Source organism: Streptomyces sp. NPDC017529, from assembly GCF_044329785.1.
In the GTDB taxonomy this organism is placed as follows: Bacteria; Actinomycetota; Actinomycetes; order Streptomycetales; family Streptomycetaceae; genus Streptomyces.
In genome coordinates, this window is record NZ_JBIRJY010000010.1 from 113,906 (window position 1) to 160,188 (window position 46,283).

At 71.7% G+C, this 46,283-nt stretch carries 37 protein-coding genes and 1 pseudogene; 27 read left to right on the top strand and 11 right to left on the bottom strand.

What is annotated here, in order from left to right:
- The first annotated feature begins 1,285 nt into the window (after positions 1-1,285).
- The 15 genes and pseudogenes from ACH4K4_RS24830 to ACH4K4_RS24900 all read left to right on the top strand — a co-directional run bounded on the left by ACH4K4_RS24830 (position 1,286) and on the right by ACH4K4_RS24900 (position 23,298).
- Complete coding sequence (locus tag ACH4K4_RS24830; protein WP_398170148.1) at positions 1,286-4,171, top strand: ATP-binding protein; 2,886 nt, start codon at positions 1,286-1,288, stop codon at positions 4,169-4,171.
- 301 nt (positions 4,172-4,472) lie between these two features.
- Positions 4,473-4,889 (top strand): cysteine/serine endopeptidase inhibitor, encoded by a 417-nt coding sequence (locus ACH4K4_RS24835; RefSeq protein ID WP_398170150.1) that lies wholly within the window; start codon positions 4,473-4,475, stop codon positions 4,887-4,889.
- A gap of 67 nt (positions 4,890-4,956) precedes the next feature.
- Positions 4,957-6,015 carry a LacI family DNA-binding transcriptional regulator gene (locus ACH4K4_RS24840; RefSeq protein ID WP_398170151.1) on the top strand — a complete coding sequence of 353 codons (1,059 nt, stop codon included), beginning with the start codon at positions 4,957-4,959 and terminating at the stop codon, positions 6,013-6,015.
- Positions 6,016-6,128: 113 nt separating this feature from the next.
- Positions 6,129-7,496: an ABC transporter substrate-binding protein gene (locus ACH4K4_RS24845; RefSeq protein WP_398170152.1), complete on the top strand. Its 1,368-nt coding sequence runs from the start codon at positions 6,129-6,131 to the stop codon at positions 7,494-7,496.
- Positions 7,496-8,452 carry a carbohydrate ABC transporter permease gene (locus ACH4K4_RS24850; protein WP_398170154.1) on the top strand — a complete coding sequence of 319 codons (957 nt, stop codon included), beginning with the start codon at positions 7,496-7,498 and terminating at the stop codon, positions 8,450-8,452. Before ACH4K4_RS24845 ends, ACH4K4_RS24850 begins: the two co-directional genes overlap by 1 nt.
- Positions 8,449-9,330 carry a carbohydrate ABC transporter permease gene (locus tag ACH4K4_RS24855; protein ID WP_398170155.1) on the top strand — a complete coding sequence of 294 codons (882 nt, stop codon included), beginning with the start codon at positions 8,449-8,451 and terminating at the stop codon, positions 9,328-9,330. The genes ACH4K4_RS24850 and ACH4K4_RS24855 overlap by 4 nt, the downstream gene beginning before the upstream one ends.
- A 50-nt stretch (positions 9,331-9,380) precedes the next feature.
- Positions 9,381-10,946, top strand: coding sequence for a glycoside hydrolase family 13 protein (locus ACH4K4_RS24860; protein WP_398170157.1), 1,566 nt, complete (start codon positions 9,381-9,383; stop codon positions 10,944-10,946).
- 791 nt (positions 10,947-11,737) lie between these two features.
- A pseudogene (locus ACH4K4_RS24865) lies at positions 11,738-13,411 on the top strand (glycosyl hydrolase); the annotation flags it as partial.
- Positions 13,412-13,729: 318 nt separating this feature from the next.
- Positions 13,730-15,448, top strand: a complete 1,719-nt coding sequence (locus ACH4K4_RS24870) for a hypothetical protein (RefSeq protein ID WP_398170158.1) — start codon at positions 13,730-13,732, stop codon at positions 15,446-15,448.
- A 267-nt stretch (positions 15,449-15,715) separates the two neighbouring features.
- The gene (locus ACH4K4_RS24875; protein WP_398170159.1) at positions 15,716-17,623 is read left to right on the top strand and encodes an amino acid adenylation domain-containing protein; all 1,908 of its coding nucleotides are present in this window, start codon (positions 15,716-15,718) and stop codon (positions 17,621-17,623) included.
- Positions 17,620-18,564 carry a chlorinating enzyme gene (locus ACH4K4_RS24880; RefSeq protein ID WP_398170160.1) on the top strand — a complete coding sequence of 315 codons (945 nt, stop codon included), beginning with the start codon at positions 17,620-17,622 and terminating at the stop codon, positions 18,562-18,564. The genes ACH4K4_RS24875 and ACH4K4_RS24880 overlap by 4 nt, the downstream gene beginning before the upstream one ends.
- A gap of 54 nt (positions 18,565-18,618) precedes the next feature.
- Complete coding sequence (locus tag ACH4K4_RS24885) at positions 18,619-19,860, top strand: alpha/beta fold hydrolase (protein ID WP_398170162.1); 1,242 nt, start codon at positions 18,619-18,621, stop codon at positions 19,858-19,860.
- Positions 19,857-21,305, top strand: a complete 1,449-nt coding sequence (locus tag ACH4K4_RS24890; RefSeq protein ID WP_398170163.1) for an FkbM family methyltransferase — start codon at positions 19,857-19,859, stop codon at positions 21,303-21,305. The genes ACH4K4_RS24885 and ACH4K4_RS24890 overlap by 4 nt, the downstream gene beginning before the upstream one ends.
- Positions 21,302-22,129 carry a thioesterase II family protein gene (locus ACH4K4_RS24895; RefSeq protein ID WP_398170164.1) on the top strand — a complete coding sequence of 276 codons (828 nt, stop codon included), beginning with the start codon at positions 21,302-21,304 and terminating at the stop codon, positions 22,127-22,129. The genes ACH4K4_RS24890 and ACH4K4_RS24895 overlap by 4 nt, the downstream gene beginning before the upstream one ends.
- Positions 22,126-23,298, top strand: a complete 1,173-nt coding sequence (locus tag ACH4K4_RS24900) for an acyl-CoA dehydrogenase family protein (RefSeq protein WP_398170165.1) — start codon at positions 22,126-22,128, stop codon at positions 23,296-23,298. The genes ACH4K4_RS24895 and ACH4K4_RS24900 overlap by 4 nt, the downstream gene beginning before the upstream one ends.
- A gap of 29 nt (positions 23,299-23,327) precedes the next feature.
- Here ACH4K4_RS24900 and ACH4K4_RS24905 read toward each other — a convergent pair whose 3' ends face one another.
- Positions 23,328-24,542 (bottom strand): pyridoxal phosphate-dependent aminotransferase, encoded by a 1,215-nt coding sequence (locus ACH4K4_RS24905; protein WP_398170166.1) that lies wholly within the window; start codon positions 24,540-24,542, stop codon positions 23,328-23,330.
- An 86-nt stretch (positions 24,543-24,628) separates the two neighbouring features.
- Between ACH4K4_RS24905 and ACH4K4_RS24910 the strand changes: the two genes are divergently transcribed.
- From ACH4K4_RS24910 to ACH4K4_RS24920, 3 genes are read left to right on the top strand one after another with little or no spacing between them, the layout of a single operon-like run.
- Complete coding sequence (locus ACH4K4_RS24910; RefSeq protein WP_398170167.1) at positions 24,629-25,303, top strand: winged helix-turn-helix transcriptional regulator; 675 nt, start codon at positions 24,629-24,631, stop codon at positions 25,301-25,303.
- The gene (locus ACH4K4_RS24915) at positions 25,300-25,878 is read left to right on the top strand and encodes a 2'-5' RNA ligase family protein (protein WP_398170168.1); all 579 of its coding nucleotides are present in this window, start codon (positions 25,300-25,302) and stop codon (positions 25,876-25,878) included. Before ACH4K4_RS24910 ends, ACH4K4_RS24915 begins: the two co-directional genes overlap by 4 nt.
- A 33-nt stretch (positions 25,879-25,911) precedes the next feature.
- Complete coding sequence (locus ACH4K4_RS24920; protein WP_398170170.1) at positions 25,912-26,709, top strand: MerR family transcriptional regulator; 798 nt, start codon at positions 25,912-25,914, stop codon at positions 26,707-26,709.
- A 156-nt stretch (positions 26,710-26,865) separates the two neighbouring features.
- Here the strand turns inward: ACH4K4_RS24920 and ACH4K4_RS24925 are convergent, their stop codons facing one another.
- Positions 26,866-27,957: a GlxA family transcriptional regulator gene (locus ACH4K4_RS24925; protein ID WP_398170171.1), complete on the bottom strand. Its 1,092-nt coding sequence runs from the start codon at positions 27,955-27,957 to the stop codon at positions 26,866-26,868.
- A gap of 143 nt (positions 27,958-28,100) precedes the next feature.
- Between ACH4K4_RS24925 and ACH4K4_RS24930 the strand changes: the two genes are divergently transcribed.
- Positions 28,101-28,916 carry a thioesterase family protein gene (locus ACH4K4_RS24930; RefSeq protein WP_398170173.1) on the top strand — a complete coding sequence of 272 codons (816 nt, stop codon included), beginning with the start codon at positions 28,101-28,103 and terminating at the stop codon, positions 28,914-28,916.
- Positions 28,917-28,988: 72 nt separating this feature from the next.
- Here ACH4K4_RS24930 and ACH4K4_RS24935 read toward each other — a convergent pair whose 3' ends face one another.
- The 8 genes from ACH4K4_RS24935 to ACH4K4_RS24970 form a co-directional block, all read right to left on the bottom strand.
- Positions 28,989-29,798 (bottom strand): VOC family protein, encoded by an 810-nt coding sequence (locus ACH4K4_RS24935; protein ID WP_398170174.1) that lies wholly within the window; start codon positions 29,796-29,798, stop codon positions 28,989-28,991.
- Positions 29,795-31,147: a hypothetical protein gene (locus ACH4K4_RS24940; protein WP_398170175.1), complete on the bottom strand. Its 1,353-nt coding sequence runs from the start codon at positions 31,145-31,147 to the stop codon at positions 29,795-29,797. The genes ACH4K4_RS24935 and ACH4K4_RS24940 overlap by 4 nt, the downstream gene beginning before the upstream one ends.
- Complete coding sequence (locus tag ACH4K4_RS24945) at positions 31,144-32,229, bottom strand: NAD(P)/FAD-dependent oxidoreductase (RefSeq protein WP_398170176.1); 1,086 nt, start codon at positions 32,227-32,229, stop codon at positions 31,144-31,146. The genes ACH4K4_RS24940 and ACH4K4_RS24945 overlap by 4 nt, the downstream gene beginning before the upstream one ends.
- A complete protein-coding gene (locus tag ACH4K4_RS24950; protein WP_398170178.1) occupies positions 32,226-33,560 on the bottom strand; it encodes a SidA/IucD/PvdA family monooxygenase in 1,335 nt (444 codons plus the stop codon). Before ACH4K4_RS24950 ends, ACH4K4_RS24945 begins: the two co-directional genes overlap by 4 nt.
- 79 nt (positions 33,561-33,639) lie before the next feature.
- Positions 33,640-34,008, bottom strand: coding sequence for an aspartate 1-decarboxylase (gene panD / locus ACH4K4_RS24955; protein WP_360137453.1), 369 nt, complete (start codon positions 34,006-34,008; stop codon positions 33,640-33,642).
- A 36-nt stretch (positions 34,009-34,044) separates the two neighbouring features.
- A complete protein-coding gene (locus ACH4K4_RS24960; RefSeq protein ID WP_398170180.1) occupies positions 34,045-35,625 on the bottom strand; it encodes a class I tRNA ligase family protein in 1,581 nt (526 codons plus the stop codon).
- A gap of 14 nt (positions 35,626-35,639) precedes the next feature.
- The gene (locus tag ACH4K4_RS24965; protein WP_398170181.1) at positions 35,640-35,978 is read right to left on the bottom strand and encodes a cupin domain-containing protein; all 339 of its coding nucleotides are present in this window, start codon (positions 35,976-35,978) and stop codon (positions 35,640-35,642) included.
- A gap of 87 nt (positions 35,979-36,065) precedes the next feature.
- Positions 36,066-37,310: an FAD-dependent oxidoreductase gene (locus ACH4K4_RS24970; RefSeq protein WP_398170183.1), complete on the bottom strand. Its 1,245-nt coding sequence runs from the start codon at positions 37,308-37,310 to the stop codon at positions 36,066-36,068.
- Positions 37,311-37,724: 414 nt separating this feature from the next.
- On the opposite strand from ACH4K4_RS24970, the gene ACH4K4_RS24975 reads away from it, so the two are divergent.
- Positions 37,725-38,216: a GNAT family N-acetyltransferase gene (locus ACH4K4_RS24975; protein WP_398170184.1), complete on the top strand. Its 492-nt coding sequence runs from the start codon at positions 37,725-37,727 to the stop codon at positions 38,214-38,216.
- Between the two features lie 68 nt (positions 38,217-38,284).
- Here the strand turns inward: ACH4K4_RS24975 and ACH4K4_RS24980 are convergent, their stop codons facing one another.
- The gene (locus ACH4K4_RS24980) at positions 38,285-39,187 is read right to left on the bottom strand and encodes a LysR substrate-binding domain-containing protein (RefSeq protein ID WP_398170185.1); all 903 of its coding nucleotides are present in this window, start codon (positions 39,185-39,187) and stop codon (positions 38,285-38,287) included.
- 98 nt (positions 39,188-39,285) lie between these two features.
- Between ACH4K4_RS24980 and ACH4K4_RS24985 the strand changes: the two genes are divergently transcribed.
- The 7 genes from ACH4K4_RS24985 (at position 39,286) to ACH4K4_RS25015 (ending at position 46,145) form a co-directional block, all read left to right on the top strand.
- The gene (locus ACH4K4_RS24985; RefSeq protein ID WP_398170186.1) at positions 39,286-40,572 is read left to right on the top strand and encodes an MFS transporter; all 1,287 of its coding nucleotides are present in this window, start codon (positions 39,286-39,288) and stop codon (positions 40,570-40,572) included.
- A gap of 196 nt (positions 40,573-40,768) precedes the next feature.
- Entirely contained in the window at positions 40,769-41,302 is a 534-nt protein-coding gene (locus tag ACH4K4_RS24990) for a hypothetical protein (protein WP_398170187.1), read from the top strand.
- A 29-nt stretch (positions 41,303-41,331) separates the two neighbouring features.
- The gene (locus tag ACH4K4_RS24995; protein WP_398170188.1) at positions 41,332-41,697 is read left to right on the top strand and encodes a hypothetical protein; all 366 of its coding nucleotides are present in this window, start codon (positions 41,332-41,334) and stop codon (positions 41,695-41,697) included.
- Positions 41,698-41,774: 77 nt separating this feature from the next.
- The gene (locus ACH4K4_RS25000) at positions 41,775-43,037 is read left to right on the top strand and encodes an ATP-grasp domain-containing protein (protein ID WP_398170189.1); all 1,263 of its coding nucleotides are present in this window, start codon (positions 41,775-41,777) and stop codon (positions 43,035-43,037) included.
- A gap of 38 nt (positions 43,038-43,075) precedes the next feature.
- Positions 43,076-44,410, top strand: a complete 1,335-nt coding sequence (locus ACH4K4_RS25005; protein ID WP_398170190.1) for a helix-turn-helix domain-containing protein — start codon at positions 43,076-43,078, stop codon at positions 44,408-44,410.
- 83 nt (positions 44,411-44,493) lie between these two features.
- A complete protein-coding gene (locus ACH4K4_RS25010; RefSeq protein ID WP_398170192.1) occupies positions 44,494-45,360 on the top strand; it encodes a fumarylacetoacetate hydrolase family protein in 867 nt (288 codons plus the stop codon).
- Positions 45,361-45,371: 11 nt separating this feature from the next.
- The gene (locus ACH4K4_RS25015) at positions 45,372-46,145 is read left to right on the top strand and encodes an SDR family oxidoreductase (protein WP_398170193.1); all 774 of its coding nucleotides are present in this window, start codon (positions 45,372-45,374) and stop codon (positions 46,143-46,145) included.
- Positions 46,146-46,283 lie beyond the last annotated feature (138 nt).

The following is a 46,283-nucleotide window of genomic DNA, read 5'->3' on the forward strand; positions in this document are numbered from 1 at the left end:
CGTCATCGCGTGCGGGTGACGCGCCCGGCCGTCCCGGACGACTCCTCTCCTCCTGCCCGAAGCTGTCTTCGAAACGACCCGCTGTGCCGCCCGCACGACCGGTACCGATGCCCCGCTCCGGCGTGCGGACACGCTCTACGGCGGCCGGGACGCTGTTCCGTGATACGTCGACACTGCGGGCTCCTGCCGAACCGGCGAACGATGATCGGTTGCCGATGCTCCTCTGGGCACGCGGCGAAACCATCTCGGTCGGTACCGAAGGAAATGCGGGTCGGCCCGAAAGAAAAACGACGGTGGGTCGAGTGCCCGGCGGCGGATGTTTGCCGTGAATCCTGGGTAAACCGACGCGTGACGGATCGCCGCGCCTTCGCCCCGAGGCGCATGCGAAGCCGCTCGGCGTAGCGCGGGCGCACGCCGTTCCCGGTCACCCGGCCCGGACGGCGGCCCGGACGGCGGCGCGGACCTCCGGTGCGGTGGAGGTGCCTGCGCGGTGCCGCACCGAGGCTGTGGTGCCGCACCGTACTGCCCGGCCGGCCGCTCACCCGGTCGACGCGCGATCGGCGATCGTACCGCCGGGCCACCATCACCCCCCTCGGGAGCAGCACTCCAGTGATCAGTTACAGCTCCGTCCCCCTGCCCGCCGGCGACCGGTTCCGCCCTTTCCCGGACCCCGCGCCGACCCGGCTTCGCCCACCACCGCGTACGGTCCCGCCGGCTCCGGACGTGCGGCTCCTGCGGTGCCCGTCCCCGGCACCGTCCGACCTCCGCGCTCACGGGCCGTCCGTCGTTCGCCGGTGTGAACAAGGCCGTGGGTCTCCACGCCTGGGCCAGGCCGTGCCGGCGTACCGAAGCGGGGGCACCGCCGCTGCCCTCAATGGCGCGTTTCCGCACTATTATCGCCTGCATACCGTCGTCGCCAGGCCGGTCGGCGAGGAGCGTCCGGCATCTCGTCGCACCGCGCCGGCGGCGTCCTGTCCCTCTGCGACCATCTTTGCATTCCGTGAATGGTGCATCGCAGGGAGCCGGGGCGGCGACCTGACGCCACATCACCGCGATGGATGGCTAATGCAAGAAAGTGTGGGGCGCGCCGGCCGGTGGCCGCTGTCCTTCCGCTCGGCGAGACCCCCTCCGTGACCACGACGCCCCACGCTCATGCTCAGCTCTCTCACGCGGAGGCCCCAATGAATCGCTGTCCGTTGCGTACGCACCTTCGTCCGCCCGACCTACCGCTCCCATCGGCAGGACGCTCGACCGCTCACGGTAAGTGCAGGGAGGAAGCAGGCGCATGAGTGTGGATACTTCGTCAGCGAACGACGCGTTGCGCGGGTACGACTCGGCGATCGTCGCCCGTCGCCCCGAAATGCGGGCCTTACGCCAGACCTTGGCCGACAGTGGCGCCGGAAGGTGCGGGCACTGGGTCGTGCACGGCGAGACCGGCGCGGGCAAGACCGCGCTCCTGCGTATCCTGCGCGAAGAGGCCCGGACGCTCGGCCACTCGGCCGTGGAACTCAAGTGCACACCGGTGGAGGGAGGTGTGCCGTTCGCCGCCGCCCGGAAACTCCTCGCGCAGTACGGTGAATTGCTCGCCGTCCAAGAGCCGGCCACGGAATCCCTGCGCCGCGCCGCGGAAGCCCTGTCGTGCCGCAAGGCCCATGCCGCGGACCCGCAGTCGGTGCTGGGCGAGGTGCTCGCCGGGCTCCAGGCGGCGACCCGGGCCCTCACCGCGGCGGCCCCGTTGCTCATCACGATCGACGACATCGGTTCGGCCGACGCATATTCATTGGACTGTTTCTCCTATTTGCTGAGCCAATGTGATGGAAAAGGCAGCCTGGTCATCGTGATGACGCTGGCGGACGGCGAACCGGTGCAGGCGCCCGCCGCGCTGGAAGGGCTGCGGTCGGGCGCCCGCGGCCGTATCCACCTCGGCGGCCTCGACCTGCCGGGCACGGCGGAACTGGTGGCGTCCCTGACCGGCCGGCCGTGTGACGACGGCCTCGCCGCGGCCTGCCGCGAGGCGACCGACGGCAACCCGCTGTTCCTGCGGGTCCTCGCGCGATGCCTGCCGGAGCGGGGGAAGATCACCGCACGGGAGATCGCCGGGATCGGCCCGCGAGGCGTCGCCGACCACGTACTGGCACGGCTCGCCCGGGTTTCCGGGCCGGCGTCGGCCCTGGCCCGCATGGTCGCCGTACTGGGCAACGGCGTCGATTCCACGATCGTCGCGCAGCTGGCCGGCCTGGACTGCGCGGAAGTGTCCGAAGCGGCCGATGTCCTGGTGCGCATGCGGTTGTTCCGCGACGGCGCGCAGATGGCGTTCCGCCACCCCGTCGTGGCGGCGGCGATCTGCGAGCAGACCTCCGCGGTCGCCAAGAACACCGCTCACCTCCAGGCGGCGGAGCACATGCACCGCGGCGACGCCCCGGCGGACCAGATAGCCGGGCACCTGATGGCGGCGACCGTCCCGCTGACGGCCTCCTGGGCGGTGGACACGCTGCGGTCGGCGGCGCGTTTCGCCCTGTCGCGCCAGGAGCCCGCCGAGGCGGTGAGATACCTGCGACGGGCCGTCCAGGACGCACGGGGAGAGGACTGGCAGCGGGCCGCCACCCAGCTCGCGGACGTACAGCTGCTCACCGACCCCTCCGCCGCCATCGACCAGCTATGCGACATGGCCCGCCGGGGCGTGGCCGCCGAGGAGCGCCCGCACCTCTTGGCCCGGCTCGCGGACGCCTCCTTCTTCTTCGCCTCGCACCCCCAGGCCCAGCGCAAGCTGGCCGAGGCAGTCGAGTCGGTCGCCGTCTCGCAGCCGCACTACACCGCCGATACACAGCTGTACCGCATACTGAACGCCTTGTTCGAGCTGTCCACCGGGGAAGCGCGCCAACTTGCCGAGCGGTACCTCGCGGCCGACCCCCAGGAAGGCGTGTTGCGCAGCGCGGCCGGCGTCTTGAAGGCGGCGTGCGCCCACGCGGCGGGCCAGGACCGAGATGCGGCACTGGAGATGGTCAAACAGTCGCTGCGCGACCCGGACCTGTACGAACTCCCGAACGTGGCGCCCTTGTCCGCCGGCACGATGATGCTGGTGTACGAGGGCGAACTCGACCTCGCCTCGGAGTGCTGCCGCCACGGGATCGCCGTGGCGAGGAGGGAAGGGCGTCAGCTCCAGGTGGCCGCGCTCCTGCCGGTCCTGGCGGAGATCGCGCAGATACGCGGGCAACTGCGCGAGGCCGAAAGCCTGTTGCGCAAGTGTCTGGCGACCTTCGCGCGCTACGGAGTGTGGCGCGCGAACCCCTCCGCCGTATGGGCGAGTGCCGCGCTGGTCGGCGTACTGGTGGACCAGGGCGAGCTGGCCGCCGCCCGTACGGTGCTCAATGAGAGCGGCTGCTGCGGAGACATGCCGACGACCTGGGCCACGCAGTCGATGCTGCGGCAGCGCGCTCGGGCGCGCATGGCGTCCGGAGACCTCGGCAGCGCGCTGGAGGATCTCCGGGAGTGCGGGGACCGGTCGGTGTCGCTCGGCCTGCTCAACGTCGAGTTCGGGGCGTGGCGCCGGCTGGCCGCCGAGGCGCTGCACCAGCTCGGCCGGCGCAAGGAAGCGACGCACATGGCGCAGGAGGACCTGGAGTCGGTACGGGGCAAGGCCACGGCCCGTGCGCGAGGGGACGCCCTGCGCACCGCCGGCATGGTCATCGGCGGCGAGACGGGCCTCGAACTGGCGCGCGAGGGGGTGCGGACCCTGAAGGAGACCCCGGACATCCTGGCGCTGGCCCGCGCCGAGCTGACGCTGGGCACGCTGTTCCGCAGGTCCGGTGACCGGATCGCCGCGCAGGAGTCACTGGCGCAGGCGTACGCGCTCGCGAGCCGGTGCGGCGCGGCGGCGGTCGAGGCGCAGGCCCGCGAGCAACTGCGCGCCCTGGGGCGCCATCGGGGCGGGCGGGCGGTGACCGGGCTGCTGTCCCTGACGACGCGAGAGCGCCAGGTTCTCGCCGATGCCGTACGCGGGCGGAGCAACGGCGCGATCGCCGACTCCCTCTTCATCACACGGCGCACCGTGGAGATCCACCTGACCAGTGCCTACCGCAAGCTCGGCATCCAGGGGCGCAAGGAGTTCGCCGAACTCTTCAACCGCCAGGAACTGTGGGCCCTGTTGACGGAGGACGCGGCGAAGAAGTAGCGGGCGATCGGTGCGGGGTACGGCCGTGGCCGAGCGGCACGGCCGTACCCCGCACCGTTACGGACGGCTCCATCGAGGCCCCGCCGGGGCCGGCATCCGTCATCCGAGCGTTCCGGGCCAATCTCACCGAATATGCCCGTGTTTCCGGACACCTGTGCCCATAGAGGGTTGTGGGGCAGCCGCGGTCCGTGAAATCCATGTGCCGGGAGAGCTCCAAGTGGTTGCTGCCGCCGTTCCGGCAGCCGCCCTGCCCGAGAAAGCCCCCCGGAACGTCCCGGATGAACTCGGATGAGGAGAAACCATGCGCACATCCTTACGCTGGAAGACGGTGATCTGCGGCGTGACAGCCGTCACCGGTATCGCCCTCGGCGCGGGCACGGCCCAGGCCGTGCCCATCGGCCAGACCATGAACGGCAAGATGACCTACTACAACGACCGGGGCTACGGCGCCTGCGGCACCCTCATCGACGCCACCTCGCAGGACCTGGTCGCCGTCTCCGCCGCCTGGTGGACTTCGCCCAACCCGAACAACGACCCGCTCTGTGCCGGCGTCAAGGTGCAGGTCACGTACAACGGCAAGACCATCACCGTGCCGGTCAGGGACAAGTGCCCCTCCTGCGCCTCGACCCACATAGACCTCAGTCAGGCGGCGTTCCGCAAGCTGGTGCCCGCGGGCACCGACATGGTCCCGAACGTCACCTGGAAGTTCGTCCGCTGATCCGTCCCCGGCCGCTGCCCCACGCATGACGCAAACGGCTTGCAACGCTTGCGCTATCGTCGCGTATATGACGCGACGACTTGCGCAGGTGGCGAAGAAGGTGGGCGTCTCCGAGGCGACGGTCAGCCGGGTGCTGAACGGCAAGCCCGGCGTCTCGGAGGCCACCCGGCAAGCGGTGCTCACGGCGTTGGACGTGCTCGGCTACGAGCGGCCGACGCAGCTGCGCGGGGAGCGCGGCAAACTCGTCGGGCTGGTGCTGCCCGAGCTGTCGAACCCCATCTTCCCCGCCTTCGCCGAGGTCGTCGGCGGCGCGCTCGCCCAGCGCGGGCTGACCCCGGTGCTCTGCGCCCAGACGCCGGGCGGCATCCAGGAGACCGACTACGTGGATCTCCTGCTCCAACAGCAGGTCTCCGGCGTGGTGTTCGCCGGCGGCCTGTACGCGCAGGCGGACGCGCCGCACGACCACTACCGCCTGCTGCACGCCAGGAACCTGCCGGTCGTGCTGGTCAACGCGCCGATCCCGGGCCTGGACTTCCCCTGCGTCTCCACCGACGACGCGGTCGCGGTGGAGCAGGCGTGGCGCCATCTCACCTCGCTGGGGCACGAGCGGATCGGCCTGGCGCTCGGCCCGTCCGACCACATTCCCTCGCGGCGCAAGCTGGCCGCCGGGCAGGCCGCGGCCCGCACTTCGGGCGCCGAGCTGCCGGCGGAGCGTGTGGTGCGCGGGATGTACTCGATGGAGGGCGGCCACGCGGCGGCCGCCCGGCTGCTGGACGCCGGGGTCACCGGCATCGTCTGCGCCAGCGACATCATCGCGCTGGGTGCGGTGCGGGCCGCGCGCAGGCGCGGGCTGCGGGTCCCGCAGGACGTGTCGGTGGTGGGGTACGACGACTCGCCGCTGATGACCGTCACGGAGCCGCCGCTGTCCACCGTTCGCCAGCCGATCGACGCGCTGGGCCGCGCCGCGGTGCAGCTGCTGACGGCGCAGATCGACGGCAGGGAAGTGGTCCGCGACGAGATCATGTTCGAGCCGGAACTCGTCGTACGGGGGTCCACGGGCCCCGTCCCCGCGCGTGCGGCGCGCCGCTCGCTTGGCACCCCGTCAAGTGACCGCCAACAAAGCTGACTTCCTGTTGTCAATCTTTTGCAGCTAGCACATCGGATATTGCGCTCTTCTGACGCCGGTGCTTGAGTGTCGCCACCGCTCGCCGCATCGCTCACGCCCAGAGGGGTTCACCGATGTCCTCCACGAGAAGCCGTACCCTCGCGCTCGCCTGTGCCACCGCCGTGTCCCTGACCGCGCTCACCGCCTGCGGCACCAGCAGCGACGGCACCGACGGCGCGCCGGGCGGCAAGGTGCGGCTCGCCGTCAACGGGCAGCCGCCCACTACGCAGGCGTTCGAGCGCGAGCTCTTCGACAAGCACGTGAAGCAGTTCGAGAAGGCGAACCCCGGCATCGACATCGTCCCGCACGAAGGCTTCATGGACCCGAAGACCTTCAACGCCAAGCTGGCGGGCGGCAGGCTGGAGGACGTCTTCTACGTCTACTTCACCGACACCCGCGGCCTGATCGCGAAGCACCAGGCGGCCGACCTCACCGACCACGTCAAGGACATGCCGCACCGCGGCGACGTCCAGGACGCGCTGATGAAGGTCTTCCAGGACGAGCGGGGGCGCCAGTACGGCCTGCCGACCGCCAACTACTCGATGGGCCTGCTCTACAACCGCGCGCTGTTCGCGAAGGCCGGACTCGACCCGGACAAGCCGCCGCGGACGTGGGCGGACGTGCGCGCCGCGGCGAAGCGGGTAGCGGAGCTGGGCGACAACACCACCGGCTACGCCGACTTCTCCAAGAACAACCAGGGCGGCTGGCACTTCACCGCCGAGCTGTACTCGCGCGGCGGCCGGCTGGCCACCGAGCAGGACGGGAGGTGGAAGGCCGCGTTCAACTCCGCGGCGGGCAAGGCCACCCTCCAGGACCTGTACGACATGCGCTGGAAGGACGACTCGATGGGCAGCAAACAGCTGCTCCAGGCCGAGGACGTCCAGCGGATGATGGGCAGCGGCAAACTCGGGATGTACGTCTCCGCCGCCGACAACATCGCCGTGATCGCCAAGCAGTTCGGCGGCAGGTACCGGGACTACGGCCTCGCGCCCATCCCCGACGCCAAGTCGACCCTGATCGGCGGCGAAGGGTACATGATCAACCCCAAGGCCTCGCCGGAGAAGATCAAGGCCGGGATCAAGTGGCTCCAGTGGAAGTACCTGAACCCGGACCTCGTCGAGCGGAACATCCAGGACAACCTCGCCGCGAAGCTGCCCGTCGGGCTGCCCATGCCACCCACCCCCGACATCTGGAAGGGCTCGGTCCGCGACCGGGTGGAGAAGGCCAAGCGCACGTACGCCAACGTCCCCGTCGGCAACTACCAGCCCTTCATGGACGCCGCACCCCACGTCACCGGCGTGACCGAGCCCCCGGAGGCACAGCAGGTCTACGCCGCGCTCGACAACGCGATGCAGGCGGTCCTCACCGACGAGGGCGCCGACATCGACGCCCTTCTCGCCACCGCCGAGAAGAAGGTCAACCAGATCTACGGCGCGCTCTGATGGCCACCGCACCCCCGCTGGAGAAACCGCTGTCCCCGCCGCCGGCCACCGCCTCGGAGCGGGAGCGGCGCGCCGCCCGCCTCCGCCGTTCCGTGCGCGAGCACCTGACCGCGTACGGGTTCCTGTGCGCCGCCGTGGTGATCTTCGCGCTCTTCTCGTGGTGGCCGATCGTCCGCACCGTCGTCCTGGGTTTCCAGCACGTCAACTTCGCCACCGGCAACACCTGGGCGGGCCTGGCCAACTTCGAGAGGCTGTTCAGCGATCCCCTGCTGGCCACGGCATGGCGCAACACCGCGCTGTTCACCGCGTACGCGCTGGTGCTGGGCTTCCTCGTGCCGTTCCTGACCGCGGTGCTGCTGAACGAGTTCCGGCACGCCCGCGCGTACTTCCGCGTCCTGGTGTATCTCCCGGTCATGCTGCCGCCGGTGGTCGTGGCGCTGATGTGGAAGTGGTTCTACGACCCGGGACCAGGACTGCTCAACGAGATCCTGCGCACCCTCCATCTGCCGACCTCGGCCTGGCTCGACTCCTCTTCGACCTCGCTGGTCTCCCTGGTGATCGTCTCCACCTGGGCCAACATGGGCACCGCCACACTGATCTACCTCGCGGCGCTCCAGACCATCCCCGGCGAGCTGTACGAAGCGGCGGAGCTGGACGGCGCCAACCTGTGGCAGCGACTGCGCCATGTCACCGTTCCGCAGACCCGGTTCGTGCTGCTGGTCCTCCTGCTGCTCCAGATCGTCGCGACGATGCAGGTGTTCACCGAGCCGTACGTGATGACCGGCGGCGGGCCCGACGACTCCACGGTCACCGTGATGTTCCTGGTCTACCGCTACGCCTTCGTCTACAACGACTTCGGCACCGCGAGCGCGCTCAGCCTGCTGCTCCTCCTCGTCCTCGCCGCGTTCTCCGCCCTCTACCTGCGCGTCACCCGCGGCGCCGAGGAGGACCGATGACCGCGTCGGCCCGGACGCTGGTCCGACCCGCCGTACTGCGGGCCCGCAGGGGCAAGCTGGTCTACTGGTCGGTGTTGGCCGTGGCGCTGGCGCTGTTCACCGCCGCCTTCCTGGTGCCGCTGTACTGGGCCGCGACGGGCGCGATGAAGTCCTCGGCCGAACTGGCGCGGAACCCGCCCACGTACGTCCCGGCGGAATGGCACCCGGAGAACTACACGCGTGCCTGGCGCGAGATGGACCTGACCCGCTACTTCCTCAACACGGTGCTGCTGGCGGGCGGTGCCTGGCTGATCCAGCTCGCGGTGCAGGTTCCGGCCGCGTACGCGCTGTCCAAGCTGCGGCCCCGGTTCGGGAACGTGATGCTGGGGCTGATGCTGGTCACCCTGATGATGCCCGCCACCGCGCTGCTGGTGCCCGTCTATCTCACGGTCGCCGACGTCCCGCTGTTCCACCGCAACCTGATCGACAGCCCGAGCGCGGTCTGGCTGCCCGCCGCCGCCAACGCCTTCAACATCTACATCCTCAAGAACTTCTTCGACCGCGTGCCCGACGAGCTGCTGGACGCCGCCCGGATCGACGGTGCCGGACCGCTCGGCACGATGTGGCGGATCGTGCTGCCGCTGTCCCGGCCGATCCTCGCCGTGGTGTCGGTCCTGACGGTCGTCGCCGCGTGGAAGGACTTCCTCTGGCCGCTGCTGGTGCTGCCGGACCCGGCCGGACAGCCGCTGAGCGTCTTCCTCCAGCGCGTCGCCCAGGACACCCCGCTCAACAGCCTGGTGGCGGGCCTGGTCCTGGCCTCACTGCCGCTGATCGCGCTGTTCCTGGTCTTCCAGCGGCAGATCGTCGCCGGCCTGGCAGCGGGCAGCCTCAAGGGCTGACCGCCGTGGCCCCGTACACCGCGTGCCCCTCGTACGAAAGGACTCCTCCTTTGTCCCGCACGGACTGGTGGCGCAGTGCCGCCATCTACCAGGTGTACGTCCGCTCCTTCGCCGACGGGAACGGCGACGGCACCGGCGACCTGGCGGGGGTACGCGCCCGGCTGCCGTATCTGGCCGAACTCGGCGTGGACGCCCTGTGGTTCAGCCCCTGGTACCTCTCGCCGCTCGCCGACGGCGGCTACGACGTCGCCGACTACCGCACTGTCGACCCGGCCTTCGGCACCCTCGCCGAAGCGGAGGAACTCCTCGCCGAGGCGCGCGCACTGGGCCTGCGCGCCATCGTGGACATCGTGCCGAACCACGTCTCGGACCAGCACCCGTGGTTCAAGGCGGCGCTCGCCGCCGGCCCCGGATCGCCGGAGCGGGAGCTGTTCCACTTCCGGCCGCCCTCGCCCGGACCGCCGAACGACTGGGTGAGCGAGTTCGGCGGCGTTCCCTGGTCGCGTACGGAAGACGGCCAGTGGTACCTGCACCTGTTCACTCCCGGTCAGCCGGACCTCGACTGGAGCCACCCGAAGGTGCGCCAGGAGCACGAGGACGTGCTGCGGTTCTGGTTCGAGCGCGGCGCGGCGGGCGTACGGATCGACTCCGCCGCGCTGCTCGCCAAGGCCTGCGGACTGCCCGACATGCCCGGCGACGGTGGCCCCCACCCCTTCCACGACCGGCCGGAGCTGCACGGCATCTACCGCTCCTGGCGGCGGCTGGCCGAGGAGTACGGAGCCGTGCTGATCGGGGAGATCTGGCTGCCCGACCCCGAACGCTTCGCCCGCTACCTGCGCCCCGACGAGCTGCACACCGCCTTCAACTTCGACTTCCTGACCCGCCCCTGGGACGCGGCCGAGCTGCGCGCGTCCATCGACCTCACGCTGGCCGCGCACGCTCCCGTGGGCGCCCCCGCCACCTGGGTGCTGGCCAACCACGACGTCACCCGCACGGTCACCCGCTACGGGCGGGCCGAGGACACCGGCTTCGCCTTCGAGCGCAAGCGCTTCGGAGTCCCCACCGACCTCGCACTGGGCACCCGCAGGGCGCGTGCCGCCGCGCTGCTCACCCTGGCCCTGCCCGGCTCCGTCTACCTCTACCAGGGCGAGGAGCTGGGCCTGCCGGAGGCACAGATCCCGCATGAGCTGGTCCAGGACCCGATGCACGCCCGCTCCGGCGGCGTGGACCCGGGCCGGGACGGCTGCCGGGTGCCGCTGCCCTGGCGTGCCGACGGCGACGGCCCGAGCTGGCTGCCGCGCCCGGCGGACTGGACGCGGTACGCGGCCGAACGGCAGGCCGGCGACCCGGACTCGATGCTGGCGCTGTACCGGACCGCGCTGCGGCTGCGCCGCTCCTTCCGGGACGCGGGCCCGCTGCGCTGGCTGCGTACGGATGCGTCGCAGGTGCTCTGCTTCGCGCGCGACGCGCCGGACGGCGGCAGCGTGCTGTGCGTGGTCAACCTCGGTTCGGCGGACGTGACGCTTCCCCCGCACTCCGGACTTCTGCTGGCGAGCGGCCCCCTGACGCCAGAGGGCACGCTGCCGCAGGACACGGCGGCCTGGCTGCGGACCTGACCCGCGCACGGCCGCCGCACCTCCCCACAGAAGGGAAAGTCATGGGCATCACAGAAGGCACCACTCAGCGCACCACACCACGCAGAAGAGCCTGGCGGCCCGTACTGGCCGCCGTGCTCGGCACCGGATTGATGCTGACCGGCTGGCAGACGGCCTCCGCCGGGACCGCGCCGGGCACCGGGACGGCCGGCGAGGCGGCCGGCGGAAGCACCACCACCGACCTCGGCGCCACCCGCCGCCTGGACCGGGTCGAGTTCGAGCTGCCCGGCGAGGCCCGGCAGGTCCAGGTACAGGGCTCCGCCAACGGCCGTGACTTCGTCGAACTGTCCGACGTCCGGGCCCGCGAGGGCAAGGTGACGCTGCCCCTGGGCGGCGCCCCGCTGCGCTACGTCCGCGTCGTCGGCGTACACCGGCTGGGCGGGTTCACCGCGTACGACGCGACGTCCGGCGACACCACGCCGCCGGAGGCACCGCACGGCGTCCGCCTGGACGGCACGACGCTGCGCTGGGAGCGCACTCCCGGCGTGACCGGGTACGACGTCTACGCCGACGGGCGGTTGCGCGCTGGTCTGCCCGCGACGACGACACACTGGACGGACACCACGGCGCCCGGCGGCACACGGCAGAAGACCGTCTACACCGTGCGGGCCCGGGACGCGGCAGGCAACCAGTCCCCGGACAGCCGCACGGCCACGCGCACCGTCGCGGCGGGCGGAGGCTCCTCGCGGGCCGCGTTCACTCCACCGCGCGGAAAACCCCGGCCGCAGGGTGCCCAGGCCAAGGCCGCGACCGGTGCCACCATGCCGTACACCACCGTCGAAGCCGAGTCCGGCGCCCTCGGCGGGGGCGCCCAGGTGGTCGGGCCCAACCGGAAGGTCGGCGACCTGGCGGGCGAGGCGTCGGGGCGCAGGGCCGTGACGCTGAAGCAGACCGGCCAGTACGTGGAGTTCACCACCCCCGTGGCGACCAACACCCTGGTCACCCGGTTCTCCATACCGGACGCGCCGGGCGGCGGCGGAACGAACGCGACGCTGGACGTCTACGTGGACGGCGTGCAGGCCAAGCCGCTCGACCTGACGTCCAAGTACGCCTGGCTGTACGGCCCCGAGGCGTCCCCGGTCAACGATCCGGGCGCGGGGCCGGCCCGGCACATCTACGACGAGGCGCACCTCGACCTCGGCCGCACCGTGCCGGCGGGCAGCAGGATCCGGCTCCAGAAGGACGCCGGCAACTCCTCGTCGTACGCGATCGACTTCGTGGACTTCGAAAAGGCCACGGCGGCGCCGAACCCCGACCCGCAGACGTTCGTGCAACCGGCCGGGTTCGGTCACCAGGACGTGCAGAACGCGCTGGACAAGGCACGGATGGACACCACCGGCAAGATCCAGGGCGTCTACCTGCCGCCGGGTGACTACCAGACGACGAGCAAGTTCCAGGTCTACCTCAAGCCGGTGAAGGTGATCGGCGCCGGTCCCTGGTTCACCCGCTTCCACGCCCCGGCAGGCCAGCAGAACACCGACGTGGGTTTCCGCGCCGCCGACGGCGCCGACGGCTCGACGTTCTCCGGCTTCGCGTACTTCGGCAACTACACCTCGCGGATCGACGGCCCCGGCAAGGTCTTCGACTTCCAGAACATCTCCGGCATCACCATCGACAACATCTGGGCCGAGCACATGGTCTGCCTCTACTGGGGCGCCAACACCGACCGGATGACCATCAGGAACAACCGCATCCGCAACACCTTCGCCGACGGCCTGAACATGACCAACGGCTCCACCGACAACCTGGTGACCAACAACGAGGCCAGGGCCACCGGCGACGACTCCTTCGCGCTGTTCTCCGCGCTCGACTCGGGCGGGGGCGAGCAGCGCAACAACGTCTACGAGAACCTCACCTCCAAGCTCACCTGGCGGGCCGCGGGCCTGGCCGTCTACGGCGGCCAGCTCAACACCTTCCGCAACATCCGCGTCGCGGACACCCTGGTCTACTCGGGAGTGACCCTCTCCTCGCTGGACTTCGGATATCCGGCGAACGGCTTCGGCCCCGGGCAGACCACGCTCGAAAACCTCCGCGTCGAGCGCGCGGGCGGCCACTTCTGGAACGGCCAGACCTTCCCCGGCATCTGGTTCTTCTCGGCGTCCAAGCCCTTCCGGGGAATCCGGGTGAAGGGCGCCGAGATCACCGACCCGACGTACCACGGCATCATGTTCCAGACGAACTATGCCGGCCAGCAGCCGCAGCACCCGGTCGAGGACACGGAGCTGACGGGCGTGACCGTCTCCGGGGCGCGGAAGAGCGGCGACGAGTACGACGCGAGGTCCGGCTTCGGGATCTGGGCCAACGAGCAGCCCGTGCCGGGGCAGGGGCCGGCCGTGGGGCGGGCGACGTTCCGCGGTCTGACCCTGCGGGACAACGCGGAGAACATCCGCAACACCACGTCCACATTCACGATCGATATCGGGTGACGGGCGCGCCGCGCACGGTGACGCGGGGCAGCCATTCCCCGTAAGGAGGAAGTCGAGGCTGGTCGGTGCCGGCGCGACCAGTGACCGGTAGCTGTCAGCGGGGCCGGTGTCCACGTCGATGGTGCACAGGATGCCCCCGTACGCGGCGGGGGCACCGGCCGGCAGCCCGGCCGCCCGGGATGACAGCGGCGACACCCGAAGGGCCGGAACACGTTGACACATGTGGGTACGGACTTGTTGTCACGGCTTGCTCGCGCCTCCGGTCGTGCCCCGTGTGGCAGCCGGCCGGTCACGCTCGCCCACTTCCGTCAGGAGACCATGTTGCAGGCACACACCAGCCCCTCCGCTCCGCCGCCCGTCAGTCCTTCCGCGAAGGTCGTCACCCCGGACGGCCGTACGGTGCCGTGGGAGGGCTTTTGCACGGGCCCGGCCGTGCTGTCGCGGGAGGAGTTGCAGGACATCTCCCACCGGCTGCTCGGCCTCGGCCTGTCCGAGGTACCGGCGGCGGCCCGCGAGGAACTCGAACCGTACGGCGCCCTGCGCTGCGAAGTCCCCGCGGTCGTCATCGGTGCCGCCACCAGCCTGAAGTCGTGCTTCGAGGCCGACGTGGCGCACCTCGCCCAAGGCACGTCGCCGGACGACTTCGCGGCGTACAACGAGGCACGTGCGGTGTACCTGGCGGGGCCCGGCGACCTCGTCGTAGGCCGCACCGAACCGTGGCGCCAGGCGGTCGCCCAGGCCGACGTGGACGCGGTCGAGGTGCCGGGACCGGAGTTCTACTACCTCACCCACGCCCTGCTGACGCAGGCCACGGCGTACGAGACGGCCGGGCCTTCCGCCGGCCTGCGCCGTGTGGTGAGCCGGCTGAGGGAGGCACCCCACAGCGTGGTGCGCCTCTTCGCGCTCGACCTGGAGGCGCAGGTACTGCTGGTCTGGCTGCGGCGTACGGCGGGGCTGGACCGCCTGCGGGTGGACGCCAACGGCCCCGAGATCGGCCGCCGGTGGAACCACAAGACGACGCTGTACCCCACGGTCGGCGAGGCCGAGGGGATGTCCGGCACCGGCCCCCGGACCGATCCCCACGAGCTGCTCGCGGAGGAGTTCCGCCTGACCCCCTTCCACCACGCGTTCGGCATCGCCCTGCCGCGGGTCCCCGGCTACTCGATCAGCCGGTCCGGAGCGTCCGCCGCGGAGGTGGCGGCGCGTGTCGCGGGGGCCGCGCGCCTGTTGCGCGAACGCTACGGTCTGCCGCTGGGCTGCTTCAAACCGGCCACGGGACTGACCGGCAGCAGGATCAGGACCGGCGTCGTGCTGGACGACGAGGAGGCGCTCGGGGCCCTGGCGCGCCAGGCGATGGAGACCGAGGAGGACTACGTCCTGGAGGCGCACACCGACTACCTGCGGCACGCCGTCCGGGGCTACGAATTCATCCTCGCGCCGTCCACCCACATCGTCGCCGGACGGCTGGCCGACGGAGCGACGATCCAGATCACGCGCGGCAGCGTCTGGGAAGGCAGCGTCTACATCGACGAGAGCAGCTGCCGGAACCTCGGCGTGACGGTGGAGCAGTTCCGGTTCGTACGGGAGGGCATGCGGAGCCTGCTGGAGGCCTTCGAGGGCGGCGGCCGCAGCCTGGGCTTCGTCAAGGGGGGAGTGGACTTCGCCATCGCCCGGATCGGCGGGCGGTTCGGGGAGCGGCCCGTGGTCGGCATGCAGGACCTGAACCTGTCGTCCAACGGGGCTGAGTACGTACGGGCCTTCCTCTGCGAGGCCCGTGAGGCCCGTGGCGCGGGTGTCCACGCGGCCACGAAGGTGATCCGGCCCACCGGGGGCACGGACCTGCCGAGGCTGAAAGCCGCCGTCGCCGCCGCGGGGGCCGGAGAATACTCCCGGGCGATCACCTCGGTACCGTCCCGCTGGGGCCTGGTGGCCGTCGCGAGCCGGGAGCCGCAGGAGGCCGCGGAAGCCGTCCTGGCACTGGAGGAACGCCTGCACGCCGAGGGGCTGGTGCGCAGCGCCCTGCGCCGCGCGGGCTGATCGCGGCGGCGCGGCGGCGGGCTCCGGCCGCGGGCCGGTCCGGCCGGGATCACCGGTGCCCGGCCGGAATCGCCCGGGGTTTTTGGGACTCCTGTGCCGGAGGAGTTCCGGCCTCCCGCCGATACCGGCCAACTCCGCGCGCTGTTCGGCGAGGGGTTGACGTTCAACGAGTGAAAATGCGAGCCTAATTCGACGGTCGTGCCGACCCATGTCCTCGCTATTCTCTGTGTGATCCCGATACGCATCCCGAATTCTCCGAGGGGCCGTGTGAGCACCATCAGCGGAGCAAGTCGTGACCAGCGTGAAGTGGCGGTCGACGGGTTTTCTTCCGGCGGCCCGGACATTTCCCTGACCGAGCTTTTCAGGGCGGTGGCCCGCAAGTACCCGAGCCGGGTGGCGGTGACCGCCGAAGACGGCGAATTCACCTATCAGGAAATCGACGCGAGATCCGATGTGATCGCCGGAGAACTCATCGCGGCCGGGGTCACACCGGGAAATCACGTCGGACTGTGCGTCGCCCGCGAATCCGGAATGGTGGCGGGGCTGCTCGCCGTCCTCAAATGCGGTGCGGCCTATGTGCCCATGGACGCCGATCACCCGGCCGAGCGCCTGCGGTGGACCCTGCGCGACAGCGGCGCGGCCGCCGTGGTGACCTCGTCGGACCTCGCCTTGGCGGTCGCCGGCTCCGAGGTGCGGACCGTCCGGCTGGACCTGCTGCCGGCGGACGGGCCGCCCCGTGCCGAGCTGCCACCCCCACGAGGTACCGACCCGGCCTACGTCATCTACACCTCGGGCTCCACCGGTGAGCCCAAGGGCGTCCCGATCGGCCACCGGCAGGTCGTGCGCCTCTTCTCGGGGACCCGCGACTGGTTCGGGTTCGGCCCCGACGACGTGTGGACGGTCTTCCACTCGGCCGCGTTCGACTTCTCCGTGTGGGAGATCTGGGGCGCGCTGCTGCACGGCGGGCGGCTGGTCGTCGTACCGCGCGATGTGGCCCGTTCCCCCGCGTCCTTCCACGAACTGCTGTGCGCGGAGCGCGTCACGGTCCTCAACCAGACGCCGTCCTCCTTCCGGCGCCTGGCCGCGGCCGACGCGCGTGCCCCGCGGTCGCCGGCCCACCTGCGTACCGTCGTGCTCGGCGGCGAACGCCTCGATCCCACCGCGCTGCGCGACTGGATCGCCCGGCACGGCGACGACCGGCCCCGGCTGGTCAACATGTACGGCATCACCGAGGCCACCGTGCACGCCTCCTACCGGCGCGTGCTGCGCGCGGATCTCGACGCGGAGGGCCCGAGCCCCATCGGGGTCCCGCTGCCGGACCTCACGTTCCACGTGCGGGGTCCGGACGGCGAACCGGTGCCCGACGGGCAGCCGGGGGAGCTGTACATCGAGGGCCCGGGCGTGGCGAGCGGGTACCTCGGCAGGACCGAGCTGACGCGGGAACGATTCTCCTCGGACGGTGCCGCACACCGCGTCCTGCGCACCGGGGACCGGGTGGTCCGCCTCGGCGACGGCCAGTACGGCTACCTGGGGCGCACCGACGACCAGATCAAGATCCGGGGCTTCAGGGTGGAGCCGGGCGAGGTCGAGGCCCTGCTGACCGGGCACCCCGCGGTGGCGTCCGCCGCCGTCCTGCCCCGGGACTACGGGGAGGACGACGTCCGGCTGATCGCCTACGTCGTCCCGGCCGGGACGGCCGCCAACGGCGCGTACGAGAAACTCGTCGGCGAACTGCGCGACCTCGCCGGCACCCTCCCCGCCCACCTGCGCCCGTCCGCCTACGAGCGGCTGGACGCGCTTCCCCTCACCCCCCACGGCAAGACCGACCGCGCGGCACTGCTGGCCCTCGCCGGCAACGGCCACCGGCCCGCCGGCCGGGCGGACCTCCCCGCGCACGGCCCGGCAGCCCCGCACGCCACCACCCAGGAGCGCATCACCGCGATCTGGCGCACTGTCCTCGACGTCGAGGACGTCGCCCCCGACGCCGACTTCTTCGACCTCGGCGGCACCTCGCTGACCCTGCTGCGCATGTTCGAGCAGGTCAACGCGGCCTTCGGGACGGACCTCGACATCACGGTCCTGATCGAGGGAGCGACCGTGGGCAGCCTCGCCTCCCACGTGGACGCCGCCGCGGCGCCGGACGCCACCCGCCCACGGACCGAGGAGCACGAATGACGTCGCAGGCCGAGGACTTCGCGCTCGACGCGCAACAACTGGCGGACTTCCACGCACGCGGCTACGCCGGTCCTTTCACGCTCTACGAACCGGACGAGATCAAGGACATCTGGCGGCGCGAGCGGCTGCGGCTGCTCGACCGCAGCGCCGCCGTCTACCAGGACGAGGCCGCGGTGTCCGGCACCACCAACATCGCCAACTACGACCGCCACCTGGACTCGGACTTCCTGGCCGGCCACATCACCAGGCCGGAGATCGTCAACCGGGTGAGCCGCATCCTCGGCCCCGACGTGCTGTGCTGGCGGACCGAGTTCTTCCCGAAGTACCCGGGCGACGAGGGAACCGACTGGCACCAGGCCGACACCTTCGCCAACGCCTCCGGCAGCCCGCAGATCCAGTGGCCGGGCGGCTCCGACTTCGGCGGCACGATCACCGTCTGGTGCGCCTTCACCGAGGCCAGCGCGGACATGGGGTGCCTGCAGTTCATCCCCGGGACCCACCGCACCATGTTCTACGACGAGACCAAGCGCATGCACTACACCCCGGACAGGGTCAACTCCGTCGAGAAGGACGGCGTCCGCCGGGGGTTCTTCGGCTACGACTACCGCGAGCTCCAGATCGACGAGAACTGGACGCCCGACGAGTCCAAGGCCGTGAGCATGGAGATGCGGGCCGGCCAGTTCATCGTCTTCTGGTCCACGATGATGCACGCCTCCCACCCGCACAGCGGGCGCAGCCGCGACATGCGGATGGGCTTCGCCGCCCGCTACGTTCCCACCTCCGTGCAGATCTACCCCGGCACGGACGTCATCGAGGAGTACGGCGGCCGGGTGAGCCTGGAACGCTACGGCGCGGTCCTGGTCCACGGCGAGAACACCTACGACCACAACCGCATCGCGACGCACACCACGCGCGGCCGCCCCTTCCGCCCGGAAGCCTGAGGACGTGCCGGGCCGCCGAGGGCCCGCGTAGAGGGGAAGGAAACCGGACCAGAGATGACGGACAGCACGCCCGGCACGGCACCGGCGCGGCCGGGCGAGATCACCGGCGCCACCCCGGTGCACAGGCTCGCAGCAGCCCTGACCGAACTGGAACCGCTGCTGGGGGCGGTCACCGAACCCCTTCGCGTGGCGCCGCCCCCGGGCCTCGCCCCCGGCGCCCGCAGCGCGTTCCAGGCGACCGTCGACGCGCTCACCGCCGAGCTGCGCGTCCCCCGGCTCGCCCTGGCCGCCTCCGACGACGAACTCTGGTCCGTCGAGCTGGCCATCAGCAAGCACCTCTCCCGCGCCTTGGGGGCAATGCCGCCAGAGGCGGTCCTCGACGGCGGTCCCGAGGCGGCGGGCCGCGCGGTGGACGTGGCGCGTGCGGCTCCGCCGGGCCGCCCGGTCGCGCTGCGCTCCCACGACGGCGCACCCCTGCGGGGCTACCAAGCCGGGGCGCCGGACCTGCCGGCCGTCGTGGTGGTGCCGGCCGTCGGCATGCCCATCGGCCTGGCCGCCCCCTGGCTGCGGGCGCTGGCCGGCGTACGGCACGTGGTGACCTGGGAGAGCCGCGGCATGTTCGCGAGCACGGACGCCCCGGGGCTGCCTGTCATGAACCGGCACGACCTCGCGGCGCAGGCGGCCGACGTGGTGGCCGTACTCGACGGCTTCGGCATCGAAGAAGCCCACGTCATGGGCCTGTGCGGCGGCGCGGCCATCGCCCTGGCGGCCGCGGCCGCCTCGCCGCGCGTGGCCTCCCTCAGCCTGTGGCACGGCGACTACGAACTGGGCGGCGACGCCGCGAAGACGCCCCACCAACGCGATGTGCAGAACCTGCTGGCGATGGCGAGCCGCAGCCCCCGCAATGCCCTGGGCCTGCACCGCATGATGCGCAGACCGCAGGCGCTGGACGCCCTGCGCGCCGACATCGCCCACCACCTCCTCCACCCCTACGCCTCGGCGGCGCTGATGCACCGCTACGGACAGCTCAACGGCGAGATCATGACCACGGACTGCCGGCCGCTCCTCGAACAGGTACGGCAGCCCACGCTCGTCGTCTCCAGCCACCAGGACACGACCGCGCATCCTGAAGGGTCCGTACACGTCGCGGAGCACCTGCCCTGCGCCACGCTGCGGATGATGCCGCACGGCAACCACCTGACCGCGTTCGACGCGGCGCCCGCGCTCGTACGCGTTCTGACGGACTTCACCCGGGCACCGGCGGTGCCCGCGCGACACGCAAGGGAGGGCGCATGACCGGCCCGGCCGACACCGGCGCGACCGCCGCCCCGGGCCCCGATGCCCGCCCCGCGCTGGCGGAGGCATTGCGGACCCACCCCGCCGTCCTGGACGCAGTCGTCCTCGACGCCCCCGAACCGACCGCCTTCCTCGTGCCCGACCCGGACACCGCCGCACTCCTGCACCGGTCCGTGCGGGCCGCGACCGGCGGTGACGGAGACCGTACCGACTGGCACGAACCGGCGGACGACCTGCGCGTCGCCGGAGTCAACCGCACGGAGACCGACTTCCTGTACCGGGAGATCTTCCTCGACAACGCCTACCTCCGGCACGGCATCACCGTGCCGGAACGGGCGACTGTGATGGACGTGGGAGCCAACATCGGCATGTTCACGCTGCGCGTCGGCCTGGTGAGCCCCGGGGCCCGGATCATCGCCGTGGAACCCGTCGCCGAACTCGCCGCGGCCACCGCCCGCAACGCCGACCTGTACGGACTCGACGTCACCGTCGTCAACCGCGCCCTCGGCAGCGCGGTGGGGGAGACCGACTTCACCTACTACCCCGGCAACAGCGTCATGTCCGGGCGGTACGCGCGGCCCGACGAGGACATCGACGTTCTGCGGCGCTATCTCGTCACCGGCGACGGCGGCCACGAACCGCAGCTGGCCAGGCTCGCCGTCGACCGGATGACCGCGCAGAACCGCCGCTGCGCCGTCAGCACGCTCACCCGGCTGGCAGCCGAGCAGCGGGTGGACCGGATCGACCTCCTGAAGATCGACGTGGAGAAGGCCGAGGCCGACGTCCTGGCCGGCATCGACGACACGTTGTGGGACCGTATCGACCGCATCGCCATGGAAGTGCACGACATCGACGGGCGGCTCCTTGAGGTCGTCCGCCTGCTGGAAGCGCGGGGATTCGAGGTCTTCCACGACCAGGACCCCCGGCTCGTGCTGACCCCCTGCCACAACGTCTACGCCCGTGCGCCGCGCGCCCGTGCCGGACATCCGCCGCCCGCGTCACGCCGCGGACCCGGCGGCCCCACCCTGCGGGTCCTGGAACGGGAGCTCCGGGGCCTCCTCGCCCAGAGCGCTCCCGGCCTCACCGCTCCCGGCCGCTTCGTCGTCGTACCGGAGCTTCCGGCTGCCCAGCGCGCCACCGGCACGAGGGACGCCGGCGTGCCCCGGCCCGCGGGCGGCCCGGGAGCCGCCGTGCTGGCCGAGGCCTGGGCGGAGGTCTTCGGTGCCGGCACCGCCCGCCCGGACGCCAACTTCTACGCCCTCGGAGGCAATTCCCTCACCGCGGTCCGCCTGCTGGCACTACTGGAAGACCGGCTGGGAGCGGACGTGCTGGAACCCGACCTGCTCTTCACCGCCGAATCCTTCGCGGAACTCGCCGCGGCCCTCGACGCCGGACTCCGGGCGGCGGGCGCCACGGCGTCCAACGGCCGGTCAGGGGCCCCGTGACGCCTTCGCCGAACCTGCTCTTCCAGCGGCCCCTGCCACGGCCGCGAGCCGCCCTGCGGCTCGTCTGCGTACCGCACGCGGGCGCCGGAGCCTCGCTGTTCAGGGGCTGGGCGGAACGCCTGCCGCCGGACGTCGAACTCGTCGCGGTCCAACTGCCGGGCCGGGAAAACCGCGTACGGGAGCGTCCCTTCACCTCGGGGACGGCCCTGGTGGACGCGGTGAGCGGCGCCCTGGCCCAGGAGGTGCGGCCGCCGTACGCCCTGTTCGGGCACAGCCTGGGCGGCATGCTCGCCTACGAACTGGCAACGGCATCGCAGCCGGGCGTTCGCTCCGGCGGCCGGCCCGTTCCGCACTCGCCCGAGCGCCTGCTCCTCGCGGGCTGCCGCGCTCCTGACGTACCACCGCCGCACACCGGCGACCGCGGCCCGTCCACCGACGGCGTCGCCGGCGAACTCGCCGACCTGGCGGGAACACCGCCCGAGGTGCTGCGCAACCGCGTACTGCTCAAAATGCTGGAACCGATGCTGCGGGCCGACCTGGAGCTGGCCCGGACATGGCCGTGGCGCCGGCCGCTCCCGCTCGCCGTGCCCCTCACGACTTTCGCCGCTGCCGACGACCCCATGGCACCGCCCGAAGCGGTCGCCGGCTGGCAGCGGTACGCACCGCAGGGCCTGCGCGCACGCCACATGGCAGGAGGACACTTCGCCCTCCACGAAGACGGCGGGGCCTTCCCGGCGCTGCTGTGCGCGGAGCTGACCGCGACCCCCGCCATGGCGCCGAGCCCTTACCCACGTGCCTCTGGTGAGACCGAGGACGGCCGATGAACACCCGCACTTCCCCGTACTTCACCGCCGAGCACGAGGCCTTCCGCCTGCGCGTGCGCGCCGTGCTGGCAGCCGAGACCGAGGGCGCCGCCGACACCTGGGAGCGGGAGTGCCGCCTGCCGCGCCGGCTCTGGAAGAACCTCGCAGGACACGACCTCCTGGGGCTCCTGTACCCACGCGAGGACGGCGGCACCGACCGCGACCTGTTCACCTCGGTCGTCTTCCTGGAGGAACTGGGCCGCACCGGATACGGCGGGCTCCGCGCGGCCGTCGCGGTGCACGCCTACATGGCCACGCACTACCTGGCGGCCGTCGGCAGCCCGGCGCTGCGCGCCGCCTACCTGGCGCCCTCCGTACGGGGTGAGCGCGTCGCGGCGCTGGCCCTCACCGAACCCGGCGCGGGCTCCGACCTGGCGCGCATGGCCACCACCGCCGTACGGGACGGGGACGCCTACGTGGTGAACGGGACGAAGAGCATGGTCAGCAACGGCACCACCGCCGACTTCCACGTCGCCGCCGTGCGCACCACCCCCGCTGCCCACGACGGGCACCGCGGCCGTACCGGGCTCTCGCTCCTCGTCGTCGACGCGGGCGCTCCCGGTGTCACCGCAGAGCCTCAGCCCACCCTCGGCTGGCGCGCGGCCGACACGGCGAGAGTGACGTACGACCGGGTCCGCGTCCCCGCGGGCAACCTCGTCGGGCGGCAGGACAGCGGCTTTTACTACCTGATGCGCGGACTCCAGGTCGAACGGCTCGCAGCCGCCTCCCTCGCACTGGGAGGCATGGACCGCTGCCTCGAACAGACTCTTCGCTTCACGCGCGCACGACGGCTCTTCGACGGCCCGCTCGCCGGTCTGCAAGCGCTGCGGCACCGGCTCGCCGACCTGTCCACGGAGCTGGAGGCGGCCCGTAACCTGGTCCACCACACCGCGTGGCGCCTCCAGCAAGGTGAACTCGCGGTCGCCGCCTGCGCGATGGCCAAGCTGCACACCACCGAACTGGCCTGCCGTCTGGCCGACACCAGCCTCCAGCTGCACGGCTCCGCCGGCTACGAGGAAGACTCGGAAGCCGCACGCACCTACCGCGACGCACGGGCCGCAACCATCGCCGCCGGCCCCAGCGAGGTCATGCGGGACCTCATCGCCGGGGAGCTGACAGGGCCCGTCTGAGAGCCGGGGTCATGACACGGGCCCTGCCGTCAGGACTGCCGGTAGCCGGCCAGGAAGCGGCCGATCCGGCCGATCGCCGACTCCAGCTCGTCGGCGTGCGGCAGGGTGAGGATGCGGAAGTGGTCCGGGGACGGCCAGTTGAAGCCGGTGCCCTGGACGACCTGGATCTTCTCGCGCAGCAGCAGGTCCAGGACGAACCGCTCGTCGTCGTGGATCTTGTGTACGGCGGGGGCGATGCGGGGGAACGCGTACAACGCGCCCCGCGGCTTGACGCACGAGACGCCGGGGATCTCGTTGAGCTTCTGCCAGGCGCGGTCGCGCTGTTCGTGCAGCCGGCCGCCCGGGGCGGTCAGTTCACCGATGGAGCCGGGGCTGCTGAGCGCGGCCTGGATGGCGTACTGCGCGGGCGCGTTGGGGCACAGGCGCATGGAGGCCAGCATGGTCAGCCCCTCAAGGTAGTTCCGCGCGTGCTGCCGCGGGCCGGTGACCACCAGCCAGCCCGAGCGGAACCCCGCCACCCGGTACGTCTTGGACAGGCCGCCGAAGCTCAGCACGACCAGGTCGGGTGCGAGGGAGGCCGCGGGGTGGTGCACGGCATCGTCGTAGACGATCTGGTCGTAGATCTCGTCGGCGAAGACCATCAGCCCGTGGCGGCGGGCCAGGTCGAGCATCGCCTCGACGACCTCGCGCGGGTACACCGCGCCCGTCGGGTTGTTGGGATTGATGATCACCAGGGCCTTGGTGCGGTCGGTGATCTTCGCGGCCAGGTCGTCGAGGTCCGGGTACCAGTCGGCGGACTCGTCGCACAGGTAGTGCACGGCACGCCCGCCGGCCAGTGTGGTCACCGCCGTCCACAGGGGGAAGTCCGGCGCCGGTATGAGAATCTCGTCGCCGTCCTCCAGCAGCGCCTGGACGGCCATGGTGACCAGTTCGGAGACGCCGTTGCCCAGGAAGACGTCGTCGGGCCCGACGTCCGGGACGCCCATCGCACGGCACCGCCCGGCAACCGCGCGCCGGGCGGAGAGGATGCCGCGCGAGTCGGTGTAGCCGTGGGCCTGCGGCAGCATCCGGATCATGTCCTGGACGATCTCCTCCGGCGCCTCGAACCCGAACAGGGCCGGGTTGCCGGTGTTCAGGCGCAGCACGCTGTGGCCCGCTTCCTCCAGGGCGTTGGCGTGTTCGATCACCGGCCCGCGGATCTCGTAACAGACCTCGCTCAGCTTGCTCGACTGCCGGAACTCCATGCGGTGGCCTCCCAGGGCTTCGTTGCTTACTTGGTTTTACCAAGTAGGAGCTTGGCAAGTCCAATGTTTTCTCTAGACTGCTGTCCATGCCCCGCCGCCGAAGCTATGACCACTACTGCGCCGCAGCCCGCGCCCTGGACGCCGTCGGCGACCGGTGGACCCTGCTGATCGTCCGGGAACTGCTCGCCGGACCCCGCCGCTACACCGACCTCCACGCCGACCTGCCGGGCATCAGCACCGACGTCCTCGCCTCCCGCCTCAAGGACATGGAACGCGAAGACCTGGCCCAACGCCACCGGCTCCCCCCGCCCGCCGCCTCCTTCGTCTACGAACTCACCCCACGCGGACGGCAGCTCCAGCCCGTCCTGGCCGCACTCGCGGAGTGGGGCGCGCCGGCGCTGGCGGAACCGCAGCCCACCGACGCCGTACGTGCGCACTGGCACGCCCTCCCGCTGCTCGGACCGCTGGCCGAAGCGGCGGGCGGCCTCGCCGGCGTCGTCGACGTGGTGCTGGACACCGGCACGTTCCACCTGCGCACCGGCGGTGGTTTCCCGGTCTACGGCGACGGGCCGGCGGAGGAGGCCGATGCCCGGGCCGTGCTACAGGCCGACGCCTGCGACGCCCTCCTCGCCGGAAGGCTCTCCTTCGCCGAGGGCGTGCGGTCCGGTCGCGTCCGGGTGGAGGGCGGTAGCGAACTGGCCGGCCGCCTCCGCGGGGCGGGCACGGCTCCGGCGTCCCGCCAAGGCGGGCACGACGCGTGACGAACGCAGACACAGGCTCCCGGCCCGCGGAGGGCGGGTGGCCGGATCTACCGGGCGACACCGCGCTCACCATCAGGATTCCCGAAGCCGATCCGCTGGTCAGGACCGGAATCCCCGCCCACGTGACCGTGCTGTACCCGTTCGTGCACGAGAGCCGCATCGACGCCGCGGCCCACCGCGAACTGACGGCCCTCTTCGCCGGGCACGACGCCTTCACCCTGGTCTTCGAGTCGTTCGGCCGCTACCCCGGCGTGCTCTACCTCGACCCGTGGCCCCACGACCCGGTCGTCGCGCTGACCAAGGACCTCACCCGGCGCCGGCCCGAAGCGGTGCCCTACCGCGGGATATTCGGCGCCGGGCTCGCCCCGCACCTGACGATCGCGAACAGCGAGGGCCCCGCGACCCAGGAGGCCGCGTACGACAGGTTGCAGGCCGAACTGGCCCCCGCGCTGCCGCTGAGCTGCCCTGTCGACACGGTCCACCTCATCGCCTGGGACGGCCGGCGCTGGCAGGACCGGGAGGAATACCGTCTGGGTGCGGTACGACCTGCGGCGTCGCCGTGCCGTGACGTTTGACCTTGTCGCAGCGACAACGTTTCTACTGAAGTCATGCGCATCGGAGAGCTGGCCGACATCGTCGGCGTCACCACCCGTGCCGTACGGCACTACCACCGCATCGGGCTGCTGCCCGAGCCGCCGCGGCAGCCCAACGGGTACCGCGAGTACTCGCTGCGCGACGCCGTCGAGCTGGCCCGGGTCCGCCGGCTGACCGAGCTGGGCCTGAGCCTGGACGAGGTGAGGGACGTGCTGGCGGACGACGCGGGCAAGGAGTTCGTCGAAATCCTCACCGAGCTGGACGCCGACCTGGCCCGCCAGGAAGAGGCCATCCGGCAGCGCCGCGCCCGCCTGGCCCAGCTGCTCGCACAGGCCGGGCAGACCGGCCGGCTCCCGGCCGAGGCCCCCGTCTCACCCGAGCTGGCGGCCGTCTTCGAAGACATGGCCCGCGCCTCGGCGGGGGTGCCGGGACCGGAGCCGGCGATGGCCGCCAAGGAGCGGCAGCTGCTCGCCCTGCTGGAGACCGGTTCACCGGGCGGCGACCGCGGATGGTTCGACGCCATGACGCGGAGCCTCCGGGCCGACCCGGCGGCCATGCGGAGCGCGTACGCGGTCTATGCCCAACTGGACGAGCTGGCCGAGGCGGCGGAGGACGACCCGCGGGTGGAGCGGACCGCCCGCGCCATCGACGCGTGCGTCCCGGACGAGGCGCTGCGGATGATGGCCGTTCCGGATGACGCCGGCGCGGTGGAGGGGGACGGTTTCACGGACGCCTTCTTCGCCGACTTCGCCCCCGCCCAGGCCGCAGCCGTGCGCCGCGCCATCGAACTGCTCAAGCAGCGTGCCGGATGAAGGCGCCGAGCAGGGCCGTGCGCTGCCGCTCCGCCTTCCTCACCGCGATCGCCGACACCGTACCGGCGCCCGTGCGCAAGCTGACCGCCCACGAGCTCTTCCTCTCGACCAGCTTCCTGCGCTGGGCAAACCCGCCGAGGCCCGCGCCTTCCGCTTCTACGCCGAGGACCCCGCGTCCACCGTCGCCGCCCTGAAGGCGTGTGCCATGCCGGCCGGCCAGTGACCGGAGTCGGCCGCCATCCGGGGGGACTCCGTCTTCTGGCGCGGGAGGAAGGCCGAGGGGCCCGGGGAATCGCACGCCCCTGGTTCGGCGCGGAAGGTACGCCGGTACGTGTCCGGCGGCACGCCGACCGCACGGTTGAAATGGCGGCGCAGGGAAGCCGCGGTGCCCATTCCCGTACGCGCCGCGATGTGCTCGATGCTGTCGTTGGTCGTTTCCAGGAGTTCCTGAGCCTGCTGGATCCGCTGGGCGAGCAGCCATTGCAGCGGCGTCTTCCCGGTGACGGCGTTGAAACGGCGGCTGAGGGTCCGGGTGCTCATGTTGACGCGCCGGGCCAGATCCACGACGGTCAGCGGCTCGTCCAGGCGCGCCCTCGCCCAGGACAACAGGTCTTCCAGGGAGGTGTCCGGCACCGAAGCGGGGAGCGGGGCGCTGAACTGCGCCTGGCTGCCGTCGCGGTGCGGCGGCATGATCAGCCTGCGGGCCAGCGCGTTGGCCACGGCCGCCCCGCAGTCGAGCCGGACCAGATACAGGCACAGATCGATGCCGGCGGTCTTGCCGGCGCTGGTGATGATGTCCCCCTCGTCGACGTAGAGGATGCCGGGGTCCACCTTGACCTCCGGGAACCGCGCGGCGAGGAGGTCCGAGTAGAGCCAGTGGGTGGTGGCCCGCCGGCCGTCCAGGAGACCGGCCGCCGCCAGCACGAAGGCGCCGGTGCAGACGGACACGATGCGCGCACCGGCCTCGTGGGCGGCGCGCACCGCCTCGACGAGCCCGGCGGGCTGCTCCTCGATCACGTCGCGCGAGCCCGGCACGATGACGGTGTGGGCCTTCGCCAGGTCGTCCAGATCGCGGTAGCCGCCGGGCCGGGACCAGCCGCCGACGTGGGCGCTGGTGGATCCGCAGACCATGAAGTCGTACCAGGGGTCGGTGAGGTCGGTCCGATCGACGCCGAAGACTTCACACGGCGCTGCAATGTCTATGATCGAGATGCCGTTATCGATCGCCAGTGCGATGGTAGTGGACACCTCAACAGCGTGACGCCTGGGGCGGATGGGGTCAACGCGGTTGTGTTCAACTGTCCTGTCAACGCGGCCTGGGCAGCGGGTATGTGCGTTCAACTGCCATGCGGTCATTGCCCGGAGCGGCAGGTGTGGAGTAGGCAGTGCCCATGACTGATCTTAGGCAGGCCGAGCCGGAAGTGCTGGACCAGGCGTTCTACACCAGTCTCGGGGCCGGCCGCTACGAGAGCAGTTCCGCCACCGCCGGGCCGTGGAGCGCCAAGACCCAGCACGCGGGCCCGCCCTCGGCCCTGCTGGGCCGGGCGCTGGAGAGCCACGAGGCCCGGGAGGGCTTCCGTGTGGCGCGCGTCACCGTGGAACTGCCGCGCCCGGTGCCCGTCGGGGAACTGCACGTCCAGGTGCGCACCGTCCGCTCCGGCGGGCGCACGGAGCTGGTCGAGGGCGAACTGACCTCGGACGGCGGCACGGTGATGCTGGCACGGGCGTGGCGGATCGCCGCCGGACCGGCCGGCACCCCGCGGCTGCGGCCGGAAGCCGATCCGCCGGCCCTGCCCGGCCCGCAGCCGCCGCACAGCATGGCCAGCGCGCACCTGGACGGCTACATCGCCGCCATGGAATGGCGGTTCGAGCCGGGAAAGGGCTTCGACACACCCGGGCCGGGGACGGCCTGGGCGCGCCAGCGCATTCCCTTGGTGGCGGGAGAACCGGACACGCCGCTGACGCGCGCGCTCACCCTGGCCGACAGCAGCTGGGCGGTCGCCTTCGAACTCGACCACTTCCGGCAGCTCGTCATCAACACCGACATCACACTCGCACTGCACCGAGACCCGGTCGGCGAATGGTTCTGCATCCGCTCGTCGACGGCCGCCAGCCCTGCCGGCTCGGGCCTGGCGCTCGGGCAGCTCGACGACGCGACGGGCGACTGCGGCCGCATCCTGCAGACGCTGCTGGTCGCCGACCGCTGACCGCTGACGCGAGCCGGGCCGCCCCTCGTCGGCGGTGACGCCCCTCGCGCGTTGACCGCGTCGGGTACGAGATCACCGGCCGGGCCGGCGCCCCGCGGCGTCCAGGTCCCACACTTCGGCGAGGACGCCGTCCGGGAGGGACACCATCGCCCGCGGGCCGTGGCCCTCGGTGGACGCGAGCAGGGCGACCGCCGTGGCCGCGCCGCCGTCCGGGTCCGGTTCGTCGGAGCCGATCAGCAGCAGGTTGCCGACGAGGGCGAGCGTGAGAGGAGCGGCGGGACGGTGCCGGACCTCATGGACCCGGGCCTCGGCTTCCAGGAGCTTCTCGTAGGACGCGACGGCCTCGTCGAATGCCGTAAGGGGCACCTTCCGGCGCGCCACGAGCCGCGTACGCCCCGCCCGGTCGCCGCCGGTGGCCGCCGCGGGGGGCCGGGGCTCCTCGCCCGGCTGGGGGCGGTGCTCGACCAGCTCGGCGAGCGAGCCGTCCGGGTACCGGACACGGGCCCGTGCGCCCGGGAGGATCCGCTCGGGCGGCTCGACGACCGTGCCGCCCGCGCGGCGCACGGTCTCCAGCTGTGCGACGAGCGAGGGGACGATCAACGAGTAGGCGGTCTGCCGTTGAATCGGGGTGAAGGGCCGGACGCTCGCGATCAGCAACAGGTTTCCGACGGCCGCCAGTTCCAGGCCGCCGAAGTCGGGGATCGGCATGCGCAGATCGGCCGGTACGCCGAACAGCTGCTCGTAGAAGCCGATCCGCTCGTCGAGGTCGGCCGCGCGGATCAGCGAGCGGGCGAGCAGGCGCGGGCCGCCGCGTACGGAGGAATCGGGGGTGGTGCGGAACCACCGGTCGGGCAGGGCCGGGGTCGTTTGCGGCGCGGTCATCGCTCGATGCCCTCCATCGTGCCGGGCGTGGTGTTCCACCAGGGCCTCGCGGTGAGTCCCCAAGCGGCGAACTCCTCGTCGAGATGGCGGTACAGGGACGCGGAATCACCGAAATGGTCGGGCATTCCGGTAGCGGTCACGGTCATCCGGTCTCCGGTTCGCAGCAGGCACAGGGACGCCCGTAAGCGCGCCTTCTCGGGTACGACCCCTGGGACGTTCATGGTGCGCAGGGCCACGCTGTCCGCGGTGCCACCGGCGAAATGGACCACGCCGTCCGGGGCCGTTCCGAAATTGGAGGCGACGACGTCGGTCTGCTGTGCCCCGGGTGCCTTGAGCGCGCCCGCCCAGCGGGCCGGAAGCAGATGCCACAGCGGTTCCGGGACGAGCGTGCCGCTGTGCCCGCCGGTGCGCCGCAGGAGGTCTTTCGTCTCCTCCCGGGTCCGGCGCAGGTCGTTGTGGCGCACCTCGCCGCCGGGGACCGTCAGCGGCACGACGACGAGGGCGTTGGCGCGGCCGTCGCTGTCGCCGTGCCGCAGGCTCGTGGGGATACCGACGTCGATGGCGGCCGGCCGGCCGTTGCGTACATGGCGGCGGACCAGGTTGGCGGCCATCTCCACGAACAGGCTGTTCACCGTGCCCCCATGGGCGCGGGCCCGCTTCTCCCACCCGCCGGCGTCCAGCTCGGCGATCGCCGAGGTGAAGAAGCGGGGCGCGGAGCCGGCCGCGGCGGGCGGGCCGGCTCCGCGCAATGCCGTACGGAGCCGGGCCCGGTGCCGGGAGTCGGTCAGCAGTCGGGCGGTCCACTGGGCGGATCCGGCCAGTGCCCGCGCCACCTGTCCGAGTGCCTCGCCGAGATCGCTCGTCGCCAGGGCCGCTCCCCAGCCCTCGGGCGGCCGCCCGCCCGGCTCGTGCGACGCGATGGCGTGGAAGAGCCCGAGCCCGTCACAGCGGAAGTGCGGCACCGTCAGCGATACGAGATGGCCGTCGCGGTAGGGGGCGGCGGCCAGCCGCCACATCGACGCGGAACCGACGGGCAGCGGCGCACGCACCTGTGTGTCGATCCAGTCCTGCACCTCGGGCCCGGCCAGCGGTCGCTGATCGGTGTGGAGGGGTTCCCCGTTGTGCGCGGCGACCCACTTGCGGCGGGCACCGGGGACCGCCGCCGGGGCGGCCCGGCGACTGAGCCGACCGCGATTCAGGCGGCGCCACTCCCGCTCCAGCGCGGAGCGGGGCACCGGGGTGGGAAACCTCCAGAGCACCTGCACGATCCGGGCCGAGCCGAGCGTCTCGCCGGCCGTGTGCAGCATCTCGTCCGTGGCGTTCAGCCGCCAGGTGGCCGTTCCGTTCATCCAGTGATCACCTCTCGAAGACAGCCGGCCGCGCGGCGGCCGATGGCCGGGGCGAGCTTGAATCCGCCCCCGTCCCACCCGGTCGCCGTGACCAGGCCCCGGGCCTCCGGCCACGCGGTCACCGATCCGCCGCCCCCGACCGCCTGGGCGTCGTAGGCGGTGACCCCGCCGACGCCGCGGGCCTGCGCGAGCCGCGGGCAGCGGTGGCGCACCACCGAGCGGACGCGTTCCTCTTCCCGCTCCGGCACGCCCGCCCGTACGCGCTCGGGCACGTCGGTTTCCGCCGAGCGCACGCCGGCGAGCACGGTGGTGCCCCGGCCCCACCGGCGCAGCCACGCACCCGTGGCCGAGTCGACGACCGTCGGCAGGTCCGCCGCGCCCGGCCCCGGGCCGGGATCGAACAAGCAGTAGCCGACCGCCCGGGTACGCAGCGGCAGGGACACGCCCACCGTCGCGGCCAGGCGGCTGCTTCCCGCCCCCGCGGCGAGCAGGACCGCCTGGGCCCGTACCGCTCCGGCTCCGGTCTCCACCCCGGACACGCGGGTGCCGGTGGTGAGTACGGCCGTGGCGTCCGCCCTGAGCACCCGCAGGTGCGGTCCCGCGTCGAGCAGCACCGCCTGCGCCACCTCCTTGGCGGGCAGCCAGCCGCCGCGGGGCTCGTACAGCCCGGTGAAGCCGTCCGGCACCACCAGACCGGGGAAACGCGTGGCCGTCTCCTCGGCGGCGAGGGGCTGGACGCAGTGGCCGGCCGCGCGCACGGCGTCGATGCGGGCGGCCATGGACGGTGTGGGGTCGCCGTCGACGAGCGTGAGGCTGCCGTGCTCGTGCACCTTCGGCCAGGAACCGTGCCAGCCGCCCCGCAGGTAGACCTCCAGTCCCTCGGCCGCCCAGGTGCCGTGTTCCCCCGAGAGGTCGAGGGCCCGAATCAGCCCGCCGGAGGCACCCGTAGCGCCTCCGGCGATGCCGGAACGGTCCACCAGGACCACGGAGAGGCCCTGAGCGGTCAGCCGTTCGGCGGTGATCAGTCCGACGATGCCACCGCCGACGACGGCCACGTCCGCTGCGGCGACGGGGTCCGTCACCGCAGCGATCCGACGACCAGCGGCTCGTCCGCGGTGAGCCTCGCGTGGTTCACCAGCGAGTTCGCGATGTCCGACGACCGGGCCGACAGCATGGCCAGGGCCCCGGCGTCCCCCATGCCGTGGCTCGCCTCGCACAGGCCGTTGAGGTACACGCGCAGCGGCCGCCGGCTGTACTCCTGGGCGTTGAGCTCGATCGAGTAGTCCCGTGCCACGATCGGGACGCCTTCGTCGTCGAGCGGCAGCCGGTGGGCGATGCCCTCCAGAAGCGGGTGGTAGGGCTCGTCGTTCGGCCCGGTGCCGAAGTCGCGGAACCCGGTTCCCAGGATGACGACGTCGGCGTCGACCGTCTGCTCGTCGGCGTGGTTGATGTCGCGCACCACCAGACGGTGCGCACCACCGGGCGACCGCGTCAGCTGTCCCGTCTCGGTGAAGGGCAGCATGCGCAGGCGGTCGGAGCCGGTGAGGTCGTACTCCCGCTGTATGCCTACGAGGCGGTCGATGACGTCCTGGTCGCAGGCCGCGTAGTTGATCGACCGGAGCTCCGTCCGCATGCGCCGCTTGGTCTCGCTGGGCAGCGGGTGGAAGTAGTCCACGAACTCCGGAAGGAACACCTGCCGGCTGTAGGGGCTGGTGTCCTTGAGCCGGAAACCGATGCCCCGGTGCAGGGACGTGACCTGCTCGACGTTGGGGCGGGCGAGCAGATCGAGGATGATCTCTATCGCACTCTGGCTGGCCCCCACGACGGCGACGCGGATGCGCCGGTCACCGAGCCGCTCGATGGACGACAGGTACTGCGTCGAATGGAAGACGGTGGGCCCCAGGGCCCCCTGGAAGGGGTACGGGATGCGGGGGGACCGCCCGGTGCCCAGGGACAGGCTCTCGCCGAGGTAGCGGCGGCCGGTCTCCGTCCGGACCTCGAACAGCTCACCGCCGTCGTCGCCGTCGACCAGCGAGATGGCGGCCGCCGACTGCCCGTAGTCCACCGAGCCGCGGAAGGACTCGGCGACCCAGGCGAGATATCCCGCGTACTCACGCCGCAGGGGGAACTTGGCGTTGAGGTGGAGGTAGTCGGTCAACGCACCTTGCTCGGCGAGGTAGTTGACGAAGGTGTAGCGGCTGTATTGGTTGCGCTGCATCACGAGGTCGCGGAACGGGTTGTTCTGGATGTCCGCGCCGGGCAGCAGCTGCTGTTCCTGCCACTGGAAGCCGTCGGACCGTTCGATGAAGCGCGCGGTGCCGAAATGACCGAGTTCTTCGAGCGTGACCGCGAGGGAGAGGTTCGCCGGGCCGAAGCCCACTCCCAGTACGGGGTATACCTGTGGTTTCGTCACGTTTCAGGGTCCTCTTGGAGGATGCGGGTACGCGGAGAGGGGAGTGGTGTACGTGTACGAGTGCCGTGGAGCGGGTGGTTCAGTGGCTCTGGAGCACGGAGTCCGTGATCCGGTTCTCGTCGTCCACGTGCACGACGCGGGACTTGTGGTCGGCGAGCTCTTCCTCGGTCAGCTGCGCGTAGCTGATGATGATGACCTTGTCGCCGGTTTCGACCAGCCGCGCGGCGGCACCGTTGACCACGACCTCGTTGGCGCGGGGGGCGCCCAGGATGGTGTACGTCTCGAACCGGGCGCCGTTGTTGACGTTGACGACGGCGACGAGCTCGTGCAGGCCGATGCCGGCCGCGTCGAGCAGCTCGGGGGAGATGGTGATCGACCCGACGTAGTTCAGGTTGCTGTCGGTGACGGTGGCGCGGTGGATCTTCGAGTTCATGAAGGTACGCAGCATGGCGAAGCTCCTTGGTGAGATGAGGTGAGGTGAGGGTTATCGGGTCTTGAGGCCCTGGAAGCGGCCCGTCGGCGGCGTCGTCGCCTCCTGGAGGAGCGGCGCCCGTCCGGCCGTGGAAGCGGCGCCGAACGCGGCGGACACCTGGTCGGAGAGGTCCGGGGTGACCGGCCAGGCGAGCGTGCGCAGGGCCCAGAGGAACTGCAGGACGCCGGCGACGTCGCCCGGGTCGTCGGCCCGGATCTGCTCGCTGCGGAGCGCCAGCACCTCAAGGTGCAAGGAGAGCGCTTCCGCCGCCTTGCGGATGCTGAAGGTCTCCAGGGCGTACGCCTCTTCGAAGCGCTGCCGGGACGCCCGCAACGCCGCGGTCCACCAGGGCGACGGCGCCGCGTCGGCGCCGCGGCCGGAGAGTGCGGCGTTAAGGGCCCGCGTGACGGCCGCGATCGGCGCGTCGAACCGGTTGGCGATGGTGGCCTGGGCGATCGGCTCGCTGAACTCCGACTGCTGGAGCTCCGGGCTGGTCAGGGCGAGGACGAAGCGCGCCCGGTCCCGGCCGACGCTCTCCAGGTAGTCCTTCGCCCACCGGACATCGCCCTTGCTGGTGGAGAACTTCCGGCCCTCCAGCATGAAGTACTGGTTGGTGACGGTACGGGTCTTCGGCAGCGTCACCGGCAGCCCGTGCCGCTTGGCCAGCAGCGAGAGCGCCACGTACACGAACGCGTTGTAGAACCCGTTGTCGATGCCGATGAACTGGACCAGCTCGTCACAGTCACCCAGACCCTGCTTGCGGGCCTGCCGAAGCCAGTAGAGGTGGCCGACGTAGATCTCCGGCCAGGCGTTGACGGCCTGGGGCGGGCCGTTGGGGTCACCGTCCCAGTCGACGGCGATGCCCCAACTGCTGGGGTAGGTGATCGGTATGTAGGGCAGCCGTTCGGCCAGGGTGTCGGAGACGACCCGGGCCAGGTCGGGACGGAGTTGCACGTCGGTGCCGCGGTACCACTCGGTGATCTCATCGCGGTACCGCTCCAGGTCCAGCACCCAGATCCACGTCGAGCGGCGCGGCAGGGCCGAGGCGGTGTCGGCCAGCGGCAGCAGGGCACCCGGCAGGTTGTAGCGGCCGCAGGCCTCGCAGACCCCGGCACGGGCGTGCGCCAGGCAGATGGGACAGCGTCCGGTGACGAAGGCTTCTGCCCGGTACTCGCCCGCCTCGGCGTCGTAGGGCAGTTCCACTTCCCGCCGGTCGAAGGCGCCGTGCCGCCAGAGGTGGGTGAAGAAGCCCTCGACGAACCGCGTGTAGTCCGCGTCGGGCCGTTCGAAGAGGTCGACGTCGACGCCGGCCAGTTCCAGCGAGGCGGTGACGCTCTTGAGCGCGTGCTGGATCAGTTCCTCGGGTGTGGTGCCCAGGCGCGCGGCCGTGGTGACGACGTAGGTCTGGTTGTCGTCGGTGCTGGTCGCGAACGCCACGTCGTTGCCCAGGACCTTCTGGGAGCGGGCGCAGACGTCACTGGCGAGGACCGGGCCCGACAGGTGCCCGAGGTGCAGGTCCCCGTTGGGCGTCGGGGGTGAGAAGGTCACGTTGACGCGTCGCCGGCCGTGGCCGGCGCGTGGTGAGTCGGTCATGGGGAGGCCTTTCCTCACGCGGACGGCTGGAGCCAGTAGATGCTCACGAAGTCCAAGGGCTCGGAGTCACTGGTGTTCGTCACGATGTGCCGGGTCCCGTGCGGGATGTAGATGACGTCACCGGTGACGACGGAGCGCTCCTCCTCGCCGATCCGGACGCGGCCCTCTCCGCTGGTGAAGATGAACGTCTCGTCGGTGTCGTGACCGTGCGGGGTGCTCGACTCGGTCGGGCGGATCGAGCACAGGGTGCTGTTCCAGGGCGGTACGACGACGCCGTCCCAGGGGTACAGCTGGCGGATGTCACAGCCGTTCTTGCGGATCCGGCCGTCGGTTGCCGCGGACTTCACGTACATGTGGTTCCCTCGTTCGCTGGACTGTGCCGACGCGGGCGTGCGCCGGCGAGTGGGTCGCTGTGCACGGCGGCCGCCGAGCCGCCGCGGTCATCCAAGGGCGAAGAGCCGCTTGATGGTCTCGGGTGCGAAGGACTCGGGCGGCACCTGGTCCGTGCCCTTGAAGGTGGCGAGCCGGGAGCCGGCCAGTACCGGATCGGTGTGCCAGACCTTGGCGTACGCCTTGCGGCGGGCGGCGCCTTCCGGGGTGAAGGTCATGTTCATCGTGGTCCGGACGGAGCCGGAGACCCGTATGCGGCGCATCCGGGTCTCCCGCTCCCTGGCGTAGGACTCGAACACCTCCGGCGACCAGCGGGAGTGGGAGCGCAGCGCGTCCCAGACCATGCGGGCGTCCCGCAGCGCGATCGACAGTCCCTGCCCGACGACCGGGTCGCTCCACCCCGCGGCGTCCCCTACCAGCACGGCGCCGGGAGCGACCGGGGTGTCGGCCCAGGCGTCGTTCATCGGGTAGAAGGCGCACGAGGCGGCCGGCGTGGCCGAGGCGAACATCTCGCTGTTCGGTATGCAGCGGAGCTGGAAGGCCTTGAGGAATTCCGCCTGCCGGTCCGGGCCGGCGAACCGGCCCTTCTGGGCGACGTCGTGCAGAAGGTACAGCCGGGCCCGTGCGCCGTCCCGGGGGAACACGAAGTACAGCAGGTCGCCCTCGGTGCCGATCGAGGTGACGTTGACCGGCCAGTCGTGCAGGTCCTCGACCAGCATTCCGCCTCCGAGCGAGTTCGGCGGCGTCTGCCGGAGCCCGATGCCCAACTGCCGGCGGACCGTCGACATGCGGCCGTCGGCGCCGACGACTATCCGGCAGGAAACCTCGTATTCGACGTCGTTGTATTCGTATCGGACACTGGGGTTCGGCCCGCCGGTCACGGTGACCTCGCCCACGCCGCGGATCACCTTCGCGCCGGACTGTTCGGCCGCGGTGGCGAGCGCTTCGCAAGCCTCGGGGTGCCCCACATCCAGCACTCCGGGGATTTCTGGGAGCATCTCGTCCAGGAGTAGGGCATTTGCTTGCGCGGTTTCCGGAGTGACCGTTTCATCGAATCCGACAAAGCGGTTGACATATGTGCCGCCGGCATCGAGGAGAACCTTCTCCAGCCCTAGTTGTAGCAGCTCGACAACGCCCCAGCAATTGATTACTTCCCCCCGGACCTTGTCCCGGTAGACCGTCTGCCGTTCGAGGAGGAGGACGTCGTAGCCATCGCCGGCAAGCGCTGTGGCCAGGGCGGACCCGGCGATTCCACCGCCGACCACTACGGCGTCGATTGTTTCGGCTTTCGCCATGGAACCCTCCCGGGAGAACTGGGTGAGACGCAGGCAGTCGGGCTGTTCGGAGAGGTGTCCGCGTCGGGTGCAGAACTCATCTTGGGCAATCGCCGGAGCCCGGACGAGGTGCGTAAGGGACACGCGTCGCCAAATTTCGGTCAGGGGTTACCGGCAGGGACGGTGATGACGGCGGGTGGGTGCTTTTTACACCCCGAGGGGCCGGGAAAAAGTGTGATCTCCGTTACGTTGGTTGCGGAATGTTGAATTCCATTCGCGTGGTGGTGCGCTCCGGGGCGCGGTACGGGTGGGGTGGTGAAAAGGTCTGCGTACGGTATTGAATTGCCCGCGCGTGATGGTGATCATGGAAGTTGAACGCCGCTTGCCGGTCGGAGCGATACGCTCGATAAAGCCGCGTCATAGCGGAATCCATACATGACGAAAGGTTTGACCGTGCAGCAGAGTGGAAGCGCCAAGGCGTGGCGGGTCGACGCCCCTGAGGAGGCGGACTACGCCCACTGGCGGAAGCTGTACCAGGGCTACGCCGACTTCTACCGCCGGGAGATGCCCGACGCCAACGCCGAGCGCGTCTGGTCGTGGATCATGGATCCGGACCACGAGGTGAACGGCCTCCTGGTACGCGACGAGGACGGGGTCCCCGTCGGCCTCGCCCACTACCGGCCGTTCGCCCGGCCGCTCACCGCGACGACCGGCGGTTTCCTCGACGACCTGTTCGTCGATCCCCGCCTCAGGGGCACCGGCGCCGTGGACGCCCTGTTCGACGCGCTGCGGCAGATCACGGCGGAGCGCGGCTGGAGCGTGCTGCGGTGGATCACCATGGACGACAACTACCGGGCCCGCGGCAAGTACGACCAGGTCGCCCAGCAGACGAAGTGGGTCACGTACGACATGGCGCCGCCGGCCTGACAGGGCGGTGGGCGGTGCGCGCACCGCCCACCGAGGCCGGGCGCCCGGCCGGGTCCGGCCCCGGGCCCTCAGCCGGCGGACCTCATCTCCCGGGCCAGGGCCACGGTGAGCGCCCGGAAGATCCGCACCTCCGGATTGGTGTCGGCGGCCCGGGTGGCGAGAACGCTGTGCGCGCAGGGCGCGTCCAGGACCGGTACGTATCTGGTCCCCGGCCACGGGTAGTAGCGGGCGAACGATTTCAGCCCGGACCCGGCCCCGCGCCCCGCCGCGACACTCGTGAGCACGTCCTGAGGGGTCAACGCGTAGTCGGGGGCGCGGTTCTCGGCGGTGTCGAAGTACAGGTAGGCGGTGAAGGGCCGGGGCGTGTGCCGGGGGAGCCGCAGATAGGGCAGGTCGATGATGTCCGCCACCCGGACCCCGACCCCCGCGGCGTCCGCCAGCGACGATCCCGCGGGAACGGCCACGATCCGCTGCTCGGTCGTCAGGATGTCGATCTCGATGCCGTCGGCCTCGATGGCGGGCCGTACGAAGGCCACGTCCACCCGGTTCTCGCGCAGCGCGCTCACGTGCTCCGTGAAGGTCAACTGGACCAGTTCCAGCGGAATGTCGGGCCGGGCGCGCCGGAAGGCGGTGACCGCTGCCGGGGTCACCTCGGCGGACCCGTGGCCCATCACGCCCACCCGCAGGGTGCGCGCCGTGGTCATGGCGGCGTTGGCGGCCTCGGAGACGTCCTCCATGGCGGCGTTCGCCGCGGCCAGGAGGGTGCGCGCGTGCGAGGCGAGCCGCTGTCCCGCGACGGTCGGCGCCACCGGGCTCTGGCCCCGGTCGAGCAGCTTGGTCCCCAACTCCCGCTCCAGCTGCTGCACATGCAGGGTGACCGAAGCGGGTGACAAGAACAGCCGCGACGCGGCCCGGCCAAAATGCGCCTCCTCGACCACGGCGAGGAAGGACGACAGCTTCCGCAGATCCATGTGCCGATGCTAGGGCGGGACTTGGCGGCTTCCGGGCGGCGTTCAGGATATCTGAACGGGCCTGCTGCCAGGGTCCCCGGTCGTCGTACAACTCTCGTATGAGCAAGCACGCCGCCTCGGCCAACCCCATCGCACCACCACTCGTCTCCCCACCGGCGGACGCGCCGACCCACCGCTACTGGCTGCGGGCAGGCTGGGTGATGACGGCCTCCGGCTGGAGTGCCAACCAGTTCTCCGCGCTCCTCGGCGCCTACCGCAGCGACATCGGCCTGACCACGGCCACCACCACCGCACTGTTCGCCATCTATGTGCTGGGCATGATCCCCGGCCTGCTGCTGGGCGGGCCGCTCGCCGACCGCCGAGGCCGCCGTCCGGTCGTCTTCTTCGCCCTCGGGACGTCCGCCCTGGCGACCTGCCTGCTGATGGCCGGGCCCGCCGCGTCAGCGCTCCTGTGGCCCGGCCGCTTCCTGACGGGGATCGGCGCGGGGGCCCTGCTGGCCGCCGGCAGCGCCTGGATCAAGGAACTGTCGGTTCCGCCGCACGGCCAGGCCCCCTCTCCCGGGGCCGCGGCCAGGCGCTCGGGCCTGTTCCTGTCCGCGGGCTTCGCCTCGGGCGGCCTGGTGGCCTCACTCATCGCCCAGTGGGCACCGCAGCCCATGGTCACGGCCTACCTCCCGCACCTGGTCCTCTCCGCCGTGGCCGCGCTGTGTGCCGCACACGTCCCCGAGTCGGTCCCGGCCCGCAACGCGGCCGCCCCCTCCGCGTCCCCCGCCCCCGCCCCGGCCCCCGAGCAGGGCGACCTGTCCTCCGCCTCCACCTTCCGCCGCCTGGTCGCACCGGTCGCGCCGTGGGTGTTCGCCGCCCCCGCCGTGGCCTTCGCCACCCTCCCCGGCCTGGTCGACGGCGACCTGAAGGGTTGGGAGACGGTCTACGCGGGTGTGATCACCGCCGTCACGCCCGGCGCCGGTCTGCTCGTCGCCCCGTTCGCCCGCCGGCTCGCCGCCCGCCACCGCATCGCCACCGGCGTCATGGGGCTGCTCGCCGTCGCTCTCGGCCTCGTGCTGGCCGCGGCCGCCGCGGGGAACGCCCAGCCCGTGGTGGCCCTGGTGGCGTCGGCGGTGCTCGGCGGCGGATACGGCCTGTGCGTGGCGTACGGCCTGACCGAGGTCGCCGTGCTGGCCCCGCCCCACCAGCTGGCCCGGCTGACCTCCCGCTTCTGGACGCTGGCCTACCTGGGCTTCGTCACGCCCTACGTCATCACCTTGCTGACGGAGTACTTCACGCCGGCTTCCATCCTCGTCGGCGGCGCGGTCCTGGCGCTCGTGACGACGGCGGCGCTGTCCTACCTCGGTACGCGGCACCCGCACGGGCACCACCCGGGCTGACCGACGGCCCGGCCGGCGCCCGCGGTACTCCGGCCGCGTAGCCGCGCCGGTCGCGGGCGCCACCGAACGGGGGAGTTCCACCGTCTGGACAAGACCACCGGGAGCGGAGGGCCGTGAGCGGGGCGAGCCGGTCGCACGCCTCGCCCGCTCCGGCCGCCCGGTCTCATTCCCCTAGCCATCTGGAAGGTGTCCCCACATGCCCTGGGACGAGAACTGGTTCACCGACCCCGAGGTGATCCGAGCTCTTGGAAAGCTCGAAGCGCACTACGCGATTCTGGGCACCGGCCTCGAAGACCCCCGGTTCGACGCCTTCCTCCGGGACATCCAGCCGTATCAGACCGAACAGGCACGGGACACGCTGCGCCCCGCCTTCCAGGCCCTCGCGGCAGCGGGCCTCACCGAGCACACCGCCTGCGAGCTGGCCTGGGGCAGTCTGCTGACGTTCCTCGAACCGGCCACCGACTTCGCGGAACTGCTGGACTGCTACTGCCTCGCCGACGACGCCGTGGCCCGCCCCGGAGCCTTCGGCCGCGAGTGGGCCCGGCGGACCTGCGATGCCGCCTGGACCGTCTGGATCGCGGCAGCCGCTTCGGAGGAGGGACGGCGCCATGCAGATCGGTCACCTCACCAAGAGCGAGACGGAGACGCGAAATGCCGGACGACGCGAGTGGCGGCGGAGACGAGGGAAGGATCCGCGCGTTGCTGGAGGCCGTCGCATTCCACCGCATAGTGATAGCGGAGTACTGCCAGGAGCTGTCGGTGTCACAGCTCACGGCGGATTCGCCGCGCCGGCTGACCGTGACGGTCGTCGGAATCCTGCGGCAGATGACCCATATCGAGTTCGCCTGGCTGAGCGCCGTCGACGGGCCCTCGCTCCCGGGCGCGGGCGGCCTGTACGAGCAGCCGCCGCACGACATCGACAGCGGCACGGACGTATTCGCCACCTGGGAAGCGGCGTGTGAGCGTTCACGTCTCAGCGCCGAGCACCTGAACGCGCTGTGCCGGCAAGGACTGATGGACCCGAGGAAGCTGCGCTCGGCACTGAGCCCGCTGGCGTCCGCGTACGCACGCTACGACGCCCAGCTGCAAGTGCTCCGCTTCGAGGAAGGCGGCCATACGAACTGAAGACCGTGCCGCATTCCGCAGTCGCGCACCCCCGCCCGCCGGCCGATCGGCCGGCCGAAAGGAACAGGAGATCAACTATGACCACGTCGTTGCAGGGCGCCAAGGCGGTTCTGCTGCTGGACCCGGTGCGCAACGGAGCGCACTTCAAGCCCGAGGTGCGGCGGCGCGGCCTCGCCGTCGTCTCGGCCTACACGATGCCGCGCGACCACATCACCACACGCTGGCCCGAACACGCCGCGGGCGACGACGCCGGCTTCTACGCGGACGGCGTCGCGGAGATCCTGCACCACGTCGAGGGCCTCGGCGTCGAGGTGACGGCGGTGGTGGCGGCATCGGAGTCGGCCGTACACCTCGGCGACATGCTGGCGGACAAGCTCGGCCTGACCGGCAACGACCCCGCGCGCTCGCTCGCCCGCCGCAACAAGGCCGCCATGCGCGCGGCCGCCCTGGAGGGCGGTGTGCGCATCCCGAGATTCGCCCTCGTCAAGGAAGCGTCCGAGATCGCGTCCGCCGCGGCGGAGGTCGGCTTCCCGGCCATCGCCAAGCACACCACGGGCGGCGGCTCGCACGGCGCCCGGCTGCTCAACTCCGCAGCGGACGCGGCCGACACCTCCGCCCTCGAACGGCGCGACCACTTCGGCCGCCTGGTCGAGGAGTGGCTCGTCGAGCAGTACGTACGCGGCCGCGAGCTGGCGGTCAACTGCTTCAGCCACGACGGTGAACACCAGGTCATCGACGTCTGGGAGTACCGCCAGCCCGACGCGGGGGACTACTCGTTCCCCTACTGGGAGCTGGTGCAGCTCTCCGAGGACGACCCGGACCGGGCGCGTTCCGTCGCGTACGTGAGCGAGGTGCTGACCGAGCTCGGCGTCCGCCTGGGGCCCAGCCACACGGAGGTGAAGGTCGCCGAGGACGGGGTGTACCTGATCGAGACCGGCGCCCGCCTGCCCGGCGGCCCGCTGACCGAGCAGTGGTTGGCGCACAGCGACTTCGACCCGTTCGAGCAGGCACTGGACTGCTACCTCGGCCTCCGCCCGGCCTGCCTGGACAACCCGCCGCGCTTCGACGCGCTCAGCGGCAACAGCGTCATCAGGAACGAGGGGCCGGCCGGCCGGCTCGTCGAGATCCGGGGGCTGGACGAGCTGATGCGCAGGCCCGGGGTCGACCAGGTGGCGTGCGTCTACACGCCGGGAGACCTCGTCCCCGTCACCGACAGCACCAAGAACATCCCGCTGTTCATCTCGCTCTCGGCCCCCGGCAGCCAGGAGCTCCTGGCACTGATGGCATGGGTGCGCGCGACGGTCCACCTCGTGATCGAGCCGGTTTCCGAGAGTGTCTGACCACACACCACACGCACGAAGACTTGGGGGGAGCCTTGATGCAGACGTTGTCGAACCAGGTGCCGGATCGCGGAAGACCGGCTCTGGGACCGCAACTCCGCGCTCTCCGTCTGGCGGCCCGGCTCTCGCAGAAGCAGCTGGCCGACGTCAGTACGCTCAGCGTGCGAGCCATTCGCGACATCGAGAACGGCCGCGTCAGGCAACCGCGCAGGGACACCTGCCGGCTCCTCGTCAAGGCGCTCGACCTCAGGACGGGCCGGCGGGACGCGCTGCGGGTCTTCGACTCCGCGGACACCCCGGCGCCCGGCGCGGACGCCCCGGCCGGCCTTGAGCCCCTGGCCCCGCCCGTAGGCAACGGCCCGCTCATCGGACGACGGGACGAACTAAGCACCCTGACACGGCTGTTCACGACCGAGCAGCGCCGTCTGATCACCCTCACGGGCATCGGGGGCGTCGGCAAGTCCCGGCTGGCGCAGGAGCTGGCGCGGACGCTGTACGAGCGGGACGGCACGTCCGTCCTCTGGGTGCGGCTCGACGAGGCGGCGGGCGGCGGGCGCCCGCAGGGCGGCGTGGCGGCAGCGGTGTCGGCGCGGGCGCGCGAACTCGTGCACACGGGTCCCGAAGGCGCCCGCCGGATCGGCGAGCTGCTGGGCGACGGCGACACCCTGCTCGTCCTCGACGGCGCGCGCAGTTACGGAGAACTGGCGGGACTCGTCCCCCCGCTGCACGGCGAGTGCCCGCGACTGCGCGTACTGATCACCGCGAGGAGCGCCACGGGAACCGCCGCGAACGCGGTGTTCCCCCTGGCGCCGCTGCCCGTGCCGCTCGCCGAACCCCACCCGTGCGTCGCCACGACGGAAGCCAACGCCTCGGTCCAGGTGTTCCTGACGTACGTACAGCACATGCGCCCCGCATTCCGGCTGAACGGCGCGAACGTCGCCGCGGTCGTCCGGACCTGCCGCGCCCTGGACGGACTCCCGATGGCGCTGGAACTCGCCGCCCGGTGGAGCCTGGTCTACTCGCCGTGGCAACTGGCGCGGCAGCTCGCGGCCGACCCGCTGCTGGTGACGAGGCCGCCGGAGGGCTGGGCAGGAGGCGTACCCGGCGTCTTGGAGTCGGTACGCGACGCCGTCGACGCGCTGACGCACCGTCAAGGCGCTTTGCTGACAGCCATGCTCAAGCGCGGTGGGTACTGGACGATGGCCGAGGCCGCCGAGGCCGTCGGCACCGGCCTCGCGGAAGCCGCCGACGACACCTACGCGCTGCTCCTGCACGGGCTGCTCCGCCGGACGGACTGCGCGGGCCAGACGCTCTTCGAGACCCTGAACATCGTGCGCAGCCTCCGGACCGGCCGGCCCGTGGCCGCCACGTGACGCCCGGCCTGCTCGCAACCCCTGACCACCCGAACGCGCCACACCCGCATGACCGTTCACACGACCGAAGGAGAGAGAACACCGTGAGGCTCTGCACTCTGAGGACCACCGGCGGTGAGGACGTCGGTATCGCGACGGCCGAGGGAATCGTCCTGCTGGGCACGCTCAACAAGGTGCTGGGTACGGACTTCGGCCCCACCCTCCACGACATCGTCACCGGGGACCAGCGCCCCGGGCTGGAAGCCGCGCTGACCGACCCGGCCGTGCGGGCCACGGCGGTCCGGGACGGCGACCCCGACTTCGCCCCCATCTACCGCGACCCCGCGAAACTGTGGGGAGTGGGCCTGAACTACACCCGGCACGCGGACGACCTGGAGGTCCGGCAGCCGGAAGGAGTACCGGGGTCCTACCTCAGGCCCAGCTCCACGATCATCGGCCACGGCGACGACATCCTGCTGCCCCGGCAGTCGGACCGGGTCACCGCGGAGGCCGAACTCGGCGTGGTGATCGGCACCACCTGCAAGGACGTGCCGGCCGCCGAGGCGGAATCGGTGATCTTCGGCTTCACCACGCTGCTCGACATGACCGCCGAGGACGCGATCCGGATCAACCCGCGCTACATCCCGTGGTCCAAGGCGTTCGACACCTTCTGCAGCCTCGGCCCGTGGGTGGTGACGCCCGACGAGATACCCGACCTCGCCGCGATCCGCATCTCCACCGTCGTCAACGGCCGGACGATCGCCGCCAACCAGGTGTCCGCCATGATGTGCGACCCGTACTGGCAGGTCGCCTACTTCTCCGGCGGCATGGTGCTGGAAGCCGGCTCGGTGATCGCCACGGGTACGCCGGGCGCCGGCGTCATCCAGCACGGCGACGTGGTGGAAGCACTCGTCGAAGGGGTCGGTGACCTGCGCAATCACGTGCGGTCCTGTGCGGCCCCCGGCCTGTAGGGAGCGGACCGGTGGATCTCGGCATAGCGGGGAAGACCGCCGTGGTGTGCGCCTCGACGTCCGGCCTGGGCAGGGCGACGGCCGAGGCGCTGGCGGCCGAGGGCGCCCGGGTCGTCGTGTGCGGCCGCCGCGCCGACGTGGCCGCGGGGATCGCCGCCGGGCTGCCGCGGGCCGTCGGGGTGGGCGCGGACCTGCTGGCGCCCGAAGGCCCCGCGACCCTGCTGGCGGCAGCCCGTACCGCCTTCGGCCCCGTGGACATCCTCGTCCTCAACGGGCCGGGACCGCGGCCGGCCCGGGTCACGGAGATCCGCGCGGAGGAGCTGGGGACGGCCGTCGACTCCCTGGTGACCGTGCACCACAGGCTGGTGACCGGGGTGCTCGGGCACATGCGCGCACAGCGCTGGGGGCGCGTCCTCGCGATCGGCTCCAGCGCCGTCGCCGCGCCCATCGGCGACCTCGCCCTGTCCGGCATCGGGCGCACCGCGCTCGCGGCCTACCTCAAGATGCTGGCGAGCGAGGTCGCGGAGGACGGTGTCACGGTCAACATGCTGCTGCCCGGCCGGATCGCGACCGACCGGGTACGGGCCCTCGACGCCACGCGCGCGTCGCGGTCGGGCCGTGACGTCGCGGAGGTGCGGGCGGAATCCGTGCGGCGGATCCCGATGAACCGGTACGGCGAGCCCGCGGAGTTCGGGGCGACCGCGGCCTTCCTGTGCGGCGGCCCCGCCTCCTACCTGACCGGGAGCGCGGTGCGCTGCGACGGCGGGCTCGTCCCGGGGATGTGAGGTGCCGGCGGAAACGGAGACGGGGGCGGGCCCGGGGGCGCCCCCCCCCCCCCCCCCCCCCGCGGGGGGGGGGCCAGCCCCCCCCCAGCCCCCCCGCGGGGGGCTACAACCAAAGACAGCGGGCCCGGCCCCCCCGCC

Coding starts and splice junctions, on each gene's coding strand:
- ACH4K4_RS24850 (WP_398170154.1), top strand. CDS start 7,496: ATGGCCACCGCACCCCCGCTGGAGAAACCGCTGTCCCCGCCGCCGGCC.
- ACH4K4_RS24835 (WP_398170150.1), top strand. CDS start 4,473: ATGCGCACATCCTTACGCTGGAAGACGGTGATCTGCGGCGTGACAGCC.
- ACH4K4_RS24970 (WP_398170183.1), bottom strand. CDS start 37,310: ATGGCGAAAGCCGAAACAATCGACGCCGTAGTGGTCGGCGGTGGAATC.
- ACH4K4_RS25000 (WP_398170189.1), top strand. CDS start 41,775: ATGACCACGTCGTTGCAGGGCGCCAAGGCGGTTCTGCTGCTGGACCCG.
- ACH4K4_RS24920 (WP_398170170.1), top strand. CDS start 25,912: ATGCGCATCGGAGAGCTGGCCGACATCGTCGGCGTCACCACCCGTGCC.
- ACH4K4_RS25005 (WP_398170190.1), top strand. CDS start 43,076: ATGCAGACGTTGTCGAACCAGGTGCCGGATCGCGGAAGACCGGCTCTG.
- ACH4K4_RS24880 (WP_398170160.1), top strand. CDS start 17,620: ATGACGTCGCAGGCCGAGGACTTCGCGCTCGACGCGCAACAACTGGCG.
- ACH4K4_RS24975 (WP_398170184.1), top strand. CDS start 37,725: ATGACGAAAGGTTTGACCGTGCAGCAGAGTGGAAGCGCCAAGGCGTGG.
- ACH4K4_RS24940 (WP_398170175.1), bottom strand. CDS start 31,147: ATGAACGGAACGGCCACCTGGCGGCTGAACGCCACGGACGAGATGCTG.
- ACH4K4_RS24935 (WP_398170174.1), bottom strand. CDS start 29,798: ATGACCGCGCCGCAAACGACCCCGGCCCTGCCCGACCGGTGGTTCCGC.
- ACH4K4_RS24965 (WP_398170181.1), bottom strand. CDS start 35,978: ATGTACGTGAAGTCCGCGGCAACCGACGGCCGGATCCGCAAGAACGGC.
- ACH4K4_RS24905 (WP_398170166.1), bottom strand. CDS start 24,542: ATGGAGTTCCGGCAGTCGAGCAAGCTGAGCGAGGTCTGTTACGAGATC.
- ACH4K4_RS24845 (WP_398170152.1), top strand. CDS start 6,129: ATGTCCTCCACGAGAAGCCGTACCCTCGCGCTCGCCTGTGCCACCGCC.
- ACH4K4_RS24840 (WP_398170151.1), top strand. CDS start 4,957: ATGACGCGACGACTTGCGCAGGTGGCGAAGAAGGTGGGCGTCTCCGAG.
- ACH4K4_RS24985 (WP_398170186.1), top strand. CDS start 39,286: ATGAGCAAGCACGCCGCCTCGGCCAACCCCATCGCACCACCACTCGTC.
- ACH4K4_RS24855 (WP_398170155.1), top strand. CDS start 8,449: ATGACCGCGTCGGCCCGGACGCTGGTCCGACCCGCCGTACTGCGGGCC.
- ACH4K4_RS24980 (WP_398170185.1), bottom strand. CDS start 39,187: ATGGATCTGCGGAAGCTGTCGTCCTTCCTCGCCGTGGTCGAGGAGGCG.
- ACH4K4_RS24830 (WP_398170148.1), top strand. CDS start 1,286: ATGAGTGTGGATACTTCGTCAGCGAACGACGCGTTGCGCGGGTACGAC.
- ACH4K4_RS24990 (WP_398170187.1), top strand. CDS start 40,769: ATGCCCTGGGACGAGAACTGGTTCACCGACCCCGAGGTGATCCGAGCT.
- ACH4K4_RS24960 (WP_398170180.1), bottom strand. CDS start 35,625: ATGACCGACTCACCACGCGCCGGCCACGGCCGGCGACGCGTCAACGTG.
- panD (WP_360137453.1), bottom strand. CDS start 34,008: ATGCTGCGTACCTTCATGAACTCGAAGATCCACCGCGCCACCGTCACC.
- ACH4K4_RS24890 (WP_398170163.1), top strand. CDS start 19,857: ATGACCGGCCCGGCCGACACCGGCGCGACCGCCGCCCCGGGCCCCGAT.
- ACH4K4_RS24885 (WP_398170162.1), top strand. CDS start 18,619: ATGACGGACAGCACGCCCGGCACGGCACCGGCGCGGCCGGGCGAGATC.
- ACH4K4_RS24900 (WP_398170165.1), top strand. CDS start 22,126: ATGAACACCCGCACTTCCCCGTACTTCACCGCCGAGCACGAGGCCTTC.
- ACH4K4_RS24870 (WP_398170158.1), top strand. CDS start 13,730: ATGTTGCAGGCACACACCAGCCCCTCCGCTCCGCCGCCCGTCAGTCCT.
- ACH4K4_RS24910 (WP_398170167.1), top strand. CDS start 24,629: ATGCCCCGCCGCCGAAGCTATGACCACTACTGCGCCGCAGCCCGCGCC.
- ACH4K4_RS24930 (WP_398170173.1), top strand. CDS start 28,101: ATGACTGATCTTAGGCAGGCCGAGCCGGAAGTGCTGGACCAGGCGTTC.